This window comes from Xenorhabdus cabanillasii (genome assembly GCF_003386665.1).
GTDB lineage: Bacteria > Pseudomonadota > Gammaproteobacteria > Enterobacterales > Enterobacteriaceae > Xenorhabdus > Xenorhabdus cabanillasii.
Window position 1 is genome coordinate 691313 of the sequence record NZ_QTUB01000001.1, and the last position, 57671, is coordinate 748983.

49 protein-coding genes and 2 pseudogenes (2 of these 51 running past the window's edge) are annotated in these 57671 nt (G+C 42.6%); 27 read left to right on the forward strand and 24 right to left on the reverse strand.

Annotation, left to right across the window (positions count from 1 at the left end):
• From BDD26_RS03545 to BDD26_RS03605, 13 genes are all read left to right on the forward strand, one after another.
• Positions 1–874, forward strand: partial view of a patatin-like phospholipase family protein gene (locus tag BDD26_RS03545; protein ID WP_038264535.1) — the 3' portion only. 242 nt of this gene lie to the left of the window's left edge; 874 of the gene's 1116 nt are visible here — the last part of the coding sequence; its start codon lies off the left edge, out of view; the stop codon is at positions 872–874.
• Positions 875–1645, forward strand: coding sequence for a TatD family hydrolase (locus tag BDD26_RS03550; RefSeq protein ID WP_115825564.1), 771 nt, complete (start codon positions 875–877; stop codon positions 1643–1645).
• Positions 1646–1984: 339 nt separating this feature from the next.
• Complete coding sequence (locus BDD26_RS03555) at positions 1985–3250, forward strand: NupC/NupG family nucleoside CNT transporter (protein WP_176551328.1); 1266 nt, start codon at positions 1985–1987, stop codon at positions 3248–3250.
• Positions 3251–3693: 443 nt separating this feature from the next.
• Positions 3694–4473, forward strand: a complete 780-nt coding sequence (gene deoC / locus BDD26_RS03560) for a deoxyribose-phosphate aldolase (RefSeq protein ID WP_115825565.1) — start codon at positions 3694–3696, stop codon at positions 4471–4473.
• A 132-nt stretch (positions 4474–4605) separates the two neighbouring features.
• Positions 4606–6003 carry a thymidine phosphorylase gene (gene deoA, locus BDD26_RS03565; protein ID WP_115825566.1) on the forward strand — a complete coding sequence of 466 codons (1398 nt, stop codon included), beginning with the start codon at positions 4606–4608 and terminating at the stop codon, positions 6001–6003.
• A gap of 84 nt (positions 6004–6087) precedes the next feature.
• The gene (deoB, locus tag BDD26_RS03570; protein ID WP_115825567.1) at positions 6088–7311 is read left to right on the forward strand and encodes a phosphopentomutase; all 1224 of its coding nucleotides are present in this window, start codon (positions 6088–6090) and stop codon (positions 7309–7311) included.
• 75 nt (positions 7312–7386) lie between these two features.
• A complete protein-coding gene (deoD, locus tag BDD26_RS03575; protein WP_115825568.1) occupies positions 7387–8103 on the forward strand; it encodes a purine-nucleoside phosphorylase in 717 nt (238 codons plus the stop codon).
• A gap of 734 nt (positions 8104–8837) precedes the next feature.
• Positions 8838–9374, forward strand: a complete 537-nt coding sequence (locus tag BDD26_RS03580; RefSeq protein ID WP_038264554.1) for a fimbrial protein — start codon at positions 8838–8840, stop codon at positions 9372–9374.
• Positions 9375–9919: 545 nt separating this feature from the next.
• Positions 9920–12631, forward strand: a complete 2712-nt coding sequence (locus BDD26_RS03585; protein ID WP_115825569.1) for an outer membrane usher protein — start codon at positions 9920–9922, stop codon at positions 12629–12631.
• 132 nt (positions 12632–12763) lie between these two features.
• A complete protein-coding gene (locus BDD26_RS03590) occupies positions 12764–13522 on the forward strand; it encodes a fimbria/pilus periplasmic chaperone (protein WP_115825570.1) in 759 nt (252 codons plus the stop codon).
• A 93-nt stretch (positions 13523–13615) separates the two neighbouring features.
• Entirely contained in the window at positions 13616–14194 is a 579-nt protein-coding gene (locus BDD26_RS03595) for a fimbrial protein (protein WP_115825571.1), read from the forward strand.
• A gap of 76 nt (positions 14195–14270) precedes the next feature.
• Positions 14271–15107, forward strand: a complete 837-nt coding sequence (locus BDD26_RS03600) for an MrpH family fimbial adhesin (protein WP_038264568.1) — start codon at positions 14271–14273, stop codon at positions 15105–15107.
• Between the two features lie 30 nt (positions 15108–15137).
• A complete protein-coding gene (locus tag BDD26_RS03605) occupies positions 15138–15404 on the forward strand; it encodes a helix-turn-helix domain-containing protein (RefSeq protein ID WP_269667620.1) in 267 nt (88 codons plus the stop codon).
• A gap of 263 nt (positions 15405–15667) precedes the next feature.
• Here the strand turns inward: BDD26_RS03605 and carB are convergent, their stop codons facing one another.
• Together carB and carA are read right to left on the reverse strand one after the other, a co-directional pair.
• Positions 15668–18892 carry a carbamoyl-phosphate synthase large subunit gene (gene carB / locus BDD26_RS03610; RefSeq protein WP_038264574.1) on the reverse strand — a complete coding sequence of 1075 codons (3225 nt, stop codon included), beginning with the start codon at positions 18890–18892 and terminating at the stop codon, positions 15668–15670.
• 17 nt (positions 18893–18909) lie between these two features.
• Positions 18910–20085 carry a glutamine-hydrolyzing carbamoyl-phosphate synthase small subunit gene (gene carA / locus BDD26_RS03615; protein ID WP_038264577.1) on the reverse strand — a complete coding sequence of 392 codons (1176 nt, stop codon included), beginning with the start codon at positions 20083–20085 and terminating at the stop codon, positions 18910–18912.
• Between the two features lie 446 nt (positions 20086–20531).
• Here carA and BDD26_RS03620 point away from each other — a divergent pair, with 446 nt between their 5' ends.
• Together BDD26_RS03620 and BDD26_RS03625 are read left to right on the forward strand one after the other, a co-directional pair.
• Entirely contained in the window at positions 20532–21005 is a 474-nt protein-coding gene (locus BDD26_RS03620; protein WP_051502334.1) for a helix-turn-helix domain-containing protein, read from the forward strand.
• Entirely contained in the window at positions 20999–21535 is a 537-nt protein-coding gene (locus BDD26_RS03625) for an IS630 family transposase (RefSeq protein ID WP_084766466.1), read from the forward strand. The genes BDD26_RS03620 and BDD26_RS03625 overlap by 7 nt, the downstream gene beginning before the upstream one ends.
• Positions 21536–21605: 70 nt before the next feature.
• On the opposite strand, the gene dapB is transcribed toward BDD26_RS03625, so the two are convergent.
• Positions 21606–22427 (reverse strand): 4-hydroxy-tetrahydrodipicolinate reductase, encoded by an 822-nt coding sequence (gene dapB, locus BDD26_RS03630; protein WP_038264581.1) that lies wholly within the window; start codon positions 22425–22427, stop codon positions 21606–21608.
• Positions 22428–23042: 615 nt separating this feature from the next.
• Here dapB and BDD26_RS03635 point away from each other — a divergent pair.
• From BDD26_RS03635 to BDD26_RS03650, 4 genes are all read left to right on the forward strand, one after another.
• A complete protein-coding gene (locus tag BDD26_RS03635) occupies positions 23043–23885 on the forward strand; it encodes an AraC family transcriptional regulator (protein ID WP_038264583.1) in 843 nt (280 codons plus the stop codon).
• Positions 23886–24040: 155 nt separating this feature from the next.
• On the forward strand, positions 24041–24751 hold the full coding sequence (locus tag BDD26_RS03640) for an AzlC family ABC transporter permease (RefSeq protein WP_198023779.1): 711 nt from the start codon (positions 24041–24043) through the stop codon (positions 24749–24751).
• Positions 24748–25059 (forward strand): AzlD domain-containing protein, encoded by a 312-nt coding sequence (locus BDD26_RS03645; RefSeq protein ID WP_038264588.1) that lies wholly within the window; start codon positions 24748–24750, stop codon positions 25057–25059. The genes BDD26_RS03640 and BDD26_RS03645 overlap by 4 nt, the downstream gene beginning before the upstream one ends.
• Before the next feature lie 177 nt (positions 25060–25236).
• Positions 25237–26082, forward strand: coding sequence for a fatty acid desaturase (locus tag BDD26_RS03650; protein WP_211305448.1), 846 nt, complete (start codon positions 25237–25239; stop codon positions 26080–26082).
• 494 nt (positions 26083–26576) lie between these two features.
• Here BDD26_RS03650 and BDD26_RS03655 read toward each other — a convergent pair whose 3' ends face one another.
• On the reverse strand, positions 26577–27563 hold the full coding sequence (locus BDD26_RS03655; RefSeq protein ID WP_115825572.1) for a LysR family transcriptional regulator: 987 nt from the start codon (positions 27561–27563) through the stop codon (positions 26577–26579).
• Positions 27564–27655: 92 nt separating this feature from the next.
• Between BDD26_RS03655 and BDD26_RS03660 the strand changes: the two genes are divergently transcribed.
• From BDD26_RS03660 to BDD26_RS03680, 3 genes are all read left to right on the forward strand, one after another.
• On the forward strand, positions 27656–28312 hold the full coding sequence (locus BDD26_RS03660; protein ID WP_115825573.1) for an alanyl-tRNA editing protein: 657 nt from the start codon (positions 27656–27658) through the stop codon (positions 28310–28312).
• 66 nt (positions 28313–28378) lie between these two features.
• Positions 28379–29017: a LysE family translocator gene (locus BDD26_RS03665; protein WP_115825574.1), complete on the forward strand. Its 639-nt coding sequence runs from the start codon at positions 28379–28381 to the stop codon at positions 29015–29017.
• A gap of 991 nt (positions 29018–30008) precedes the next feature.
• Positions 30009–30677: an N-acetyltransferase gene (locus tag BDD26_RS03680; protein WP_115825577.1), complete on the forward strand. Its 669-nt coding sequence runs from the start codon at positions 30009–30011 to the stop codon at positions 30675–30677.
• Between the two features lie 133 nt (positions 30678–30810).
• Here BDD26_RS03680 and ispH read toward each other — a convergent pair whose 3' ends face one another.
• The 5 genes from ispH to ribF form a co-directional block, all read right to left on the reverse strand.
• A complete protein-coding gene (gene ispH / locus BDD26_RS03685; protein WP_038269722.1) occupies positions 30811–31764 on the reverse strand; it encodes a 4-hydroxy-3-methylbut-2-enyl diphosphate reductase in 954 nt (317 codons plus the stop codon).
• Positions 31745–32215, reverse strand: a complete 471-nt coding sequence (gene fkpB / locus BDD26_RS03690; RefSeq protein WP_038269720.1) for an FKBP-type peptidyl-prolyl cis-trans isomerase — start codon at positions 32213–32215, stop codon at positions 31745–31747. The genes ispH and fkpB overlap by 20 nt, the downstream gene beginning before the upstream one ends.
• 111 nt (positions 32216–32326) lie before the next feature.
• Complete coding sequence (gene lspA, locus BDD26_RS03695) at positions 32327–32866, reverse strand: signal peptidase II (protein WP_038269718.1); 540 nt, start codon at positions 32864–32866, stop codon at positions 32327–32329.
• Positions 32866–35688 carry an isoleucine--tRNA ligase gene (gene ileS / locus BDD26_RS03700; RefSeq protein ID WP_115825578.1) on the reverse strand — a complete coding sequence of 941 codons (2823 nt, stop codon included), beginning with the start codon at positions 35686–35688 and terminating at the stop codon, positions 32866–32868. Before ileS ends, lspA begins: the two co-directional genes overlap by 1 nt.
• A 46-nt stretch (positions 35689–35734) precedes the next feature.
• Positions 35735–36679, reverse strand: a complete 945-nt coding sequence (gene ribF / locus BDD26_RS03705) for a bifunctional riboflavin kinase/FAD synthetase (RefSeq protein ID WP_038269714.1) — start codon at positions 36677–36679, stop codon at positions 35735–35737.
• A 348-nt stretch (positions 36680–37027) separates the two neighbouring features.
• Here ribF and rpsT point away from each other — a divergent pair, with 348 nt between their 5' ends.
• Positions 37028–37288, forward strand: a complete 261-nt coding sequence (gene rpsT / locus BDD26_RS03710; RefSeq protein WP_038269713.1) for a 30S ribosomal protein S20 — start codon at positions 37028–37030, stop codon at positions 37286–37288.
• A gap of 116 nt (positions 37289–37404) precedes the next feature.
• Here rpsT and nhaR read toward each other — a convergent pair whose 3' ends face one another.
• The 7 genes from nhaR to dnaK form a co-directional block, all read right to left on the reverse strand.
• A complete protein-coding gene (gene nhaR, locus BDD26_RS03715) occupies positions 37405–38325 on the reverse strand; it encodes a transcriptional activator NhaR (RefSeq protein ID WP_038269711.1) in 921 nt (306 codons plus the stop codon).
• A 200-nt stretch (positions 38326–38525) separates the two neighbouring features.
• Positions 38526–39719, reverse strand: a complete 1194-nt coding sequence (nhaA, locus tag BDD26_RS03720; RefSeq protein WP_115825579.1) for a Na+/H+ antiporter NhaA — start codon at positions 39717–39719, stop codon at positions 38526–38528.
• 390 nt (positions 39720–40109) lie between these two features.
• Positions 40110–40751: a LysE family translocator gene (locus BDD26_RS03730; RefSeq protein WP_038269705.1), complete on the reverse strand. Its 642-nt coding sequence runs from the start codon at positions 40749–40751 to the stop codon at positions 40110–40112.
• 76 nt (positions 40752–40827) lie between these two features.
• Positions 40828–41445 (reverse strand): hypothetical protein, encoded by a 618-nt coding sequence (locus BDD26_RS03735; protein WP_211305449.1) that lies wholly within the window; start codon positions 41443–41445, stop codon positions 40828–40830.
• Between the two features lie 275 nt (positions 41446–41720).
• Positions 41721–42095, reverse strand: a complete 375-nt coding sequence (locus BDD26_RS03740; protein WP_115825581.1) for a hypothetical protein — start codon at positions 42093–42095, stop codon at positions 41721–41723.
• A 111-nt stretch (positions 42096–42206) separates the two neighbouring features.
• The gene (gene dnaJ, locus BDD26_RS03745; protein ID WP_115825582.1) at positions 42207–43343 is read right to left on the reverse strand and encodes a molecular chaperone DnaJ; all 1137 of its coding nucleotides are present in this window, start codon (positions 43341–43343) and stop codon (positions 42207–42209) included.
• A 104-nt stretch (positions 43344–43447) separates the two neighbouring features.
• Positions 43448–45358, reverse strand: a complete 1911-nt coding sequence (gene dnaK / locus BDD26_RS03750; protein WP_115825583.1) for a molecular chaperone DnaK — start codon at positions 45356–45358, stop codon at positions 43448–43450.
• Positions 45359–45705: 347 nt separating this feature from the next.
• Here dnaK and satP point away from each other — a divergent pair, with 347 nt between their 5' ends.
• Positions 45706–46278: an acetate uptake transporter gene (gene satP, locus BDD26_RS03755; protein ID WP_115825584.1), complete on the forward strand. Its 573-nt coding sequence runs from the start codon at positions 45706–45708 to the stop codon at positions 46276–46278.
• Between the two features lie 103 nt (positions 46279–46381).
• Here satP and BDD26_RS03760 read toward each other — a convergent pair whose 3' ends face one another.
• From BDD26_RS03760 to BDD26_RS03770, 3 genes and pseudogenes are all read right to left on the reverse strand, one after another.
• On the reverse strand, positions 46382–47659 hold the full coding sequence (locus tag BDD26_RS03760; protein WP_115825585.1) for an MFS transporter: 1278 nt from the start codon (positions 47657–47659) through the stop codon (positions 46382–46384).
• A gap of 244 nt (positions 47660–47903) precedes the next feature.
• The gene (locus BDD26_RS19925; RefSeq protein WP_244922829.1) at positions 47904–48050 is read right to left on the reverse strand and encodes a hypothetical protein; all 147 of its coding nucleotides are present in this window, start codon (positions 48048–48050) and stop codon (positions 47904–47906) included.
• Positions 48051–48288: 238 nt separating this feature from the next.
• Positions 48289–48849: pseudogene (locus BDD26_RS03770) on the reverse strand (IS1 family transposase).
• 353 nt (positions 48850–49202) lie between these two features.
• Between BDD26_RS03770 and BDD26_RS03775 the strand changes: the two are divergent.
• Together BDD26_RS03775 and BDD26_RS03780 are read left to right on the forward strand one after the other, a co-directional pair.
• Positions 49203–50576: pseudogene (locus tag BDD26_RS03775) on the forward strand (PTS transporter subunit EIIC); the annotation flags it as partial.
• Between the two features lie 79 nt (positions 50577–50655).
• The gene (locus tag BDD26_RS03780; protein ID WP_115827485.1) at positions 50656–52056 is read left to right on the forward strand and encodes a glycoside hydrolase family 1 protein; all 1401 of its coding nucleotides are present in this window, start codon (positions 50656–50658) and stop codon (positions 52054–52056) included.
• 116 nt (positions 52057–52172) lie between these two features.
• Here BDD26_RS03780 and mog read toward each other — a convergent pair whose 3' ends face one another.
• Both mog and tal read right to left on the reverse strand, forming a co-directional pair.
• Positions 52173–52748 carry a molybdopterin adenylyltransferase gene (gene mog, locus BDD26_RS03785; protein WP_115825587.1) on the reverse strand — a complete coding sequence of 192 codons (576 nt, stop codon included), beginning with the start codon at positions 52746–52748 and terminating at the stop codon, positions 52173–52175.
• A 105-nt stretch (positions 52749–52853) separates the two neighbouring features.
• Entirely contained in the window at positions 52854–53807 is a 954-nt protein-coding gene (tal, locus tag BDD26_RS03790) for a transaldolase (protein ID WP_115825588.1), read from the reverse strand.
• Between the two features lie 197 nt (positions 53808–54004).
• On the opposite strand from tal, the gene yaaA reads away from it, so the two are divergent.
• Positions 54005–54781 (forward strand): peroxide stress protein YaaA, encoded by a 777-nt coding sequence (gene yaaA, locus BDD26_RS03795; RefSeq protein ID WP_115825589.1) that lies wholly within the window; start codon positions 54005–54007, stop codon positions 54779–54781.
• 41 nt (positions 54782–54822) lie between these two features.
• On the opposite strand, the gene thrC is transcribed toward yaaA, so the two are convergent.
• The 3 genes in view from thrC to thrA are tightly spaced (at most 2 nt apart) and all read right to left on the reverse strand, a layout consistent with a single transcriptional unit that may run on beyond the window.
• Positions 54823–56115: a threonine synthase gene (gene thrC, locus BDD26_RS03800; RefSeq protein WP_115825590.1), complete on the reverse strand. Its 1293-nt coding sequence runs from the start codon at positions 56113–56115 to the stop codon at positions 54823–54825.
• A 2-nt stretch (positions 56116–56117) separates the two neighbouring features.
• On the reverse strand, positions 56118–57047 hold the full coding sequence (gene thrB, locus BDD26_RS03805; protein ID WP_438364133.1) for a homoserine kinase: 930 nt from the start codon (positions 57045–57047) through the stop codon (positions 56118–56120).
• A 2-nt stretch (positions 57048–57049) separates the two neighbouring features.
• On the reverse strand, positions 57050–57671 hold the final stretch of the coding sequence (gene thrA / locus BDD26_RS03810) for a bifunctional aspartate kinase/homoserine dehydrogenase I (protein ID WP_115825591.1). Its footprint extends 1838 nt past the window's final position; only the last 622 of its 2460 coding nucleotides appear in the window; its start codon lies beyond the right edge, outside the window — the gene reads right to left on this strand; its stop codon occupies positions 57050–57052.

The window sequence follows — 57671 nt, forward strand, 5'->3', positions numbered from 1 at the left end:
GGTAATTAGAAATTACACAACTAATACTACCTTTTTTAATCCGTTGCGTTTTGTCCGGGGTGGGCATTTAATCGATCTGGATTGGTATATTGATATCGTTTCTGAAAAATCACCCTTGAATATCCCTATTGCGATGCGACATTTTGATGCAGGTCGTGAATTCTATATGTGTGCCTGTCGGGCGGATGATTTTGAAGCCAATTATTTTCATCCTGAGGAAAATAATTGGATGGAGATTATAAAGGCTTCCAGCGCTATTCCTGGCTTTTATCGCAATGGCGTGACGCTTGATGGCATTGTTTATCAGGATGGTGGCATTTGTGATGCGATCCCAGTAGAAGAGGCTTATCGCCGTGGTGCAGATACCATTGTGGTGGTCAGAACAGTACCATCACAGCTCTATTACACGCAACAGTGGATTAAACGAATAGAGCGTTGGCTGGAAAGCAGTAGCTCACAAAAGATGATTCAGATGTTGAAGCTGCATGCCAAAAGTTACTACCGGACACAGCAATTTATTGAAAATCCGCCGGATGATGTGCAGGTATTCGAAATTTATCCACCCGCACCATTGGCTGCAATGGCACTGGGAAGCAGGATCAGTGCATTGGATAAGGATTATCACCTGGGGCGGCGCTGTGGGCGGTATTTTCTGGCAACCATCGGACATACTTTTGTCGGAGGTAAATTCGGGTTGGCAGAACGTAAAAGTTATGGTGTTTGTCGCAACGGTTTAAATCATGATGAAATAAACCGTAATGGCTTCCGGCACAATGGTTTTTTGGACAATATGAATAACCCGGAGATTGAAGGAACAGAGGTGAATGATATTACCCCGGCTCCACTGACGGGTACTACCATGATGGATAAGTAGATGTTTATCGATACACATTGCCATTTTGATTTCCCCCCTTTTGTTGACGATGAAACAGCAAGTTTAGAACGCGCCAGACAAACAGGGGTAGAAAAAATCATTGTCCCGACAGTCAGTCAGGTGAATTTTCAGCGTGTCGCTGATCTGGCCGCTACCCATGACTCAATTCATGCAGCGTTTGGGTTACATCCCTTGTATATCAATGAACATCATGACGCGCATCTGGATGAACTGGAGCAGAAACTCAAGGAAAAACAGTCTAACTGTGTAGCGGTAGGTGAAACCGGGCTTGATCTGTATATGCCAGAACCTCAGTTTGAAAAGCAAAAAAGCTTCTTGGCAGCGCAACTCGTGCTGGCCAAAAAATATGAATTGCCTGTGATACTTCACTCCCGCAAAAGCCACGATCAATTGGCAGCAATGTTACGGAAACACAGCGTGCCACGTACCGGGGTGATCCATGGTTTTGCCGGAAGCTTGTCTCAGGCACAAGCTTTTATTCGTTTGGGTTTTTACATTGGTGTTGGTGGAACTATTACTTATGAGAGGGCAAAAAAGACGCGTGATACGATTGCACGATTACCACTGTCATCTCTTGTGTTAGAAACAGATGCACCTGATATGCCATTATCAGGGTTTCAGGGGCAACCAAACCGACCAGAAAGAGTTGCTCAGGTTTTTTCTGCATTGTGTGAATTGCGTCCTGAATCTGTAGATAAAATTTCCCGCCAAATTTATCAAAATAGCATGACATTGTTTGCATTAAGCTAGTTTCCGTTGAATAAAAATCAGGCCATTTTTTGTCAGGTAAAGGATGGTCTTCCGTCTTAAATAAACATTAATAATATTAAACTGGCATTATCTTCTTATTTCTCCCTTTTTTTCCGCAAGATTATCTAACCCCTGATAAATAACATGGTTATATGTGATGTAAGTCTCATTTTTTGTTTTTATATTACTTTTTGCTGTATTAATTTGTGATGTTAGTAGCTTGTTCTTTTTTACTACTAGGTATAATCGCCTCCACACACAGTGTCAGTAGGAACTCGCAAAATAACTGACATATTTTAATTCATTTAGTGAACAGGGATTCTTCCAATGCAACTCATTATGAGCCTGATAGGGATGGTAGTGCTGATTTTTATCGCAGTACTTTTCTCCAGTAATTACCGAGCTATTAAAATCCGCACTGTCCTCGGCGCCTTTCTTATTCAGGTAGCTATTGGGGCATTTGTACTTTATGTGCCAGCAGGTAAAGACATTCTGGGTGGAATGTCAAAAGGTGTTTCCAATGTAATCGGATATGGTCAGAAGGGAACTGATTTCATCTTTGGTGGGTTGGTTTCTGACAAAATGTTTGAATTGTTCGGCGGCGGCGGCTTTATCTTTGCTCTGCGTGTCCTGCCGGTCATTGTTTTCTTCTCTTCTCTGATTGCAGTTCTGTATTACATCGGTGTTATGCAGGTTATCATCAAAGTTCTTGGTGGTGGCTTGCAAAAAATGTTGGGAACATCACGTACAGAGTCTCTGTCCGCAACAGCGAATATTTTCGTAGGTCAGACTGAAGCTCCTCTGGTTGTTCGTCCTTATATCGCGACCATGACTCAATCTGAGCTATTTGCTGTTATGTGTGGTGGCCTGGCTTCTGTAGCAGGCTCTGTATTGGCAGGTTACGCATCCATGGGTGTTCCATTGGAATACCTGATAGCGGCTTCATTCATGGCAGCACCGGGTGGCCTCTTGTTTGCAAAACTGATGGTGCCAGAAACTGAAAAAACCCACGATACTGTTGATGCAATGTCTCTGGTTACTGCTGGAGAGCGTCCGGCTAATATTATCGATGCGGCGGCATCTGGTGCGGCATCTGGTATGCAGCTGGCTCTGAATGTGGGTGCAATGTTGTTGGCATTTACTGCATTGATTGCTTTGTTGAATGGTATGCTAGGCGGCATTGGTGGTTGGTTCAGTTATCCTCAATTGTCGATGGAACTGATTCTGGGCTGGGTGTTTGCGCCAATTGCTTATCTGATTGGTATACCGTGGCATGAAGCAACAGTTGCGGGTTCTTTCATTGGACAGAAACTGGTTGTTAATGAATTCGTCGCATTTATGAGCTTTGGTGAATATCTGAAACCAGATGACGTAGTTAAGGCAGCGGGTTTGCAGGTACTTTCTGATCACACCAAAGCGGTTATTTCTTTCGCATTGTGTGGCTTTGCTAATCTGTCTTCTGTTGCCGTTCTGCTCGGTGGTCTGGGTGGTATGGCGCCAAACCGCCGTGGTGACATTGCGCGTTTTGGTCTGAAAGCCGTATTGGCTGGTTCACTCTCTAACCTGATGAGTGCCACAATTGCCGGATTTTTCTTCTTTCTGTAATAATTAGGCAAGTCTAATTAGGAAACGTACACTAAATTAGATGCAGGTGAGTTAACCTCACCTGCATTTTATTTTTCTTAAGGCTAATGGTTGTGATTAAAATCACATTAAAATGATTATAATTGCAATTCTCATTTAATTAATGTGAGTTTAAACACGCATTATTGTGCGTTTACATGTTCAAATAATGATGTTCTAAGATTTCATAGAGTAAACTAATGCCTGCCGGGGCAGTATAAGCTAAAGAAAATCAAACTAAAGAAATAGGTGAGGAGAAAAGGAACTCTGTTGTTGCTGGGAAATATAATCATCGCAACATCTTCAAGGAACCAAGTCCGCTCGCCAACATAAGAATTTACTAATCATTCAGGACAATTATTCAACATAAGCGTTTAAAGAATGTGTGAACTGATTGAATCACAATAATACCGTTGGAGAGTTTTATGACCGATTTAACCGCAGCTGCTCAGCGTGCGCTGAGTTTGATGGATTTAACAACACTCAATGATGACGATACTGATGAAAAAGTGACGGCACTTTGTCATCAGGCAAAGAGCCCGGCAGGGCATACCGCAGCTATCTGTATCTACCCACGTTTTATTCCGGTTGCACGTAAAGTATTAAGTGAACAAGGAACACCTGACATTCGTATTGCTACTGTTACTAACTTTCCGCATGGTAATGACGATATTAATATCGCACTGGCGGAAACTCGTGCAGCCATTGCTTATGGTGCTGATGAAGTGGACGTTGTTTTCCCTTATCGTGCACTGATGGCGGGTAACGAACAAATTGGTTTTGACTTGGTTAAAGCCTGCAAGGCTGCCTGCGTTGAAGCAGGTGTCTGGCTAAAAGTTATTATTGAAACCGGCGAATTGAAGAAAGTTGATCTGATCCGCAAATCATCTGAAATATCAATTAAAGCAGGAGCAGATTTTATTAAAACTTCAACCGGAAAAGTACCAGTGAATGCGACACTGGAAAGTGCAGAGATCATGCTCAGTGTCATTCGTGATATGGGGGTCGGTGATACTGTTGGATTTAAACCTGCCGGTGGTGTGCGTACCGCAGAAGAAGCAACACAGTATCTGGCTCTGGCAGATCGGATCATGGGTGATAAATGGGCAGACTCCCGCCATTTCCGTTTTGGTGCTTCCAGTTTATTGGGGAGCTTGTTGACAGCGTTAGGGCACCAGGGACAAAAGCAAAGTAGTCGTTATTGATAACCAATATTTAGAACCATCATTGATTGAAAACAATCGTTATTGAGATCAGTAACGACATATGAAGGTTCGCTAAGATAAGGTGCATTACTGCCATTCTTTTCAGATAATAATGATGATTGGGAGGTAGCTTTGTTTTTGGCACAGGAAATTATCCGTAAAAAACGAGACGGTTATCCACTGAGCGAAGAAGAAATCCGTTTCTTTATTAACGGGGTGTGTGATAACACGGTATCCGAAGGGCAAATCGCCGCATTAGCAATGACCATCTATTTCCGGGATATGACGATGGAAGAACGTATTGCTTTAACATTGGCAGTACGTGATTCCGGTACAGTTCTGGATTGGGATAAAATGAATTTGCATGGCCCGGTTGTCGATAAACATTCGACGGGCGGGGTTGGTGATGTAACATCCCTGATATTAGGTCCGATGGTGGCAGCATGTGGAGGTTATGTCCCGATGATCTCAGGGCGTGGATTGGGGCATACCGGAGGAACATTGGATAAATTAGAATCCATTCCCGGTTTTGACATCTTCCCTGATGAACATCGTTTCCGTGACATTATCCGGGATGTTGGCATTGCAATTATCGGTCAGACCCATTCATTGGCCCCTGCGGATAAGCGTTTTTATGCGACACGTGATATTACTGCTACTGTTGACTCAATTCCGCTGATTACCGCCTCTATTCTGGGCAAAAAATTGGCTGAGGGATTGGATGCTTTGGTCATGGATGTGAAGGTAGGTTCCGGGGCATTTATGCCAACTTATGAACAATCAGAACAACTGGCGGAATCCATCGTCGCGGTAGCTAATGGCGCGGGTTGCAAAACAACCGCGTTGTTAACCGATATGAATCAGGTGCTGGCATCCTGTGCGGGTAATGCACTGGAAGTACGTGAAGCGGTTCAGTTTCTGACGGGAGAATACCGTAATCCCCGGCTATTTGAAGTCACTATGGCATTGGCTGCTGAAATGCTGGTATCAGGTAAATTGGCCGAAGACCGTGATGCTGCATATTGTAAGTTACAGGCAGTTCTCGACAGTGGTAAAGCAGCAGAAGTTTTTGGACGTATGGTTGCTGCACAAAAAGGACCTGTCGATTTTGTTGAAAACTATGCTCATTATTTGCCGACGGCCTCTTTCAGCAGACCTGTATTTGCTGAAAAACGATTTACCGAAAAGCATAGCTTCGTGACAGAGATGGATACCCGGGCATTGGGAATGGCCGTGGTGGCGTTAGGAGGTGGCCGTCGCAAGGCCACGGATACGATTAATTACAGTGTGGGGCTGAGTGATATCATTGCACTTGGTTCAGAAGTTAACACAGATACTCCTCTGATGACGATCTATGCCAATAGTGAAGATGAGTGGCATGCAGCGGCGGAGGCTGTGCGTAAGTCGTTTGTTCTGCAACAGAAAGCTTTACAACAGGCGGATGCTTCACAAAAGACAAATGTTTTGGCAGCAGGATCAAATGCAGGAACGAAAGTCGCCACACAGATGGTTTATCGTCATATTAGTTGATAAACCGACATACAGGCACTGAAAATAGATTTTAATAACTGGCAGTTTCCGCATTGATAGCGTGAATTGACGCAGGAGAAAATTATGAAACGTACATTCATCATGGTATTGGATTCTTTTGGCATTGGTGCGAGTGCAGATGCAGACAGATTTGGTGACAAAGGATCTGACACTTTAGGACATATTGCGGAGCAATGTGCCCGTGGTGAAGCTGATATCGGCCGTCAGGGATTATTGAAGTTGCCGAACCTGAGCCGCTTGGGGCTAGGTAAAGCGGCAGAAGAATCCAGCGGAACTTTCCCGATTGGTTTAGACAAAGATGCCGACATTATTGGTGCCTATGGCTATGCAAGTGAACTCTCTTCTGGTAAAGACACGCCATCAGGTCATTGGGAAATTGCCGGTGTTCCGGTTTTGTTTGATTGGGGCTATTTTCAGGATTTAGAAAACAGTTTTCCGCAGGAATTACTGGATAAACTGGTTGAGCGCGCTAATATCCCAGGGTATTTGGGCAATTGCCACTCTTCCGGCACAGTTATTCTGGACAAACTGGGAGAAGAGCACATGGAAACCGGCAAGCCGATTTTCTATACCTCTGCGGATTCCGTTTTCCAGATTGCCTGCCATGAAGAAACATTCGGTTTGGATAAGCTGTATGAATTATGTGAGATCGCCCGCGAAGAACTGAATCTTGGCGGTTATAACATCGGTCGTGTTATTGCCCGTCCGTTTGTGGGTGATAAAGCGGGTGACTTCCAGCGTACCGGTAATCGCCATGATTTGGCGGTTGAGCCTCCTGCCCCAACCATTCTGAAGAAACTGGTTGATGAAAAACAGGGCGAAGTGGTTTCCATCGGCAAGATAGCAGATATTTACGCTAATGTTGGTATCACCAAAAAAGTCAAGGCAACAGGGATTGATGCTCTGTTTGATGCTTCATTGATTGAAATGGAACAGGCCGGGGATAACACAATTGTGTTTACCAATTTTGTTGATTTCGACTCATCTTATGGTCATCGCCGTGATGTGGCAGGTTATGCGGCAGCGCTTGAACTATTCGACCGCCGCTTGCCGGAAATGCTGAAACTGGTTAAGGGAGATGACATTCTGATCCTGACGGCTGACCACGGTTGTGACCCGACCTGGCCAGGTACAGATCATACCCGTGAGCATATTCCAGTGCTGGTTTATGGGCCAAAAGTGAAACCTGGCTCATTGGGGCATCGTGAAACATTTGCTGACATTGGTCAGACAGTGGCGAAATATTTCGACCTGACGCCAATGGATTATGGTAAAGCGATGTTCTGATTTTTCTGGGGCAGTTATTGGCTGCCCCGATATTTACCTATTTTTAACGACTTAATAAAAACAAGGAATAGATTTATGGCTACCCCACATATTAATGCTGAAATGGGCGATTTTGCTGATGTTGTTCTGATGCCGGGTGATCCACTACGTGCAAAATATATTGCGGAAACCTTTTTGGAAGATTCCCGTCAGGTTAACGATGTTCGTGGTATGCTAGGTTTCACTGGTACTTACAAAGGCCGTCGCATTTCAGTGATGGGACATGGTATGGGCATTCCATCCTGTTCCATTTATGTGAAAGAATTGATTACCGAATTTGGTGTTAAAAAGATTATCCGCATTGGCTCCTGTGGTGCAGTGAGTGAAGACATTAAAATTCGTGATGTTGTGATTGGTATGGGGGCTTGCACTGACTCCAAAGTTAACCGTGTGCGTTTTAAAGATCATGACTTCGCGGCAATCGCCGATTTTGATTTGGTACGTAATGCGGTTGATGCAGCTAAAGCGAAAAATATCAACGCACGTGTTGGCAATATCTTCTCTATAGATCTGTTCTATACCCCTGACCTGCAAGTGTTTGATGTAATGGAAAAATACGGCATTCTGGGTGTTGAAATGGAAGCAGCAGGTATTTACGGTGTTGCAGCCGAATTTGGTGCAAAAGCACTGGCGATCTGTACTGTTTCTGACCATATTCGCACAGGTGAGAAAACTACCGCTGAAGAGCGTCAGACAACATTTAATGACATGATTGAAATTGCACTTGAGTCTATTTTGTTGGGTGATAATTAAAAAAGCCTAAGTAATTTTATCCTCTGATTAAAAAATAAAAGCTCTTCTCAATAATGGGAAGAGCGTTTTTGTTGCTCAAATTAATGAATTATTTACACAGATTGGTTAAAAATAACTCTCATCTATTTATTCAGTTGCCATTTTATTCCACATTAATTCATCTGTAAAAAGAATGGAAAAATTAATTTAACAAAAAATAAATCTTTTAAATAAAAAATAATGATTTAATTATATTATAATTAGCTTGTTAATTGTATTAATTGGATAAATAGTTTGTTTTTATTTTGATATAAACCATAAAGACAATAGTAAAAACTACATTTAATAATTATCTTGATATAATTATATGACTATTTTTTTTGGAAAGATAAAGTTGCTCAATAAAAACACACAAACTAAGATCCTGAACTATTCATCTTTGTTCGATATAATTTAGGAAAATAACCCAAATTCACAAAATTGACAGTAAAATATACTACTGCTTATGGGAGCTTTTTGATAAAAACTCATATTTCATACGCAGTTAAGGAGCATTGTTAGTTTTATCGGCTGAAATTTGACTTAAGGATTTTTGTGTAGAATGATACCGCCGGTTTGGTTTATTTGAATCAGTCAAGCTATCGGTCAAAAAACTAAATAGTAATTATCCTGAGTATCAGAAATTAATTTCTGTACTTCGGTTTATCTTTGCATATAAGTCTGTCATTTTTTAATTAAAAGGTATAAATTCGATTATGAAAATGAATAAATTGGCAATGATTTTAGGTTTTAGTGTGGCTTTAACTACAGGTGCTGCAAATGCGGCTAACCAAGGTAATGGTACGGTTACATTTACTGGTTCTATCATTGATGCACCTTGTTCAATTAAAAATACCAATGTTGAAGTTGATATGGGGGCTGTTTCCAGCCACATCTTGAAAAAACAAGGGCGTTCAGAATCTAAGTTTTTCAAAATTGAATTAGAAAACTGTACTACACAGACTCTGAAAGGTGTAGAAACTACTTTCACTGGCTCTATTGCTAGTGGTGAGTCTGGTTATTTAGGTATTGAAGGAACAGCAAAAGGCGCGGCAATTGCTATTACTGATGCTGGTAATAACAGACTGCCCCTGGGAACAGCAAGTAAACTATTCTCTCTGCACGAAGGTAACAATGATCTGCAATTCGCAGCGTACCTGCAAGGTACTAGCTTAAGTGATGAGAAAGGTGAGAGCTTAGTTGTCCCTGGTAACTTCACTGCTATTGCTAACTTTACATTAAACTATCAGTAATATTTTTACTGACTGATAATTTTGGTAATTGAACATCAGGAAATTCATTGCTATTGATTTACTGGGTTTCTTGATAGTGTATTTAGGGTATTTCTGGGAACTAATATGCTAGCAGGGCAAGATTAGAATATTCTGTAATGTGCTTTGTCTTATTGATATAAATCAATATTATTGTCAATTGAGTCAGCAGAGTATGGCATTAATAGAATTATTCCCATAGAAGTAGTTTGAAATACCCTTTTTTATTGATTTAATCTATGGTGTTCTCTATTGGTGGTATTCGGAAAATAAAGATATTTTGCCATTTTAAGTAATTTTTAATGGCTACCGATGGTGACATGTTTCTTCTACTTCCCGTTGTACGGTAATTCAGTGAATCACAAACAGAGAACGTAATATATTACGGATAAGCAGTGCATGTGGTTATCTCTGCAATCCCCGGTATCTGTAGGATCCTCAAGTGAGAGCGATGAACTTTAATGATGCGATCTATTAGGCGATAGTCCTATACGCATACAGACTTGGCAGTATCAGGCAACAGCTAAATTCAAATTCGGTTATTAACGATTCATTGCTCAGAGGATGTTATGGCTTTGTTTTCAGATTTTATGAATCATTATTTTTCTTCTATTAATAAAAAAAAGAACAGTAATAGGAAAAACACCTTTAATAAAAAATACGTGATTAATAAAAAGAAGATAACGAATAAAATACAAATAGAATACTTAATATCCGGCATTAAACCTCTTTCTGCTTTAATACTGTTTGCAATATCCGGTATTCAGATCGCCTATTCTAAACCAATTGAATTCAACATTGATGCGCTGGATATCAGTGAACGCGGCAACATTAATTTAGAACAGTTCTCTCGGGCAGGTTATATCATGCCGGGGAATTACATGATGGCTGTTCGGATGAATAAGGAGGAATTCCCGGATACCTATTCTATCGATTTTATTGCTTCGGCTGATGATTCGAAAGGTAGTGAAGCCTGTATATCCCCAGAATTAGTCAAACAAATCGCTCTTAAACCAAAATGGACAGAAAAATTAGGTTGGCAGAATGAAGGAAAATGTCTTGATCTCAATACACTGCCGGGCATGTCAGCAAGGGGGGATCTGGCCACTTATACGTTGTATCTGATTGTTCCTAAAAGCTATCTGGAATATGACTTGCCGGATTGGGATCCTCCTTCCCGTTGGGATGAGGGGATAACCGGATTATTGTTTGACTATAACGTTAATGCGCAGACATCGAAACCGGCTCATGATCGAAATAACCAACAAATAAGTGCTAACGGAACGGCGGGCATGAATTTTGGTGCATGGCGTTTCCGGGCTGACTGGCAGGCCAGATATCATCGTTTCAAGACCAAACATGATAAAGCAGATAACTCTCATCGATCAGATGGCAAAGAACGCCGCTACTGGGATTGGAGTCGTTACTACCTGTATCGAGCACTTCCTCGTTTAGAAGCAAAGTTGACGTTGGGAGAGGATTACCTCAATTCTAATCTCTTTGATAGCTTCCGTTATACCGGTATCAGTCTGGTGACTGATGAGAATATGTTGCCACCAAACTTACGTGGCTATGCCCCTGAGGTCACTGGTGTCGCGAGAACCAATGCCAGGGTGACGGTCAGTCAGATGGGGAGAGTATTGTATGAAACTCAGGTTGCGTCAGGGCCATTCCGAATTCAGGATCTCAGTGACGCAGTATCAGGCGCTTTGGATGTCAGAGTTGAAGAGCAGGATGGAGGTATACAACAGTTTCAGGTTAACACCGCAACGATCCCTTACCTGACACGTCCCGGACGTGTGCAATACAAATTGGTTGGTGGACTATCTACCAATGATAAGCATCGACGTGAAGGTCCGGCCTTTGGTCTCGGAGAATTCTCCTGGGGGATCAATAACGGCTGGTCATTGTATGGTGGCTTTTTGGGAGCAGGTGACTACAACGCCTTATCACTGGGGGTTGGTCGTGACTTGATGGTGTTGGGTGCGTTGTCGTTTGACGTGACGGAGTCAAGGGCAAAATTGCCGGGAGAGAACAAAACCCTTACGGGGGGCTCTTATCGTTTCAGTTATTCGAAACGTTTTGATCAATACAACAGTCAGGTGACTTTTGCTGGATATCGTTTTTCTGAACGTAACTTTATGAATATGGGACAATATATCGATCGCCGCTATCGCAACGTTTCTTCCGATAGTGGAAAAGAGATGTATACCGTGATGTTTAATAAACAGTTTACAGATATTGGTCTCAGTGCTTACCTCAGCTATAGCCATCAGACCTACTGGAATCGGTCAGCAAACGATCACTATAACGTATCTCTGTCTAAGTATATTGATATTGGGCGTTATAAAAATATCAATGTGAACCTGTCAGCCTACCGTAACAATTTTGACAATAAAAGAGATGACGGTATTTACCTGAATCTTTCTATTCCGTGGGGAGAAAGTGGCACCCTTAGCTATAACGGAATGGCTAATCGTCAGGGAAATTCCCATTCGGTAGGTTATTTTGAGCGTATTGATGATCGCAATAACTATCGCATATCAGCAGGTACGAATATTCATGGTAAAGCATCAGCAAATGGTTATTACACCTACTATGGTGATCGGGCATTACTGACTGCCAGCGCCAGTTATCAGGATGGTGGCAATACTACCGCAGCACTCGGTTTGCAGGGGGGAGTTACTGTCACTGCCAATGGTGCAGCTTTGCATCGCACGAATATGCCTGGCGCAACCCGCCTGATGGTGGATACAGAAGGTGTCGGCAATGTTCCTGTCCGGGCATTCGGTTCGGCAGTACATACCAACCATTTTGGTAAAGCTGTGCTGGTAGATGTAAACAATTACTACCGTAACACCGCAAATATTGACTTAGACAAATTGCCGGACGATGTAGAGGCGTTGCGCTCTGTTCAATTGGCAACATTGACAGAAGGCGCGATTGGCTATCGTAAATTCCAGGTCATATCAGGACTCAAGGCTATGACAACTGTTCGTTTGCCTGATGGTTCATTCCCACCTTTCGGGGCATCTATCGTTAATGTAAGTCAACGGGAAATCGGGATTGTAAATGATGACGGGTATGCCTATCTGACCGGAATGAACAAAGGTGAAAAACTGAAGGTGTATTGGGATGGACGCGCTCAGTGTGAGATTACCGTACCAGATGAAATTTCGGCAGATTATTTAACTGCATTTTTGTTACCTTGTCAGTTTTTAAAAGATGAAGATAATTAAAATGTAATAAAAAAATCCATTTAATTGATCTTTAATAGAGTATTGCATTGCTTTATTTGGCATAGGTATACCGATATTAGTCGGTACCAGCAATATAAATATGATCTTTTTTGAGCATAAGCAGATGACACTATGAAACTGAAAAAAATTCTAATGATAACGGCCATAACGGTAACAAGTTTAATGTCAGTGCATCAGGTAATGGCGGCGATAGCATTGGATCGTACCCGCGTTATTTTTAATGGGAATGAAAAATCTGTCAGCCTGAATATTGAAAATCAACATCTTGATTTGCCGCATTTAGCACAGGCATGGTTTGAAGATGATAAGGGAAATAAGATCAACAGCCCACTCGTCGTTATTCCCCCTGTACAGCGTGTTGAAGCTGGAATGAAGAGCCAAATCAAGATCCAGACACTGCCAGCAGTGGCCCAGTTGCCACAAGATAGAGAAAGTTTGTTTTATTTCAACGTTCGTGAAATACCGCCGCGCAGTGAGAAACCAAATGTTCTGCAAATAGCTTTACAAACGAAAATCAAATTGTTCTACCGCCCGGAGGCAGTTATCGCACGTCGTATTGATCATGATAACCCGTGGCAGGAAAAACTGACCTTAAGCCGTCAGGGAAACCAATATATGGTGAACAATCCAACACCTTATTACATCACGATTTCAGAAGCTTCGAATAAGGCCAACGGTAAAAGTGTAGACGGTTTTAAACCTTTAATGCTGGCGCCCAAAAGCAGTGACAAACTGGGAGGAACGGTTAGTTCATTCGGTAAGCAACCGGTACTGACTTATGTTAATGATTATGGTGGACGCCCGCAGTTAATATTCAACTGTAGTAATAATACTTGCGTAGTGACAAAGGTTGTAGATGAAGGGAACTGATTGGCTCCTGACAGTCATATCCCGTCATAAACAGCTTGATAGGATCATAAAGCCGACTTCACCAGATCGTAACGGATTTTGGGATAAATGATAATGAATTTGTTAAGTATGAAGCTCTTTAACTATGCACTGAAAACATTGGTGCCACCGGTATTATTTCTGTTGGGGATTGGCAGTCAGCAAAGTGCTTATGCAAAAGATAACTTACGCCAAAATGTCAGAATCACGATGACCGTACTCGCTCCCCCTTGTGTTATTAAACCGCAAGATAAAACCATGGAAGTCAATTTTGGCAACATTATCAACCGGGATCTTTATCTGTATCACCGTACGCCAAGCCAGCAGTTCCGGCTGCATCTGGAGGAATGTGATCCCAGAATGGCCCAGAAAGTGAAAATCAGGTTTGTCGGGCAGGAAAGCAGAGAGCAGCCCGGATTATTAGCATTCAGTCATGGCAGCAGTGCTTCAGGTGCAGCCATTGGCATGGAAAAACTGGATGGTACACCACTCCCTTTTAATAAAACGGCTCAATTTAGACTCTTTGATACAAGCAGTAATAATGTAATCCCGTTTCAGGCATATGTAAAAGCTGATCCCAGTGCGCTTCTGCAAAATAAGATTGGTGTAGGAGAGTTCAATGCAATGGCAACTTTTGAACTCAGTTATGAATAGCGATTTCGGCTTCTTTTTTACCCCATGATATTCAAACTGAATTTGATGTTATTTAGGGAAATAAGGGAAATAAATTATGCACCATATTAAAAAATCGTTGATGAAGTTTGCAGCATTGTTGCTTTTCTTTAGTGCTTCATATGCCTATGGGGGAGCTTATGTTATGCCAGTAAATACTATTATATCGGATCAACGAATTGTCACTACCATGGAGATTATTGAATGGACAGAAGAAGAGGGGTTCGGCAATCCTTGTTATGGTAATGATCCATGTTATGTTGGCCCTGATGTTCAATATAATAACAACCAGCCGGGCATGTATGGTTCCTGTATTGATGCAAAGGCATGCCTGAATGACGCACAAAAGTACCGGACAACCGCGGAAGTAATGCGAGCCTATAAAAGACAGCTCGGAATTCCTATACGGGTAACGTTTCCTATTATTACCGCAGATGCCAAGTGTATAGGTTTATTTTACACCAAGCGGATATCATCGGGTTATGGTATCGCAACGAAATTTCCTAACTCCACTTGCAACAAATTACCACCGGTAAATCAAAGTTGTGAAATCAACATACCTTCTGAAATTGCCTACGGGGAATTAAAAGCTTCAGAAGTCAATAACGCCACTCGCTCAATTAATGGGCAATTCAAATGTGCACTTCGTAGCAACAAAATAATGTTACAAGTCAAATCCATTAATAGTGAGCCAAAAATTTATCTCGATACTAATAAGCAAATTTACTCGACATTGCAGATTGATGGAAGGGATGCGGCAGATGGCGTGCATGTTATCGCCCAGGGAAAAAATATTCCCTCGAATTTTACCCTGACGTCAATATTGCACACATTAACACAACCAAAAGCCGGTAAGTATGAAGGTACAGCAGTTGTTTTATTAACCTATTTATAAATTGAGAGTAAAGAGATTATGCGAGTCAGTATGCTGGTAGGTAAAAGGATCCAAATGAAGCGAAAAGAGCTTGGGATAACAGCAGCAGAGCTGGCGGACAGAATTGGCGTCAGCCATCAGCAGTTATCACGTTATGAACGGGGAACTAACAGAATCAGTCTGGAACATTTGGTCGTCGTCTCTATTACCTTAAAAACACCGGCAAGTTGGTTTCTGGAAGATTGCTTCACTAGCCCAAAGCCCCATATAAACAACCAATATACCTGTGTAGCTGAAACAATATTAGACTTATACTGATATTGTTCAGCAAGGCAGTTATCAATGTTGCATGAAGGCCATCTCAGAATAGGGATGGCTTTTTCTTTTTTTTCAAAACCTTTAGTTTAAAAATAAAACGCTCATTGGACTCAACATTCTCACCGGATAAAATACCAGCTAAAAAATAGCTCCCTTATTTGTTGGATAACCAACTCATTAGGGGAGCTGTATTTTATTCGCTTATACTCTTCGTCTTTCAAGTTACTTCTTTGTTGGCTGCATCTTGAAATCGATAGAGCATATTATCCGGTGATTTTTGCGTGCATTTCCTGTACAGAAATTACCTGTTCAGTCGTATCAGCACTGAGAGCCATAGTGGTTGCAAAACCGCCATTCAGGGTGGTGTCATAGTGCACTTTATATTGTAGTGCGCTGCGACGAAGCAGTTTTGAGTCTTCAATTGCCTGGCGACCAGCGGTGGTATTGACGATATAGTCATACTCACCGTTTTTGATTTTGTCCTGAATATGTGGACGACCTTCATGAACTTTGTTCACCAGACGTGGGTTGATCCCGGCTTCACCCAATACAACGGCTGTACCGTGAGTCGCGTCCAGTTCAAAGCCATGCTTGAGCAGTTTGGCTGCTAAATCAACAATACGCTCTTTATCCTCTTCACGTACTGACAGTAATGCCCGGCCTTTTTTACGCATAGTGGAGTTACTGCCCAGCATCGCTTTGGCGAAAGCTTCCGCAAAAGTACGACCAACACCCATCACTTCACCTGTAGAGCGCATTTCTGGCCCCAGAATCGGGTCAACTCCCGGGAATTTGTTGAATGGCAGTACCACTTCTTTCACTGAGTAGTAAGGAGGAATGATTTCTTTAGTCACCCCCTGTGACTGCAAGGATTGCCCGGCCATCACACGTGCTGCAACTTTCGCCAGTGGCAGGCCTGTCGCTTTGGAAACAAATGGAACAGTGCGTGCCGCACGTGGGTTCACTTCAATCAGGTACACTTCGTTATTTTTCACAGCGAACTGGACATTCATCAAACCACGGACACGCAATTCAAAAGCCAGTTTTTCAACTTGTTGACGCATAACATCCTGAATCTCCTTGCTTAATGTATATGCAGGCAAGGAGCAGGCTGAGTCACCAGAGTGAACACCCGCCTGTTCGATATGTTCCATAATGCCACCAATCAGGACACGTTCCCCGTCACAGATAGCATCAACATCAACTTCAACAGCATCGTCAAGGAATCGGTCCAACAGAACCGGAGCATCGTTGGAAACACTCACAGCGGTTTGGAAATAACGGCGCAAGTCTGACTCGTCGTACACGATTTCCATTGCACGACCACCTAATACATAGGAAGGACGAACCACCAGCGGGTAGCCAATGTTATTCCCTTTCTCTACCGCCTGTTCAATAGTGGTGACAGTGGCATTGGCTGGTTGTTTCAAACCAAGGCGATTTACAGCCTGCTGGAAACGCTTACGGTCTTCTGCACGATCAATCGCATCCGGGCTGGTGCCGATAATTGGTACACCTGCCGCTTCCAGTTCGCGGGCCAGTTTCAGTGGAGTCTGACCACCATACTGGACGATCACACCTTTTGGTTGCTCAACGCGTACGATTTCCAGTACATCTTCCAGTGTTACCGACTCAAAGTAAAGGCGGTCGGAAGTGTCGTAATCGGTTGAAACCGTTTCTGGGTTACAGTTAACCATGATGGTTTCATAACCATCTTCACGCAGCGCCAGTGCGGCATGTACACAGCAATAATCGAATTCAATACCCTGGCCGATACGGTTTGGGCCACCACCCAGTACCATGATTTTCGGCTTGTCGCTATTCGGATTAGCTTCGCATTCTTCTTCATAAGTGGAGTACATATATGCAGTGTCAGTTGCAAACTCTGCGGCACAGGTATCAACACGCTTGTAAACCGGATACAGGTTGTAATCATGGCGCAGTTTACGGATCTCTTTACCGGATACGCCGACCAGTTTTGCCAGACGTTCATCCGCAAAGCCTTTACGCTTGAGCTGACGCAGGAAGTCGAAAGTCAGGCCGTTGATGCCTTGCTCTGCGACTTGTTCTTCCAGACGTACCAGTTCTTCGATCTGTATCAGGAACCAGCGGTCAATGTTGGTCAGGTTAAAGATGCCATCAACGGACATACCGGCACGGAAAGCATCTGCGACATACCAGATACGCTCGGCGCCCGCATCTTTCAGTTCGCTGCGGATTTTGGTCAGTGATTGTGGGTCATCCAGATTGACTTTCGGATCGAAGCCAGTTGCTCCGACTTCCAGACCACGCAACGCTTTTTGCAGGGATTCCTGGAAAGTACGGCCAATAGCCATTACTTCACCGACAGATTTCATCTGAGTTGTCAGGCGATCATTGCTGCCGGCAAACTTTTCGAAATTAAAGCGAGGGATCTTAGTGACTACATAGTCAATTGATGGTTCGAAAGAGGCCGGAGTACGCCCACCCGTGATATCGTTCACCAGTTCATCAAGGGTATAACCAACTGCCAGTTTTGCTGCAATTTTTGCAATAGGGAAGCCTGTCGCTTTGGAGGCTAGAGCAGATGAACGGGATACACGTGGGTTCATCTCGATGACAATCAGACGGCCATTTTTAGGGTTAACAGCAAACTGTACGTTTGAACCACCGGTCTCTACACCAATTTCACGCAGTACGGCCATCGAGGCATTACGCATGATTTGATATTCTCTGTCAGTCAATGTCTGGGCGGGAGCCACAGTAATGGAGTCACCAGTATGGATCCCCATTGGATCGAAGTTTTCAATGGAGCAGACGATGATGCAGTTGTCGTTCTTGTCACGTACTACTTCCATTTCATACTCTTTCCAACCAATCAGAGATTCATCGATCAGCAATTCATTGGTCGGGGAGAGATCTAAACCACGTTCACAGATCTCTTCAAATTCTTCGCGGTTATAAGCGATACCACCACCTGTTCCGCCCATAGTGAAAGAAGGACGGATGATACAAGGGAAGCCAACTTCTTCGGCTACAGCCAGCGCTTCTTCCATCGAGTGGGCAATACCAGAACGTGCAGTATCCAAGCCGATTTTTTTCATCGCCTTGTCAAAACGCTGACGATCTTCTGCTTTATCAATTGCATCTGCGGTGGCACCAATCATAGTGACACCGAATTCTTGCAGTACCCCCTGACGTTCCAGCTCCAGTGCACAGTTCAGTGCTGTTTGCCCACCCATGGTTGGCAAAATTGCGTCCGGGCGCTCTTTTTCAATAATTTTGCGTACGACTTCCCAATGAATTGGTTCAATGTAAGTCGCATCTGCCATTCCTGGGTCGGTCATGATAGTGGCTGGGTTGGAGTTCACCAGTATGACCCGATAGCCTTCTTCCCTAAGAGCTTTACAGGCTTGTGCTCCTGAGTAGTCAAATTCACATGCCTGACCAATAACAATCGGACCTGCACCCAAGATCAGGATACTTTTAATATCAGTACGTTTTGCCATTTTTCCTTTTCTCCTGATTATTTGCCGTTCTGGACGTTTTTCTGGCTATCGTTTTGCTGACGATACTGTTCAATCAATTCAATAAAGTGGTCGAACAGAGAAGCGGCTTCATGTGGACCTGGGCTGGCTTCAGGGTGCCCCTGAAAACTGAATGCAGGTTTGTCAGTACGGTGGATACCTTGCAGAGTACCATCAAAGAGTGATTTATGAGTCACACGCAGATTTGCAGGTAATGAGTTTTCATCAACGGCGAATCCGTGGTTTTGTGCGGTGATCATGACGATATTACGATCCAAATCCTTAACAGGGTGGTTGCCGCCGTGGTGACCAAACTTCATTTTTACGGTTTTTGCACCACTCGCCAAAGCCAGTAACTGATGGCCCAGACAGATACCAAATACAGGGATCTCGGTGTTCAGGAAAGTTTTGATTGCTTCAATAGCATAATCACAGGGCTCTGGATCGCCGGGTCCGTTGGACAGGAAAATACCATCCGGTGCCATTTTCAGTACTTCGTCTGCGGAGGTTTTTGCCGGCACGACAGTAACGCGGCAGCCGCGATCCACCAGCATACGCAGAATGTTACGCTTAACTCCAAAATCATAAGCAACAATATGGTATGGCAGTTCTTGCTCTTTACGAGCTTCTGGTAATCCATCTGCCAGTGTCCAGCTTCCCTGTAACCACTGATAAGATTGTGTGGTAGTCACTTCTTGCGCCAAATCCATACCTTTCAAGCCAGGAAATGCTTTCGCTTTTTCAAGGGCAACTTGAGCATTTACTTCATCACCTGCAATGATACAACCGTTCTGTGCGCCTTTTTCCCGTAACAAACGAGTCAGCTTACGAGTATCAATATCAGCAATGGCAACAATGTTATGACGCTTTAAGTAATTAGACAGATTATCTTCACTGCGGTAATTGCTGGTTATCAGAGGTAAATCACGGATTACTAAGCCCTGGGCTTGAATAGTGGGAGATTCTTCATCAGTGGCATTGATGCCGACATTACCAATATGAGGATAGGTGAGAGTAACAATTTGGCGGGAATAGGAAGGGTCGGTAAGTATTTCTTGATATCCGGTCATTGAGGTATTGAAGACCACTTCTCCAACAGCCACACCCTCAGCACCTATGGCGCGACCGTGAAATTGGGTTCCATCTTCCAGAACCAATATAGCTGACTTAATCAAAACGCCCTCCAGAATGAATAAAAAATCGCATTCAATGCATATTAATTCAGAATTAATCCTTTAAATCAATGCCAATTATGATGTTTGTCAAAATTTTGGCAAATTCCGCGCATTCTAATGATGAGAGGGGAGCTTGTCTACAAAAAATGCCCTTTTTATTGTTTTTTTTTGCGACACTCACTGCTGTATCATTGAAATTTACCTGAAAAACATAAGAAAAGTGCGAGCATATTCACGATTAATGTGAAATTAAATTTTAAAGCAGAAAAAACAGTGTGATTTTTCGTATCTATGGGATAAAAGGGAATAAAAAAGTGATATTAAATTAGAAAACAGGTATAAATGATGTAATATGTATATTTTTTATTTAATTAAGTTAATCAGATAAATTATCTGCATTACTGTTACAATCGATAACACGATAACCTGATTCTCTGCCTGTTCTTATGAAATCGAAGATAATACTTTCTGAGCCTGAACGAATCACATTGCAACAACTTGCTTTGAATCATCCACATCGGGACATTCGTACGCGAGGAACGGGTTTGCTCATGCTTGCCAGAGGGATCAAGCCGTCCCAGATCACCGCTGAAATCGGATGCAGTCTCCGGGTTATCTATAATTGGGTTCACATGTGGCACAATTCAGGGATAGCGGGATTATTAGGTGGTCATGCCGGAGGCCGGTATCTCGCCATGACGCCTGACATGATTGCCACTGCGGTCGAAGCGGCCAGCGCAGAGTCCCTGACACTCGCCCGGATAGCTCAGTGCGTTGAGGCAAAGCATGGTGCCCTGCCTTGTACGCTTGAAACGCTGGCAAATACCCTGAAAAAGCAGGGGCTCACCTATAAACGAACCCGACTGTCGCTTAAAAAAAGCGTAACGAAACGGAGTTTGCTAAAAAATCCGCCTTGCTGAATAAAATTAAGGCTGGAGCACAGTTAGGCCATTACCGTCTGCTCTATTTCGATGAGGCGGGTTTTGCCGCGTCTCCTCCGGTGCAATATGGATGGAGTCCACGGGGTAAGCCCCATAAAACTGAGCCTCGAGAGCATGACAGACGGTCAGTTCTGGGGGCGTTAAATTACACGGATAACACGCTGTTTTACCAGACAACGTCAGGCAGTATCACGCGCGATGACGTGATTGATTTTTTAGAGCAGGTCGCCAAACAAGGGGACAACCGCCTGACATTTTTAGTGTTGGATAATGCGCGTATCCATCACGGGATCGAAGAACAAATCAGAAATGGCTGGTTACGAGAACACAACATGTTTTTATTCTATCTTCCCGCTTACAGCCCAGAGCTGAATTTGATTGAGATCGTCTGGAAACAGGCCAAATACCATTGGCGACGTTTTATCACTTGGACTCAGAATACAATGGAGCATGAATTAAATACTTTATTGAAAGGTTATGGCGACCAATTTGCAATTAACTTTTCTTGAGTACTTAATCAGAATTACGCAATTAATGAAAAATAATTGCGTAATTACAATTTGTTATATAATTAAAAAATTATAATTTATCCAGATCCAAGACATCCTTCATGTCATAAAGGCCATTATTTTTATCGGTTATCCAGACAGATGCCTTAACAGCGCCATTTGCAAAAGTCATACGGCTTGAAGCCTTATGACTGATCTCTACTCGTTCGCCAATATCGGCAAAAATAGCGGTATGCTCTCCAACAATATCGCCAGCTCTGACCGTAGCAAAACCGATACTTTTGGGGTTCCGCTCACCTGTGTGACCTTCCCGGGCATAGACAGCACAAGTTTTCAGGTCTCGACCTAGCGTATGCGCAATAGCTTCTCCCATTGCCAGTGCTGTTCCTGATGGCGCATCCACTTTATGGCGATGGTGAGCTTCAATGATTTCAATATCCGTATACTCTCCCATCACTGTTGCTGCTTTCTCCAGCAGCTTAAGGACAAGGTTGACACCGACACTGAAATTTGCTGCAAAAACAATAGGAATTTCATTAGCAGCATCTTTGATTGCTTGCTTACCTGCATCATCAAACCCAGTTGTACCAATCACCATGGCTTTACGGTATTGGCGGCAAATTGGCAGATATGTCAGCGTTCCTTCTGGTCGGGTGAAATCGATCAGGACATCAAAATCTTCAATGACAGCCTGGAGATCATCACGGATCGTAATACCGTTATGACCAATACCGGCCAATTCACCGGCATCTGCTCCCACCAATGAAGAGTCTGGGTGTTCTAATGCTGCACCAAGTGTAACGCCATCTAACTGCTGAATGGCCTGAATAAGATTGCGTCCCATGCGGCCACTGGCCCCTACGATAGCAATGCGAATATCTGTATCAGCCATAAGGCCCTCACTATAGTTGATATTGGTTTTAATTGAGGTGATAAAGCAAATTGCCTACAGCTTAACTGTCAATGGCTGGTTGCACCAGACTCAAAGGGAGATCATTAGGAAAACAGTGATCAGGAGGGCAGTTATAACAAAATCTAAACCGTAGATATAACATGATAGGGTATGTGAAAATAACATATAGAAAGTAAATTAATGCAATATTTATTATAACAATTCTTAAATATATACATAAAAATTATTTTTGATAAAAAAATAAATATTCTGGTTATTTTAGTAACACTGCTATAGCAATTTTATACAAAAAAGAAAAAGGCTCGCTAAATCCCATCTGGTTTGTTTTTTACAAAAAAAATTTATTGGCATAAGAACAATGAGTAGTTAGTGATACTTGAAAATGCCCGCATTCTTTATACCCTGTAGATGAGATCTTAATTTTCTTCAGATTGGAAACAGAGCATAGCTAGTTAAACAAGCGAATAGAAAAATGAGTGATATGCCCGTTGCCTTTCAAGTTACAGTCTGAAATCCACCGGATATAGAACTTAAGACAAAAGAATTCAATACCATAAAAAAATTAATTTTCACCAGAAATTTGGGTAATTATTTATGTGGCAACAAGAAAATGTAAAAGAGAAAATTCAGTTCTTTCATCTGAAAGAATTTGATGGTTTGGAGATGCTCAAAGCCAGTTACCATAAGCAAATATTTTCTCGTCATGTGCACGAGACCTTTTGTATAGGAGTAATAGAAGAGGGGGCTCAGCGCTTCTATCGTACCGGTGCGGAACATATTGCTCTTAAGGGGGATATTATTTTAGTCAATTCAGATGAAATTCATACCGGATCTGCTGCTGTTGCAACAGGCTGGTCATATCAGGCTATTTACCCTTCACCTGAATTATTACGCTCACTTTCACGCGACTTAAAATATGCAGATGGCAGTATACCGTGGTTCCCTTCTGCTGTGGTTCATGATCCTGGGTTATCTGAACAATTACGCTTGATGTTTAATTTATTGTCACAAAAAGATAATACTTTATTCAAAGAAACTCTGCTGCTTTCTTCACTTTCCTGGTTGATGATGAAACATGGCAAAACACGTATTACAGCACAGAAACTTCCTTCTGCTGAAAAGCAGATCTTACTGGCTAAAGAATATATTGATGCTCATGCAGAAACTGATGTTTCTCTCAATCAGTTAGCAGGAATGGTACAACTGAGTCCATGGCATTTTTTGCGGCAATTTAAGGAAATTATCGGAGTAACTCCCCATGTTTATTTAGTTTTTGCCCGCTTACGTATGGCCCGAAAATTGTTATTGGATGGACATTCTATACTAAATGTGGCTATTCGCTGTGGTTTTGCCGATCAAAGCCATTTTAACCGCCATTTTAAAAATGCACTAGGGATCACTCCCGGCATGTTTGTTCGTTCTCTGCAAACAGCTTAAAAATGTGCTATTACCTTATTGGAAAGATTTCCAATCAGATTAGCAAGAAATTATTTCATCACAATTTTATTCAATACTCCTGTATTACCCGCACGTAAGCTATCTGTCAATGGTTCTTTTGTTTTGTTGGCGTAGATCTGTTTATGGAAAAAACAATGACTGAATTGCAACCAAAAACATCCTCCTGGCAAGGGTTTTGGTCTGGAATATATAATATGTTACCGCTCTGCCTTTCGGTTATCCCCTGGGGAATACTTGCTGGCTCTGTCGCCGTTCAATCAGGGTTAACTCTGGGGCAAAGTATAGGGATGTCTGCAATCTTATTCGCTGGTGCGGCACAATTAGTGACACTTGGTTTATTAGCATCGGGTGCCAGTATCTTTACTATTATTATTTCAGTGTTTTTTATCACAGCTCAGCATTTTCTCTATGGCTTAACCTTACGCGAATATGTTTCTTTATTAAAAGTTCGTTATCGATTACCAATCGGTTTCTTACTAACAGATGAGTTGTTTGCTTTAAGTTGTGCTCAGAGAGATAAACAGATTTTAACTCCGGGCTATTTGATTGGTGCTGGATTATGTTTTTATGTATGCTGGAATCTTTTCAGTCTTCTGGGAATATTAATGGCTTCTTCTATTCCAGATTTAGATAAATATCATCTGGATTTCTCAATTGTCGCTACTTTCATTACTATTGTTGTACCGATGATTAAAAAACTCAGTGTGTTTTTGGGCGTGATTTTTTCATTGTTTTTATCAATGATATTATCTTACCTTCACGTTGAAGGTGCCATTATCATTGCTGGTGTCAGTGGTATGTTCTTTTCTGTCTTTATAGCCAGGTTAAATAAGGAGTCAGTATGAGTTGGGCCTTACTTTTTATTTTAGCTGGTATTGTATTATTTAATAGATATGTTTTTCTGGAACCTAAAGTTCCGGTAAAGCTTCCTAAAATAATCAATGAATCATTAAAATATTCTGCACCTTGTTTATTGATTGCAATATGTGGCCCCATTATTTTAATGGAGCATGGGGAGTTAAGAGAAGTTTCTAATAATCCTTATTTATGGGGGGCATTATTAACTACCGTTTTTGCTTTTTTTATCAGAAATATCGTAGTGTGTGTTGTTATCAGTCTGGCTGCTTTTTATGTGTTGTCTGCTATTTTATAGATACAAAGCGGGATTCTTTTTATATAATATTAACTAATAAACAGATATAGATAACTTTGCACATTTACTGCGAATTTATTTATAGATTGTAATAGTTACAATTTATGTTTTGATATTTCACTCTTTGTAATAAAAATAACTATATTAAAATTACTTTGTTCATCAATAGGAGGAATTATGAAAACAGGAATTGATCTTTATAAGGAATCTACCGCTATTCGAAATACATATAAGATATTACCTTTTCAAGGTGTGTGGAGTTGGCTAACAGGAAAGGATATTCCCGGCAGGAAAGCATTATGGAAATCCAGCTCAATTGAAATGATATGTTGGTCGATTAGTTGGATTGTAGTTGGTACGTTACTTATTTACTTGTCACTAAATAGTAATATGTCATCAATTGTCAAGTTTATTATCTATTTAGTCGGTGTACTATTTTCCACTTCCGGAGCCAGGTATATTGTTGCTACTATTATTCATCAAGGGGTGCATGGAAATTTACTTTCAACAAAATCACGCAATAGAGTTATATGTGAAATTTTATCCACAATATTCATTACTCAACCTTACGATTCATACCGTCAGTTTCATATCTATGAGCATCATGGAAAGGATTTTTCAACAACAGAAGATAAAGATTTAGCGGCAGTATACAAATTAGGGTTTGCCCCCGGAAAAACAAAGAAACAGCTCTATATTAACCTGTTTTTGACCCTATTTAGTCCTTATTTTCATCTTTCATTTTTCTATGGTCGCGTTAAATCAAATTTAATAGGTGTTCCTGTTTATCGATTTATCATGACCATTATTTATTTTCTATTCTTGGGCTACCTTGCTTGGTGGATGGGAATGATGAATTTTGTATTATTTATTATTATCCCTCATATAATTGTGTACCAGATAGCATCGTTATTACAGTTAATGACTGAGCATGTGTGGTTATTACGTCGTGAAAATGAGACTATTCTTCATAGCCATATCAAAAAACTCTTTAGGGCGCTTTTGTGGTTCACCTTGTCCTGAAAGTTTTTCTCTGAAATATTCTCTACAATGGATTATATGGGCTTTTAAACACTTATTCTACCACTTACCTGTTCGAATGTTGGTAGTGCAAGGATCACTGATTTGTCACGATTGGCATCATCGGGTAAGTAATATTAAAGAGTGGTATGACTATACAAGATTGAGAGAAATTAATGCAGAAAAATTAGCTAAAGAGGGTAAATATGATTATACCGAGTTTTGGGGATTTTATAATTGCCTGGATTATGTACTAACTATGCTCAGTAATTCCGAATCTATTGATGTTAATAATCTAAAATATAGACTTAATTAAAAATATTACTGAAAATAATATGACACGATATTTTTATAGGGAATTATAACTCATAGTTTAACATGGAATTATTGATTTGTTATCGATGGCAATTAACTTATTCATTATTATAAACTCCTTGAATATTACAGGAAAGAGGTGAATTAAAATAACTCATTCACCTCTTTTACATTAACACAAATTATTCTCCTATCTCAGGCAATTCGTAATGAGTGGTATCATGAATCTTATCTGCTCTTTCATTATCTGAAATGTTTTCCTGACGGAGGCGTTCGGCCAGAAACTCTATAAATACACTAAGTTTTGCAGGTAAATGCCGTGTTGGTGGATAAAGTATCCATAATTCGCCAGTATAGTTGGCCTTAAAGTTCCAATCAGGCAGAACCTGAACCAGTCGCCCCTGTTGTAAAGCATGTTTAGCGGTAAAATAAGGTAAGCTGCCAATTCCGATATGCCTCAACACTGCATCAAGCCGAACTCCTGTATGATTGGCTGCGTAACGACCATAAACATTGACGGTAATAATTTTACTTCCCTGATTGAATTTCCAACGCGAATCTCTTGGTTCTTCCCCAAGATAGATGCAACTGTGATTTTTCAGATCGTGCGGATGTTGTGGTGTGCCATGTTCTGCAAGGTATTCGGGTGTTGCACATAACATATGCCAAATATTCAATAACCGTCTTCCCATCAGGCCCGGAGGAGGCTGATCTGTGATCCGTATCGCAAGATCAACTTCTTCATCTATCAAATCTACATAACGATCATCAAGTCGCAAATTCACATCAACTTTAGGATAGAGGGCAAGAAAAGCAGGTATATGGGGATGAACAACAAAACGGCCGACCGCTTTAGGGACACTGACCCGGACTATTCCCTGCGGTTCGCGGTTAAAGTTTCCCGATACAGACATGATTGCCTGAGCAGAATTCATCATGTCCAGACAATGTTCATAAACGGTTTGTCCGCTTTCACTTAAACGAAGCTTGCGTGTTGTTCTTTGCAGCAGGCGGGTTCCGAGCGCTTTTTCCAGTCTGGCTACAGAGCGACTGATAGCAGAAGGTGTTGCGGCAAGCTGACGTGCAGTTTCAGAGAAACTACCGGTTTCAACCACTTTGGCGAAAATAGCCATTTCCCGCATTAAATTTATCGTGCTATTTATGCTCATAGGTCAAAAGTTATTTGAGTTGAGGATGGATTATCGCAATGGAATTTATTTAATACAATCAGGGAAATTTGTTTATATGAAAAATATTGAGTATGACTGAACGTCTTTATTTATCCAGTTCTATCCTGAGCGGGGAAGTTGAAGTTTTAGATTGCTCTTTCTGTGGTGGCTCTTTCTGTAATGATGAACGCTATGCAATCCGATTAAACGTAACACTATTTCATCCTCAGGGAGGAGGACAACCTAGTGATGTTGGCTGGCTGAATGATGTGGAAGTTGTTCACGTCGCATTTGAAAACGATGACATCATTCATTACACAAAACATCCTATCAATACAGGAATAGCTTTTGCGCGTGTTGATGAAAATCATCGCCAATTACATTCACAGCTACATTCGGCAGGTCATCTTATTGGTCATATTGTTGAGGGTTTGGGTTGGTATCCTGTCAGTGCACACCATTGGCCCGGAGAAAGTCGGGTTATCTTTAAACCCGGAATGCATGCTCAAGCTGTTTTTGTTGAAGCACTCCAAGAAAGTTGTGATCAATTTATCGCTGAAAATTTGTCTTGCCAGATTACTCTGCGTGATGATGGATTTCGGCAAGTCAGTTTTGGTGAACTTCCCCCTTACCCTTGTGGCGGAACACATGTGACATCATTAAAGCATATTCACAAAATTCAGATACAAGCCATTAAGGAAAAGAAAGGCAAGTTATCAGTGCAATATGACATAGTCATGCCAACGTAATGCATGGCGTCATAATAGATTCAACCAGTGATATCACTATAAATATAAATGTTTTTCGGAGTAAATATGCTTTCTGACTACTTGCATGAGTTTTGGGGACTTGCACTTATTCATTTTCTGGCTGTTGTCGCACCGGGGCCAGATTTTGCAGTAACACTACGACAGAGCATACTCTTTGGTCGTTGGATGGGAATTTGTACCGCTGTTGGTATTGGTGCGGGAATATCAGTCCATGTTATTTATACGTTGATTGGTATCGGAGCTTTAATACATTCAACACCTTGGCTGATGACAATAGCAAAAATGATTGGTGGTATATATATTTGTTATCTGGGGGTTCAATTTATTAGGAGTAAGCCGGAAAAAACGGATTTTATCCTGCCGAATGAGGCATCACCGCAACAACGAAACCTGCGACGGGCTTTTTTTACTGGTTTTATGACAAATGCTACCAATCCCAAAGCAACTTTATTTTTTCTGGCTGTCTTCACAACGGTTGTGAGTGCAACTACGCCGTTATCTGTCCAGATTTTTTATGGTGTGTGGATGTGTATAGTAAATGCAGCGTGGTTTATTCTGGTTAGCTGCCTTTTTTCCAGCTCTGTGGTTCGCTTACAGTTTATCCGATTAGGGTATTGGTTCGAACGTGCAGTAGGCGTGGTTTTGATTGGTTTTGCTGTTCGTCTTTTATTTATTTCTATGTAACAGAAATTGACTCAGTACAGTAACGGTGTATTATGACTTAATTCAAAGGTATTTTTATTTTTTATGTAGAGGAATTTTTATATCAACCAGTATGGAAAATATAAAATTATTTAATTATCCCAACCTCCTTAAATAAACCAGTTTATTGATAATATTAATTATGGAAAAAAGAAAGATTTTTAACTAGTCATGATAGTAATATAATAATAAGAAATGTTTATATCATAAGGAGGAAAATATGATATCCAGATCAAAATCTTTTTCAGAAATATGGCCAGGATCAATTGATATCAGATGTTCTATAGTTATCAAGGAGGCTGGTCTGTCAGAAGTATTTAACGCAACGCAAAAAATGAAAGACACTATGAATAATCAGTGGTTGTGCTCTAATTATTCTGGTCAGCTTGATGAGGAGCAAATAACATGGAATTCGAGATATAACCAGGCATTGAAAATATTTAAATTTTTTTATACTAATATTGGTATTCGCCTTAAACTCGAAGAAACTGATAAAAGAGTGTTGTTTTTTTGTTGCTTATTTCAGAGGCATTCCTATCGGAGTTTTACAATTATTAATTACGGATGGGTTACCTAAAGTCGTTTTTTTGGCAACTCATTGTGGCATTCGAGGTTGTGGTGTTTTATTAATTGAATCTGCTGTGAATAAATCACAACAATTAGGAATGGAGGGAAAGTTACAACTTTCTCCATATGAGAGAGCGATATCGGCATATATGGCGATGGGATTTACCAGGGCTGGGGAACACCTGGAATTATACCCTGCTGACAGAAGTGATAAATGGAAATGGAATGAGGCAACAGGTCGTTATAGATTCTGCTGAATATCAGGCGGGACACCTAATACACTATATTCTATGGATATCAAGATGCAACTTGGAAAGAGGGGTATATGATATATTTGGATTTTTGTTAGAGAAAAGTCGGGTGAATTATTTACATCTTCCAAAATATAAAGAGGGGAATTAATGTAATGTTCAGATCAAAATCTTTTAATATTAACAACCGTTCTGTAGGATTTGGCTCTTTAACCCGGACTAAATCCTGTTCGGATATGTACACAACATTGGTTAATATGAAAACATTTATCACAATCAAGGAAGTTAGCCCAGAAGAAGCATTATACGCAACGGAAAAGATGCTAACAGAAACTATGGCTGATGACTGGTTCTATTTTGATTTTCTTAAGCTTGATGAGGAACAAGAAAGGTGGAAAATGAGGTATAATCAGGCATACAATATACTTAATTGTATCTCGACTAATGCAAAGCTTCAATCTATGAGAGACAAAACTGGCGGATCAAAAAAGTTTTTTTTTGTTGCTTATTTCAGAAGTATTCCTGTCGGTGCTTTACAATTATTAGTGAAAGATAATCATGAAAATGAGTTACCTGAAGTTTCTTTTTTGGCAACGCATTGCGGCATTCGAGGTTGTGGCATTTTATTAATTGAATCTGCGGTGAATAAATCACAACAATCAGGAATGGAGGGAAAGTTACAACTTTCTCCATATGAGAGAGCGAGATCGGCATATATGGCGATGGGATTTACCAGGGTTGGGGGACACCTGGAATTATACCCTGCTGACAGAAGTGATAAATGGAAATGGAATGAGATAATAAACCGTTATGAATGTTATTAAATTTCTTGGGCTATACATTCATATTCGGCTTTTTGTTAGAAAGATGCCGAATAAATTATTTACATCTTTCAACAGAAAAGCCGAATTTAAGTTGAAGCAATCCTGGAATAGCTACTCTTAAGTCAATCCGAAGTTAATGAACTTCTTTCACTTCAACTCGTAGCTCTTTCGGTACTTCGAACACAATGTTTTCTTCGCGGCCATGTAGTTCATTAACCGTTTCTGCGCCAAGCGTTTTCAAACGTTCAATAACTTGTTGCACTAAAATATCCGGTGCGGATGCACCTGCTGTCAAGCCAATAGAGCTCACACCATCAACCCATTCCTCTTTGATATCATCCGCAGAATCAATCAAATAAGCAGATTTTCCCATACGTTGTGCCAGCTCAGCCAGACGATTTGAGTTTGATGAATTTTTAGAACCAACGACCAAGACAATATCGGCATCTGTTGCTAAATCACGAACCGCTTCCTGACGATTGGTGGTGGCATAACAGATATCATCTTTACGTGGGCCGATAATATTCGGGAACCGGGCATTAAGTGCATCAATCACTTCTGAGGTATCATCCACAGAAAGTGTGGTTTGTGTCATAAAGCAAAGGTTATTTTCGTCTTTAACCTGCAATTTCCACACATCTTCCGGTGATTCTACCAGATACATACCGCCTTCAGGGTTATTGTACTGCCCCATCGTGCCTTCAACTTCCGGATGACCGGCATGTCCGATTAAAATAGCTTCTTTACCTTTACGGCTTGCACGGGCGACTTCCATATGGACTTTTGTTACCAGTGGGCAGGTAGCGTCAAACAGCATGGTTAAATTGCGGGAACGCGCTTCGTTACGGATGGTCTGAGAAACGCCATGTGCGGAGAAAATCAGAATTGCACCATCAGGAACTTCTGAAATTTCTTCAATGAATATAGCACCCCGATTCCTGAGATCATCAACTACATAACGATTGTGTACTACTTCATGGCGAACATAAATCGGTGCACCATATAGTTCTAATGCGCGTTCTACAATGCTGATGGCGCGATCAACACCAGCACAAAAACCACGAGGGTTAGCCAGCAATATTTGCATGGTTTTCCTCCAACTGAGGGTCTATTTCCAACACTTCAATCTCAAAAGTGACGTTTTGGTCAGCCAGTGGATGGTTAAAATCAACAGTGATGGAACCTTCTGCTACTTCTTTGATAAAACCCGGCATTTCGCTGCCATTCATAGCAGTAAATAGCATGATAGTTCCGGCTTCAGGAATATTTGAATCGGCAAAATCGCGTGGTGTGAAGTATTGCACCAGATCAGGATTATATTTGCCGAAAACAGTTTCTCCTGCCAGCATGAATTTATGTTTATCGCCAGCTTTCAAACCAATCAGTTGCTGTTCCAGTGGCTCGGAGAGGCTGCCATCACCTAAGCGGAATAATGCGGGTTTACCCTGACTATAAGTCGAGTCGGCTGTTGAACCATCATCCAGTTTTAATGTGAAGTGTAACAAAACTGCACTGTGCGTTTGCACCTGCATTGACATGTTGCTCAAACCTTTTAGTAAAAAACGATTTAGTAAAAAAACGATTTAATAATAAACAATTGCAAGTGGGTGAAGCTATCAGCCCCGGTTAATATAACCGGGACTGGTTTCTTATTGTTTTTTCGATGATTGTTGTTTAGATTCTGCTTGTTTTGGTGCAGTTTTCTTATCATCCGAACTGATAAAGCTTTCGATGATAATGAGTGCTGCCCCGATGCAAATGGCAGTGTCTGCAATATTAAAGGTAGGCCAATGCCATTCTCCGACATAAAAATCGATGAAATCGACAACAAAACCATGTACCAGCCGATCAAACAGATTTCCCAGTGCTCCACCAATCACTAAAGCATAAGCAATGTTACTCAGTTTCTGCTTGGCACTGGAGCGATACATCATTACCAGCAGCGTGACAGAGATGACAATTGCAATCAAGGCAAAAAACCAACGCTGCCAGCCACCTTTGTCAGCCAGAAAACTAAATGCAGCCCCAAGATTCTGGGCATAAGTCAGATTGAAGTACGGTATTAATGGTATGGATTCGTACAGTCTGAAGTTTTGCAATACTAACTGTTTACTGCCCAGATCCAATATCAATACCACAGCAACTAACCAAAGCCAGCGAAGGCCAGTGGAACAAACGGGTTTCTTCATCAGGCAAATTTACGCTCTTCACCGTTACCGGCAACGTTAGTTACACAGCGGCCACAGAGTTCTGCATGTTCCGCTACCAATCCCAGGTTTTTAGCATAGTGCCAGCAACGTGGGCATTTTTCACCGTCTGCTTTACGGAAGGCAATTTTCAGCCCTTTAAGTTCGCTCTGTTGTGCATCACCACCCGCAGATGAATAAGCAGCAACTTCGGTTTGTGAAGTCAGTAATACAAAACGCAACTCATCAGACAGTTTGTTAAGTTTTTCTGCCAGTACTTCATCAGCATAAAGTGTGACAGCCGCTTCCAGTGAACTACGGATATGTTTATCGGCACGAGCCTGTTCCAGTACTTTGTTCACTTCACTGCGAACTTGCAGCAATTCAGCCCAGAAAGTATCGTTCATATTTTCACTATCTGCCAGCCCGAACAAGCCATCGTACCACTCTTCGGTCAAGACAAACTGTGCACGCTTGCCAGGCAATTCATTCCACACTTCATCAGCAGTGAAGGAAAGGATTGGTGCCATCCAGCGAACCAGTGCTTCCGCAATATGGAATAAGGCACTCTGGCAGCTACGGCGGGCAATACTGTCGCGTTTCGCGGTGTACTGACGATCTTTGATGATGTCCAGATAGAATGAACCCATCTCTACGGAGCAGAACTGCATCAAGCGCTGAACAACGGAGTGGAAATCGTATTCATCGTAGTGCTTGAGGATATCAGCCTGTGCTGCCTGTGCACGACCTACCGCCCAGCGATCCAACGTTACCATGTCTTCCGCTTTCACCATGTGCTGTTCAGGATCGAAACCGTTCAGGTTTGCCAGCAGGAAACGAGCAGTATTACGGATGCGGCGGTAAGCATCAGCTGAGCGTTTCAGGATTTCATCAGAAACTGCAATTTCGCCGGAGTAATCTGTTGATGCCACCCACAGACGCAGGATATCTGCCCCCAGTTTGTTCATCACATCTTGCGGGCTAATGGTGTTACCGATAGATTTGGACATTTTACGTCCTTGTTCATCAACGGTGAAACCGTGAGTCAGAACCTGACGGTAAGGTGCTTTACCTTTGATCGCGGTTGACAGCATCAGTGAGGACATAAACCAGCCACGGTGCTGGTCAGAGCCTTCCAGATAAATGTTTGCGGAATGACCATTGAATTCTGGTCGGACATCGACAACAGAGGCGTGGGTGCTTCCTGAGTCAAACCAAACGTCCAGTGTATCCTGTGTTTTGATATAATCTGTTGCGTCATCACCCAACAATTCTGATGCGTCAAGATCCCACCATGCCTGAATGCCATCTATTTCAACACGCTTGGCGACTTCTTCAATGAGTTCTGGTGTGCGAGGGTGCAGTTCTTGTGTTTCTTTGTGCAGGAACAGAGACATTGGTACACCCCATGTGCGCTGACGGGAGATACACCAGTCCGGGCGGTTTTCTACCATGGATTCAATGCGCGCTTGTCCCCAACCTGGGATCCACTCAACCCCTTTGATCTCTTTCAATGATTGTTCACGCAAGCCGTTCTGATCCATGCTGATAAACCATTGTGGAGTTGCTCGGAAGATGATTGGCTTTTTGTGACGCCAGCAGCAAGGATAGCTATGCTGAATTTTTGACAGACTCAGTAACGCACCTTTTTCTTTCAGTAACTCAACGATGACATCGTTTGCTTTGAAAACAAACAGGCCATCCAGAGAAGGATAAGTGCCGGAGATGTAGCAGCCATTCGGCCCAACCGGGTTCGCGATTTCAAGACCATATTTCAGGCTGATAGAGTAGTCGTCCGGGCCATGACCGCCCGCAGTATGTACTGCACCAGTACCCGCATCAAGAGTAACGTGATCGCCCAGAATGGCAGGAGTGTCAAAGCCCATGAATGGATGGTTGAAACGCATCAGTTCCAGATCTGCGCCTTGGCAGTCACCGATAACTTCCCATGCAGTAATTCCTGCACGCTGCATAACAGATTCAACTAATTCCGCAGCCAGAATCAGGCATTCATTGTTAACTTTGACCAATTGGTAAGTGATTTCTGAGCCCAATGAGATCGCCCGGTTTGCTGGTAATGTCCATGGTGTGGTTGTCCAGATCACCAGAGAAACCGGTAGCTCCTGTGGCTCCATACCAGATTTGGCAAATTTGGCATACACTGCATCTGCATCAACGGCTGTGAAGCAGACGTCAATGGAAGGGGAGGTTCTGTCGTAATACTCAACTTCCGCTTCGGCAAGAGAAGAGCCACAATCAGTACACCAGTGAACAGGTTTAACACCTTTCAACAAATGACCATTACCGATGATACGACCCAGTGCGCGAATGATGTCTGCTTCTGTTTTGAAGTCCATTGTCAGGTAAGGCTTATCCCAGTCACCCAGAACACCCAAACGTTTGAAACCCGCTTTTTGTGTTTCGACCTGGCTCATTGCATATTTGCGGCACTCAGCACGGAACTCAGCGGCGGAAAATTTTTCACCCGGCTTACCGATAATCTGCTCAACCTTGAGCTCAATTGGCAAACCGTGGCAGTCCCAACCTGGAATATAAGGCGAATCGTAGCCTGATAACCCTTTGGATTTAACAACAATGTCTTTGAGAATTTTATTGACTGAGTGACCAATGTGAATATCGCCGTTTGCATACGGAGGGCCATCATGCAAAATGAAGGTCTTTTTACCTGATTTTGCTTTTCTGATAGCTTGATACAAACCTTCTTTATACCAACGTTTCAACATATCTGGTTCGCGCTTGGCTAAATCCCCGCGCATAGGGAACCCTGTTTCCGGTAAATTCAGGGTGTCTTTGTAGTCACTCATTCTCGATTCTCAGTTCCAATTTTCCGCTATACCCTTTATGTGGGTATCAGATATATGACTCGGATCGCTGCAAAAAGTATTCCCTCGCAGCAACCACATCATTTGCGATTTGCTGTTTAAGCGCATCAAGCGAAGCAAACCGCTGCTCATCACGCAATTTTTTGCGTAATACCACATTGATATGACGCCCATACAGATCCATTTGGGTATCAATCAAATGCACTTCAAGTTGCTGGCCCTGACCAGCAACGGTAGGGCGATTTCCGATGTTGGCAACACCCGGTAAAGGGGTATCGCCTAATCCATAAACTTCAACAGCATATACGCCTTTTACAGGAGCAACCAGACGTTTTAAAGGTAAGTTTGCTGTAGGGAAGCCAATCGTTCGCCCCAGGCGGTTACCATGCACAACTCTGCCACTGATGCTGTAAGGATGCCCTAATAATGTTTCGGCCAATATTAGATCATCATCTTGCAACGATTGACGAATAACGGTACTGCTGATCCGCAATCCACTGGCACAAAAGCTGTCTGTACTGGCAACACCAAAACCGTATTGTTTGCCTGCTTGTTGTAAATAGTGAAAATCACCGAAGCGGTTTTTACCGAAACGGAAATCATCACCTACAGTCAGAAACTTAACACCCAGTTTTTCAACGAGCAACCGAGAAACAAAGGCTTCTGGTGAGTTGGCTGCAAAGTGTCTGTCAAATTTCACACATAACAAATAATCAACGCCATACTGAGATAAATATTTTATTTTATCTCGTAGCCGTGTCAGGCGGGCTGGCGCTTTATCTGCGACAAATACTTCCAGTGGTTGTGGTTCGAAAATCATAACCATTGTCGGTAGTCCGAGCCGCAGCCCTTCTTGTTTCAAATGTTTCAATAAAGCCTGATGCCCACGATGGACACCATCAAAATTACCAATCGTCAGCACGCAACCATGGTGACGCGCCCGGATATTGTGTATACCGCGAATTAGCTCCATAGCTGGCTCAATACCGTGAAAATTGCCGGATTATACCTTGTACAACGCACAAGGTTAACCCACGATCACAAAGGGTTTTAATTAATAACCTGATTCATACAATAAAAACAGGTTGGATGCCCGAAAAATATTTAATTTATCGCATTTATCGGTGATTCATTGAGTTTTTTATTGTGAAAGACTGTATTCCCTTTCAGTAAGCTGATAAAATCCTGCCCCATCACAACGTAACCAGCGTCGCCGTACAACGACGCTTATTTGCACAAATCCATTGACAAAAGAAGGTTGAACAGGCATATTCCTCGGCCTTTGAATTGTCCTCGATAGAATATATTTGGGAGTTGGACCTTGGCTAATATCAAATCAGCTAAGAAACGCGCCGTACAGTCTGAGAAACGCCGTCAGCACAACGCAAGCCGTCGTTCTATGGTGCGTACTTTTATCAAGAAAGTATACGCGGCTATCGCTACTGGCGATAAAGAAGCTGCACAGAAAGCATTCAATGACATGCAACCAATTGTTGATCGCCACGCCTGCAAAGGTCTGATCCACAAAAACAAAGCAGCACGTCATAAATCTGCTCTGGCAGCGCAAATTAAAGCAATGTAACTCTTTGCTTTAATTATGCTGAAAAAACCGGCTTTTGCCGGTTTTTTTGTATACCCATCGTCTTTAAAGTTGCATCTTGAAATCCATAAGGTATATCGTGCTGACGCAGATTCGCGTTATTTTTCCGGTCTGTTTTTTAACGGAACGTTGAATAAACCTGAAAAGTCTTTATTACACACGCGTTGAACTGCTGGATGCTGGATCATCCTTTCAGCAAAAATGACGTAATACTCTTCCTGCACTGAATCCAGTCTGCCTATCTCAGTAATATCACTGTCAGCAAAAGTATCATTAGCATAGAACGAAGGCGCAATAAAGATAGCATTATGATACATACCAAATGCTTTCATCAGTGCTGCATCGTCGAACTCGCCTAATACTTCAACTTGCAGATTTTTATTACGTATCCATGTCAGTAGCTTCCTGCCCAGCATTGAACGGCGGCCGGGGATCAACAAACGGCGTTCTTCCAGGCATTCAGGGAATGGTTTTTCCGGAATTGGCGTACGGCAGTAAAAACTAATGCTGCATTCTCCCAACTTGACGGAAAACAAACCTTCCTGCTGGGTGGAGTCGACCGGACAATCTGACAGGATCATATCCAGTTTATGCTGGCTGAGTTGCTCAAGCAGCATTTCATGGGTTGATTCAAAACAACGCAGGTGGATTTTTTCCTGTTCCACAACTGCGGTTTCCAATACTTTGCTGACTAAACGTTTAGACAAGGCATCTGCAACACCCACATCAAACAACAGGTTTGACTCTCTGCTGTAGGTGACAATATCCAGCATTTCCTGACTAAGCATGAACATTTTATCAGCATAGCGAAAAATAAGTTGCCCCAGTTCCGATGGAACTAATCCTCTTCCCTGACGCTTAAACAGCTTTCCACCAAGGCGCTCTTCCAGGGCCTTAATCTGGCCGGTAATAGTCTGTGGTGTCAGGTATAACGCTTCAGCAGCCCCAACAACAGAACCTTCTTTACACACGTGCCAAAAATAATAAAGGTGGTTAAAGTTTAAATGTGAAACCCGCATATATTTATCCTTTGTGTATCACCTCACATCTGCATAACAGCCATGACCTTATATTTCAGGCCGCCAGATTATGGTGCTCTCCTGTCTTTCTCTAATATGAATATTCACGGCACAGCAGATGATATGTTATGCCGTGAATATTAAAAGGATGAATTAATTTGGAATTGTTTATGATTGTGCGCCTAAATTAGTCCATTCGACTACATTTGGCTATGTTTTTTTCTTTGACCAATTTTCTTTGGTAAAAGCGCATTCAGTAACCCATAACCAATGATAGCTGCCGTAGTTGAGCCAATTAATATCCCCAGACGCGAGTAGGTACTGAATGTATCACTCAGACCTTCAAATGCCAGACCGGAAATAAAGATAGACATAGTAAAACCAATTCCACAAAGTACAGATACGGCAAAGATTTGCGGCAAACCAATTCCTGTCGGTAATTTGGCAATCCCCAGTTTTACTGAGAGCCAGCTAAATAAGAAAATACCCAGAGGCTTGCCAATAAACAGGCCAAGTGCCACCCCCATAGGTAACAGCCCTGTCAAACCGCTCAGCGTAACTCCCTGCAATGAAACTCCGGCATTGGCAAAAGCAAAGAGTGGCAGAATTAAATAAGATACCCACGGATGTAAGCCATGCTCAAGAGCTTCGGAAGGTGAATGACCTTTTTTACAACGCAGAGGGATCAAGAACCCGACAATAACTCCTGCCAATGTGGCATGAACGCCGGATTTGAGGATACATATCCACAAAATTACGCCGACAACCAGATAAGCCGGTGTTTTAGCGATTCCCCGCCAGTTCATCCAGGCCAGAAGCCCTGTCATGGCTGCGGCTAATCCCAGTGCAACCATAGAAACACTTTTAGTATAGAATAAGGCAATAATGATGATAACACCCAAGTCATCAATAATCGCCAAAGCGAGCAAAAACACTTTTAATGCTGTAGGAATACGTTTTCCTAGCAGAGCCATAACTCCAAGCGCAAATGCAATATCGGTGGCAGCAGGAATAGCCCAGCCCTGACGAGTGATTTCATCATCGCCATTAAAGAGTAAATAAACTAAAGCAGGGGCGAGCATACCACCAGCGGCGGCAATGACAGGGAAAATGGCCTTATCACGGCTGGCTAAAGAGCCTTCCATCAATTCCCGCTTAACTTCTAGGCCAACAATCAGGAAAAAGATGGCCATTAATCCATCATTTATCCATAGCAGGAATGGCTTATTGATTTCCAGAGCAGCAAACTGAACTGCAACCGGCAGGTTAAGAAATTGATGATAAATACCCTGAAATGGCGTATTCGCCATTACCAGCGCAATAATGGCAGAAATAATGAGAAGGATCCCTCCGGCTGCCTCTAATTTCAAAAATTGGCGAATAATTGCAGTCATAGATTAGTAACCTATAAGATGAATTAGGTTGTAGATACTATATGTTTGTAAACATGATGTTTATAAAAGCTACAGTAGTAAATGTTGTTATTATAAATAATATGGTTGTAAATAATGCAGTCATGCATAAATGCAGTTGTGAATACTATGCTAATCATGACTTCGGAAAAAATCGATTATTTGTGATATTTTTATCGGAATATGCGAATAATTTTAATATGAAAGTAATTTTTTTAAGATGAATGGAGTGAAATCAGTGTTGATTGACTTGAAGAGTTTATGGAAGTGCCTTTAATGGTTTCATTTCGGCAGACTGCATCAAAAGATCGAAACGGAGAGTAATTATATTGATTTTTGCACAATCTTTTAGTCTGCCCAGATACAAGTCTATTAACGTAAAGCTTCTACAGCTAATATAATAGCCATTAAGATTATTATCCCACCTCCTGTAAGATTAACCAGCTTCATTCTTTTTTCAGTAAAAGACGGACGGGAACTCATGGCATGTGCCGCCGCAACCCAAGCTGTATCGATTATTAAACCTAAAACAATCGGTATCAGTGAAAAACTGAGCAGGGATGAAATAGGGCTGTCTGTGCCTGTTGTTAAGAAACTCGGAACTATCGTACCGAACATAATCAATGCTTTTGGATTTGTTGCTCCTACAATGATCCCAAGTATCAGTGTTTGCCTATGTTTATTGGCACTAACATTTTCCGCGGTTTGTAACGGCCTGGAAAAAAACAGGTATTGAAAACCGATAGCGAGTAGGGCGGCGGAGCCCAGTAACCGAATAACCATCAAAGCCATACTGGATTGAATAAGTAAAGAGCCAATCCCGAAAGCAACAATCACAGCAACAAAATAGGTTCCGATTGCATTACCGATCACACCTCGTAATGCATTAGTTCGACCGACAGACACAGCCTGCCCGACAATAAACATAATACTTGGGCCAGGAACAGCTATCAGCACTGCACAGGTTAGCAAGAGCCCTAACAGACCATTAAGTGCAGAAAAATTTGTGAGCATAATACGGTAACCCTCGCGTTTTGGTGCAGTGACATGAATGTTGTTATTCCTGTTAAACATGTCCGGTATAATGCAATCATGACCTCTTGGCAAGCAATGCCAGAGTTGGTTGCATACGGAATGCTTCGGCAACCTCCTCTTCACTCATCAGCGGATAACATTTCTCTACAAATTCATCAAGTACCGGTAATATGTTTCTTCGTTCTTCAAGGCCCAGAACGCTGGCACAGGCGTTAAAAGCCACATTTTTATATTGGTCAACGTTAGTTTCTTCATCCACATAGTCATCAATATCCCAACGGCTAATCAAACTTTCCTGCATATGGAAAGAATCCACTTCTACCCCTTCGCGGAAAACATGAAATACGGGATGAATATAGGCACTTTGTGAAGGATCGAAATGATTGGCTGGTAACGTAAAATAATGTGTCGGAAGATCGCCATTGCCATACCGATGGAACCCATACTCAAATACCACTTCAATACGATTTTCTTTATCTTGCCAACGTTCGTAGTTATATTCTCGTGGAAATGGTGGCCATACGCGTGCATATACGCTGTCTTTATCATCATTTGTTTCAAAAGTAATGGTACTGCCTAAGTAGTTGAAAAGCTCAAATAGGGACATCGTCGTACTGACAAATTCGACCAGAAATTCAGAGAGCGCGGTTAATCCATCTGAGGGATTAGTCATTGATATTTTGCATTCAAATATTGTTGTTCAATTTCAGTTACATTAAATCGAAGATATCTGAGACCTGGGCACGTACATCATGTACGTTGTGTGTCTGCCGGACAAACTGTGGCAATGATCTGGTGACAACACGGGTTTCGGCTGTGATATCGATAAGATGATGTGCAGTTATTTTTTCGCTGCTCTCTATTGTAAAATATGTATCCTTATATAAAGGAGAAAATCTATTTTCACATAGTTTTCCTGATATTCGATTAGCTGGTCATTGATGTGACTCACCTAAATTTAAATAAAATGGGCTTAGGTTTCATTGAATTAACTTTAAATGCTTGAATCAATTCTTCAGCTTTATTATTTGCCAAATACATAAATGCAACAAGAGATAATTCAAAGCAATTACCAACTAGAGAGTTACCCTTTTCATTTTCACTTACTATATGTTTATATTGGTTTTCAGGAGAGTATAAAGTGTGGAGTACATTTTGAAGGTTATACAGTCTATTATTTCTATCTTTAATCTTTTCCTGTGAATATCTTGTTTTCCGGGATTGGGAACGAAATTCTAAATCACGATAGAATATATTTGCGGTTTTATGTTTAAACATACTGTGAGCATGTTTAATTGCCTCTTGTAAAATGACATTAATCATTATTAATCACCTAAAAAATTGAATCCCCCCTCTTTATATCTTACTGCATTTGACACCGCTTTATAAGATAAATGGGGGGATCATTACCAGAAGGCTTATAGAGAGAGCAATTTACTTAGTTAGGTCATCAAAGAATTTTTTTACACCATCAAGGAAGCTTTTGGAACGTGGGCTGTTGGTTTCCCCACCTTTTCCACCAAAAGATTCGCCCAGTTTACGCATCAGCTCTTTCTGTTCTTCGTTCAGCTTAACCGGTGTTTCTACGACAACACGACACAACAAATCACCCTGAACTCCGCCACGAACGGATTTAACACCTTTGCCTTTCATGCGGAACAATTTGCCAGTCTGAGTCTCCGCAGGGATTTTCAGGCTGACGCGGCCATCAAGGGTTGGAACTTCAATTTCGCCACCCAATGCCGCAGTTGCGAAATTGATTGGAACTTCACAATAGAGGTTGCTGCCATCACGCTCGAAGATATGGTGCGTTTTGACCTGAACCTGAACGTACAAATCTCCTGCTGGTGCGCCGTGTTCACCTGCTTCACCTTCACCACTCAGACGAACGCGGTCACCGGTATCAACACCTGCCGGGATTTTAACGGACAGCGTTTTGTATTTCTCAACACGACCGTGACCATGACATTTGTTGCAAGGCTCTTTGATGACTTTTCCGCGCCCATGACACTGAGGACAAGGTTGCTGAACAGTAAAGAATCCCTGGCGCATATGTACCTGACCAGCACCATGACAGGTAGAACAGGTTTCTGGGCTGGTGCCTGCTTTTGCACCACTGCCATGACAGCTTTCACAGGATTCCAGCGTTGGGATGCGAATTTCTTTGGTCACACCACGGACAGCTTCTTCCAGCGTTAGTTCCATGTTGTAACGCAGGTCTGAGCCACGACTTGGGCGCTGCTGACGGCGGCCGCCACCGAAAATATCTCCGAAAACGTCACCAAAGATATCGCTAAAGTCAGCTCCGCCACTGAAACCACCTGCACCACCACCCATACCGCCGTGTTCAAAGGCAGCATGACCATACTGGTCATAAGCGGCGCGTTTTTGTGAGTCGGTCAGGATCTCATACGCTTCTTTAATTTCTTTAAACTTACCCTCAGCATCTTTATCCCCCTGATTGCGGTCAGGATGATATTTCATTGCCAGCCGTTTATAGGCTTTTTTGATCTCTTTTTCGTCTGCGGTTTTGGAGATTCCCAAAACTTCGTAATAGTCTTTTTTTGCCATTATGTTGTTTACCCTTAACATGCACACACGGGCGTGGAGTTACCTCAACGCCCGTGCCAGTTAACAAGTAACAGGCGCCCTGTTACTTTGCCCGCTAAGGGCTATTATTTTTTGTCTTTAACTTCTTCGAATTCAGCGTCTACAACGTCGTCGTCTTTCTTCGCGTTGCCTGTACCGGCGTCAGCAGCGCCCGCCTGAGCTTGTTGCTGTGCGATTTCCAGAAGTTTCTGGGATGCTTCAACCAGAGCCTGAATCTTCGCTTCGATTTCAGCTTTATCTTCGCCTTTCGCCGCTGTTTCCAGTTCAGAAGCCGCTTTTTCGATTGCAGTCTTGTCATCTGCTGGCAGTTTGTCGCCAGCTTCTTCAACTTGCTTGCGAGTACCGTGGATCAGCTGATCAGCCTGGTTACGGATCTGAACCAGTTCTTCGAACTTACGGTCAGCTTCTGCGTTTGCTTCTGCATCGCGTACCATCTGCTGAATTTCTTCCTCGTTCAGACCGGAAGATGCCTTGATGGTGATGTTCTGCTCACGACCAGAGTTTTTGTCTTTCGCAGAAACGTGCAGAATGCCGTCAGCATCAATGTCGAAAGTAACTTCGATCTGCGGAGTTCCGCGCATTGCTGGCTGAATACCATCAAGGTTGAACTGACCCAGAGATTTGTTATCGCTGGCACGCTTACGTTCACCTTGCAGTACGTGGATAGTTACCGCAGACTGGTTGTCTTCTGCTGTAGAGAACACTTGGCTATGCTTGGTTGGAATAGTGGTGTTCTTATTAATCAGCGCAGTCATCACGCCGCCCATGGTTTCGATACCCAGAGACAGTGGAGTTACGTCCAGCAGCAGAACGTCTTTCACGTCCCCTGCCAATACCCCGCCCTGAACCGCTGCACCCATGGCAACAGCTTCATCTGGGTTGACATCTTTACGTGGTTCTTTACCAAAGAAGTCTGCAACGGCTTTCTGTACCATTGGCATACGAGTCTGACCACCAACCAGAATAACATCTTGAACGTCAGATACAGACAGGCCAGCGTCATTCAGTGCGACTTTCAGTGGCTCAATAGAACGTTTAACCAGATCTTCAACCAGAGATTCCAGTTTCGCACGGGTTACTTTAACATTCATGTGCTTAGGACCAGTCGCGTCTGCGGTAATGTATGGCAGGTTCACGTCAGTCTGCTGAGCGGAAGACAGTTCGATTTTTGCTTTTTCTGCGGCTTCTTTCAGACGCTGCATAGCCAGCGGATCATTACGCAGATCGATGCCTTGTTCTTTCTTGAATTCATCAACCAGATAGTTGATCAAGCGGCTGTCGAAGTCTTCACCCCCCAGATGGGTATCACCGTTGGTTGCCAGAACTTCATAAGTTTTTTCGCCATCAACTTCGTCGATTTCGATGATAGAGATATCGAAAGTACCGCCACCTAAATCGTAAACTGCGATAGTGCGGTTACCCACTTCTTTGTCCAGACCGTAAGCCAGCGCAGCAGCAGTTGGTTCGTTGATGATACGCTTAACTTCCAGACCTGCGATACGGCCAGCATCTTTAGTTGCCTGACGTTGTGCATCATTGAAGTAAGCAGGAACAGTGATAACTGCTTCTGTTACTGGTTCACCCAGATAATCTTCTGCGGTTTTCTTCATTTTCTTCAGAACTTCAGCAGAAACCTGAGGAGGTGCCATTTTCTGGCCTTTTACTTCCAGCCATGCATCACCGTTGTCTGCGTTGGTGATTTTGTATGGCATGATAGCAACGTCACGCTGAACTTCCTCGTCCTGAAAACGGCGGCCAATCAGGCGCTTGATAGCAAACAGAGTATTTTGCGGGTTAGTAACAGCCTGACGTTTAGCTGGTTGACCAACCAGAGTTTCACCATCCTGAGTATATGCGATGATTGAAGGAGTGGTTCGATCACCTTCGCTGTTTTCAAGCACACGAGTTGTTGCGCCGTCCATAATTGCCACACAAGAGTTGGTAGTTCCCAAGTCGATACCAATGATTTTACCCATCTAAACGCCTCCACAAAGAATTCATATATTCGGTCAAGTTACTAAGCTATATGAGGACGAATGTTTTCTTTTCAATGGCACGATCAGCCAGAAATTCCTCATATTATGTTTTCAGTTGTTGCTGAAACGTCAGTAGTAACTGTAGTTGAGACTTAAATGGGGTCATTCATCTCATCATCAAGGGGCTGATTGAAAAAAAATTGAGATTTAATAAAAAAATTTTTTTGGGGTCATTGTGTAGTTGATGCCATCACATTATGATCCGCCGCCTTTTATGATTTTCTGGCATAGAAATATGTCATGAGAAATTTTTTAGTATTTTTTTTATCAGTTTTTTTAGGGGAATTATGAATTCTAATCAGTTGGCTAATCCAGGCCCATTGGGTTTGATGGGTTTTGGCATGACAACAATGTTGTTGAATTTACATAACGCAGGTTTTTTCCCATTGGCATCTGCCATTTTAAGTATGGGAATTTTTTATGGTGGTTTGGCTCAGGTATTGGCTGGCATCATTGAGTACAAAAAAGGGAATACGTTTGGTGCAACTGCGTTTACCTCTTATGGTATGTTCTGGCTTAGTCTGATTGGCCTGTTGTTCCTGCCAACAATGGGGCTGGCGGAAGCAACCAGCCATGAGTTCCTTGGCGTTTATCTCGCTTTGTGGGGTATTTTCACCCTGTTCATGTTCTTTGGAACATTCAAAGCTAACCGCACTTTGCAGTTTATCTTCGGTAGCCTGACACTGCTGTTTGCATTGCTGGCGATTGGCAACATTACCGGTAATGCCAGTATTCTGACTTTTGCAGGTTTCGAAGGTGTCATTTGTGGTGCCAGTGCTTTCTATCTGGCTATGGCCGAAGTTCTGAACGAACAGTATGGGCGTACTATTTTACCAATTGGTGAAAGAAAACATGCTTAATCTCAGCATCATTGGCTGATTAATAAAAAACAGGATGAGTTACCGCACTCATCCTGTTTTTTTATCTTATATTTTTTGTCTTAATGATTGTATTAGTGTCTTGCTAATCTAATGTGGTTCTTTTATCCAAATAAAGAGCCAAGAATATCCCCACGACAGACAATGTCAGCATATAGTACGCTGGGGCTAATGAGGTATATTTCATTAACAGAGTAATCACAATCGGAGTTAATCCGCCAAAAATGGCGTAGGCCAGATTATATGAAAATGAAATGCCACTGAACCGGATTTCAGGTGGATAACTTTGAACCATAACGAAAGGCACTGCTCCTGCAACACCAACAGAGAAACCTGCGATAGCATATGCACTGAAGAGTCTGATGGGTTCATCACTGATATTGTGATAGAAAAACCATGTTGCGGCAGCCAACAGCAGGCTACCAGCCAGTAATACCTTGCTTGCACCCCATTTATCGCATAAATGCCCGGTTAATATACAGCCAATAAAAAGGAAAATAATTGCCAAACTATTGGCTTTCAGCGTCATTGATGGTTCCAGATGGAAAACGGTCTGCATATAGCTTGGTGTCATTAAAATAACAACCACAATACCCGCCGAAAGAAGCCATGTCAGCAACATGGAAACAGTGATTGCACGTTTATGATTCAGGATCACAGACTTTAGGGGCAGTTCTTCCGCTAATGCTTTACGTGCCTGCATATCCTTAAATATCGGAGTCTCATGTAACCAACGGCGCAGATACATAGCAAACAAGCCAAAAATGCCACCAAGGAAGAAAGGGACGCGCCATGCCCAGTTCAAAACTTCTTGTCTGGTATAAGCCGAAGTAATTGCTGTTGCTATCAAAGAACCAAGCAAAATGCCGAGAGTCAGTCCTGCGGTGAGCGTTCCACAGGCAAGGCCGATATATTTATGGGGAACATGTTCCGCTACAAATACCCATGCTCCGGGGACTTCACCCCCAATTGCGGCTCCCTGCATAATCCGCATCAGTAATAATAGTAATGGGGCAGTAATGCCGATTGTGTCGTAAGTTGGCAGCAATCCGATACTTAGCGTCGGTAAAGCCATCAGCAAGATGCTGAGGGAGAACATTTTTTTGCGTCCAATCAGGTCACCGAAATGTGCCATGATGATTCCACCTAAGGGACGGGCCAGATATCCGGCAGCAAAAATGCCAAAGGTTTGCAATTGCCGGAGCCATTCAGGGATATCAGCTGGGAAAAAAAGCTCACCAAGCACGATGGCAAAAAAGACGAAGATAATGAAATCGTAAAACTCTAAAGCTCCACCTAAAGAAGCTAAAAATAGAGTCTTATAATCCTGTTTGTTTAGTGAACGATTTTGATGTTCTGACATAATGTACCGATTTATAGTTATAAAATGGGATTTTCATAAATCATAAAGTAAGAATTATGACTCTATCAGACCTTAATAAATGAAAAAGCAAAATTTATTCAATATTAAAAGACATTTATTCTGTAATTTTTGTAATGGAATTTTTTTGTTAATCAATAGATTTTGGTGATAAAAAGTTTCTGATAATCGATAGATTTGATTTAAGCGTTCTTTATTTATTGTGATGATTTATCTCCTTTATTTTTCAAGTTGCCAGTATTCGATTGGCAACTTGACCCACCATACGTTGCAATGAGGTGTCAAAATTCTCGTGCCAGGCGGGATCAATCACGAAATAACCATCTTCTTGTAATTGGGCAATATTGCGTCGGGTAGTTTTTTTTTCTCCCACATTGCGTTTCCCATAACAGGGAAAAACAGTACCGGAAACGTGGAGGACAAAATCACTGTGGTTAACCGGTTAGGTGCAGTACCATGCGCGACGGCTGCCATAGTATTTCAGCCCTTATTTGTCAGAATAGTCAGCGATACTCGTTAGTGTGTTTCAGCAACTCGTCTAGTTGTACCAAGTAAGAATCTCTTCCATTCCTCCGCCATTCCCGTGGATACCCCAAAGAGACGGTCATGTATTAAATAGTTAGATTGGGCGTTAAAAAATAATGCTCACGTTCAATAAAAGTTCCTATCACCTTATCGTGCATTTCCTCAGATTTTGAATAACCCATGGCTTTTCTATTCAGCCTTTTGATTCGGGTACGATGCGTTAAATTCGTTCTCTCTATACGTTGGGTAAACGTCTTTCCAGTCAGGCGCTTTTCCTCGGGAAGACTGTCATAAACAGCATAGTTATCCGTGCAGTAAAACCGAATATTAAAACGTGAGCTGAATGTTATTTCCATCAAGGGGAAGTGTCGTTACGTTTCGGGACGTGAGTTTTTTAACGTTTTCATGACGGTGGCTGTTGCGACTTTCAGGACTCGAGCGGTGTCACGAATTCCCCCGTTATTCATCGCCATGTCGACAATCTGCTCTTTAACACCGGGTTTGCAGGCTTGATAGGTGTATTCCAGCTAAAAGACCTTACAGCAGGTATAGCAGCGATAACGAGGATGTCCGCCATTTCCTTTTCCATGTCCTTTGACATATTCTGGTTTGTGACAATAACAGTAATAGACATCAACTTTGGCCATGCTTCATCCTTAAAAAGCCGGAAGCATATCACAGCAACTAACTATTTATACGTGACTTATAATAGAGCTTCGCGATCACAGTCACACTTCTATTATTCGAAATTTGAGTGGTAACTAAAAGTAACTAATATCGAAAAGTGAATTATTACTGCTTTTAATGGTAACAGGATGTATACCTGTTGTCGTTCAAGTTGCAGTTTTTGTCAGCTGCGTCACTTGAAAATCTTTAGGATATGACACCTGACAATAATTCCCCGCATGGTATGCAAGGGAGGATTGTCAGTTTTTTTGCCTGAATAAAATTCACCGTCTTGCACTTCCCGGTCTGTCTATGGAAAAAATGGGGAAATAGCATGAAGTACCAACTACTGGCCCAGGAAATTATTGCGGCTGTCGGTGGGCAAGAGAATATTGTCAGTCTTGTCCACTGTGCGACCCGGCTGCGATTTAAACTGCGGGATAGTGCACTTTCTGATATCGGTAGGCTAAAAGCTCAGTCAGATGTTATGACAGTTATTGAAAGTGGGGGGCAGTTTCAGGTAGTCATTGGTAATGAAGTAAGTGATGTTTATCAGGCAATTCAACAAGCACTAACTCCTCCTGATGAGGTAGAAGTCACATCAGACTCAGCTAGTAAGAAAGACAGCCTTTTTAACCACTTCATTGATATAGTTTCCAGTATCTTCAGCCCATTTTTGGGGGTTATGGCGGTGGCTGGTATCTTAAAAGGATTGCTTGCGGTTACTGTTACTCTGAAATGGATGTCTTTCGACAGTGGGACTTATCATGTTTGGTATGCTGCCAGCGATTCTCTGTTTTACTTTTTCCCACTGGTGCTCGGTTATACAGCAGGTAAAAAATTTGGTGGTAATCCCTTTATTTCGATGGGTATTGGTGGTGCATTAGTTCATCCCATGATCATCTCTGCCTTTAAAGCATCGACAGTGGCTGGTGGTTCAACTGAGTATTTCATGGGTATTCCACTCTCCTTCCTGAACTACAGTTCTTCAGTGATCCCGATTATTCTGGCCTCTTGGGCAAACTGCAAGGTTGAAAAGGCATTAAATGCTCATCTTCCTGCTGCAATCAAGAACTTCATTACCCCCCTTGTTTGCCTTATGTTGATTGTCCCTCTTACATTTCTTGTCATTGGACCAACGGCGACTTGGTTAAGCCAGTTGCTGGCTCAAGGTTACCAAATTGCTTATGGATTCGCTCCGGTACTGGCAGGGATAATTACGGGAGGAGTATGGCAAATTTGTGTCATTTTTGGTCTGCATTGGGGGTTTATTCCTATTACTATCAATAATCTAACTATTGTTGGTCACGATACGTTGATGCCTTTGATACTTCCCGCCGTGATAGGACAAACAGGAGCGGCCTTTGGTGTGTTCCTGCGTACCCGCGATGCTAAATTGAAAATGTTATCTGGCTCGGCCGTAACCACCGGGATATTTGGTATTACTGAGCCTGCGGTTTATGGTGTGACTTTACCTTATCGACGCCCGTTTATTTTTGGCTGTGTTGCTGGAGCAATTGGCGGTTCAGTGGTTGGTTATTCCCAAAGCGCAGCCTATTCATTGGGGCTGGTTAATATTCTTACTTTTACTCAGCTTATTCCACCAACGGGTATCAATAATACGGTATGGGGCGCGCTTATTGGTACTGCGCTGGCTTTTGTCATTGCAACTTTATTGACATGGTTGTTCGGGCTTCCTGCCTCAACCAAACTCTCCACAAAAGAAAATAAGGATGAAAGATGCCACTGACATCATTATTCATCATGTGCCCAAAGAGGAGATCCGTATGAAACAGTTCCCAACACATTTTCTATGGGGTGGTGCAGTTGCTGCCAATCAGGTTGAAGGGGCTTACTTAACCGATGGAAAAGGGCTTTCAACATCCGATGTTCAACCACAGGGTATTATGGGACCTGTCACTGAGCGAGAGGGTGATAACACACAGTATCTTAAAGATATTGCTATCGATTTTTATCATCGTTATCCCGAAGATATCGCATTGTTTGCTGAAATGGGGTTTACCTGTTTGCGTACGTCCATTGCATGGAGCCGGATTTTTCCTCAAGGCGACGAAACGCAGCCTAACGAAGCAGGGCTGGCATTCTATGACAAGTTATTCGATGAAATGGCGAAACATGGGATTAAGCCATTGATCACGTTGTCCCACTATGAAATGCCGTGGGCATTGGTCAGAAAATACGGTGGATGGGGTAATCGCAAGCTGATCGATTTTTTTGAGTACTACGCCCGCACGGTTTTCACTCGTTATCAGAAAAAAGTAAAATTGTGGCTGACATTCAATGAAATCAATATGTCACTGCATGTACCGCTAACAGGAGTCGGATTACCTAGAAACAGCACACAATCAGAGATCTATCAGGCCATCCACCACCAATTAGTAGCCAGTGCCCGTGCGGTGAAACTGTGCCATCAGATTATCCCTGATGCCAAAATTGGCAATATGTTATTGGGTGATCTGATGTATCCATTGACGTGTAAACCGGATGATGTACTGGCAACTCTCCAGCAAAATCAGAAGTGGCTGTTTTTCGGTGACTTACAGTGTCGTGGTGCTTATCCCGGCTATATGCTGCGCTATTTCCGCGAAAATGGCATTGAGGTAACGATAACTGAACAAGATAAGCAGGAAATGCACAATACGGTTGATTTCATCTCATTCAGTTATTACATGAGTGGCTGTGCGTCAGGGGATGAATCTGAATATCAGAAAAAACAGGGTAATATCCTGAATATGATCCCGAACCCACATCTGCCCAGTTCAGAGTGGGGTTGGCAGATAGATCCGGTCGGTTTGCGTATTTTACTCAATTTATTGTGGGATCGTTATCAGAAGCCACTGTTTATTGTTGAGAATGGCTTGGGAGCCAAAGATACCGTGGAAGCTGATGGCAGTATTCAGGATGATTATCGCATTCGTTATCTTAATGACCACCTTGTGCAGGTCAGGGAGGCAATTGAAGATGGGGTGGAGGTTATGGGATACACCAGCTGGGGGCCGATTGATCTGGTCAGTGCTTCAAAAGGCGAGATTTCCAAGCGGTACGGGTACATCTATGTTGACCAGAATGAACAGGGAACAGGAACACTGGAACGACGCCGTAAGAAAAGCTTCTATTGGTACAAGCAGGTGATTGAAACTCATGGTGACAGTCTGAATTTGAGTTAGTGCGTGAGGCCGGTTTCTTTTCTCAAGGGTTCTGATTTTATTCAGAACCCTTTTAATATGTGTTTTCTGGCTAACTGATAGCCGAAAATCAGCCACTGAACACAGGAGAGCAGGGATTAACGGCGGGCACTTTTGGGTCTGAAAGCGGCCACAATGGTTTCATCAGTTTCGATATAAGGGCCATCCAACAGTTGAATACAATAGGGCACACTAGCAAAAATCCCCGGTACTAAAACCTTGCCGCTGTCATCTTTCAACCCCTCCAGCGTTTCTGCAATGGCTTTTGGTTGTCCGGGCAGGTTAAGGATCAACGCCTGGTTGCGGATCACACCGACCTGACGAGACAAAATCGCTGTTGGCACAAATTGCAGACTGATTTGACGCATCTGCTCGCCAAATCCGGGCATTTCACGATCAGCAATTGCTAATGTTGCATCTGGTGTCACATCACGGCGGGCAGGGCCTGTTCCTCCGGTAGTCAGTACCAGATGGCAGCCCAATTCATCGACTAATTCACACAGAGTCTGCTCAATCAGGATTTGCTCATCGCGGATCAGTCGGGTTTCGATACTGAAAGGAGTGGTTACCGCTTTCCCTAGCCATTCTTCCAGTGCAGGCAGGCCCTTGTCCTGATAAATACCGCTTGAAGCACGATCAGAAACAGATACGAGGCCAATGCGTAATACATCCATACGAACCTCAATTAACAGTCAAAAAATAAAAACAGCAAAAAACAGTGAAAAAGGCGACACTATTATGTCGCCTTTATAGAAGAAAAAATAGCGTACTGTCCAGGATTACAGCAGGTCAGCGATCATGCTCTCAAGTTTAGCCTGATCAATAGCGAACTTACGGATACCTTCCGCCAGTTTTTCGGTTGCCATCGCATCCTGATGGTGTTCCCAGTAGAACTCAGCTTCAGTCATTGGAGCTGGACGAGGTTTAACTTCGCCCTCATAGCCCAGTTTACGTTCAACTTCGCCTTTTGTTTCAGATAGTTCTTTCAGTAATGCAGGAGAGATAGTCAGTCGGTCACAGCCAGCCAGTTCCAGAATTTCACCGGAATTACGGAAGCTTGCTCCCATAACAACCGTGCTGTAACCATGTTCTTTGTAATACTGGTAAATTTCAGAAACAGAAATGACACCCGGATCTTCGTGTGGTGCGAACTCTTTTTTATCGCCATTCGTTTTGTACCAATCAAGGATACGGCCAACAAATGGGGAGATCAGGTAAACGCCCGCTTCTGCACAGGCACGCGCTTGTGCAAAAGAGAACAGCAGAGTCAGGTTACAGTTGATACCTTCTTTTTCCAGTTGCTCCGCAGCGCGGATACCTTGCCAGGTGGAAGCCAGTTTGATCAGGATGCGGTCATTGCCGATACCCGCTTCGTTGTACAGTTTGATCAGACGTTTTGCTTTCGCGACACTGGCTTCGGTGTCATAAGAGAGACGGGCATCAACTTCAGTGGAAATGCGGCCAGGGATCAGTTTCAGAATTTCCAGACCGATGTTAATTGCCAATTTATCGCCGGCATCAATAATTTGTTGCTCACGGGAATCGCTTTGACGACGTGCCCATTCAATGGCTTCATCAATCAGTTGGCGGTATTCAGGGATCTGTGCAGCATTCAAAATCAGGGAGGGGTTAGTTGTTGCATCTTGCGGCTGATACAATTTCATTGCCGCGATATCCCCGGTATCTGCTACTACTGTTGTCAGTTTACGCAGGGAAGTCAGTTTATCGGTCATGGTTAATATCTCATCGTTATACGTAAAATCTTTGGCACAGTTGCCTCGCCATCTTGTGATAATAGCATGGTCAAGCTCAGCTCGTCAGGTCGGAAAATTCTATCGCTGTTATTCCCCTTTATCAGGTTAATTTTGCTAAATTGAAGTGGAAAAACCTCGATTATTGAGAAAACCATTCAGAAACTTGGAACAGAATCATGCTTATTACTATTTCACCAGCCAAAACGCTCGATTATGAAAGCCCGCTTGCAACAGAAAAGTATAGTCAACCAGCTTTGCTGGAGGAGTCAAAACAGTTAATCAACGTCTGCCGCACATTAACAACAGCACAAATCGGTAGCCTGATGGGTATCAGTGATAAACTCGCGGGATTGAACGCAGCCCGTTTTGGTGAATGGAAACCCGGTTTCACACCGGAAAATGCTCGTCAGGCGATCCTTGCTTTCAAAGGGGATGTCTATACTGGTATGCAGGCAGAAACATTCTCAGATGCCGATTTTGATTTTGCCCAAACTCATTTGAGAATTTTATCTGGATTGTATGGGGTCTTGCGTCCTCTTGATCTGATGCAGCCTTATCGTTTGGAAATGGGTATCAAACTGGAAAACCCCCGTGGTAAAGATTTATATAAATTCTGGGGGGATCGTATTACGGAAAATCTGAATGCTGCACTGGAGCAACAAGGTGATGATGTTCTGATTAATTTGGCTTCTGATGAATATTTCAAATCGGTAAATACCAAAAAGCTGTCAGCCAACATGATCAAGCCGGTTTTTCTGGATGAAAAAAATGGTAAATATAAAGTTATTAGTTTCTATGCCAAGAAAGCTCGTGGATTAATGAGTCGCTTTATTATTCAGAACCAACTGACCGATCCAGCACGGTTGGTGGAGTTTAATCTGGAAGGATATGCTTTTGATGAATCTCTTTCCAGACGCAATGAATTGGTGTTTAAACGCTCTGAACAGCCTTGATAAAGGTCACTCCACAGTCATTGTGGAGTGACAAATGCTACTTATTTCGGTGCTCTTTCCATCAGAAATTCGCGTAAGGCGGCAAAATCAGCGGGCAGGACGTAGGATAACAATGCCATATCTGCGCGTTCTGCCAGTTCTTGTGGTAACGGCAATGGCTGGCCGAGGATAGCTTCCACACTTTCTTTGAATTTGGCTGGATGAGCCGTTCCCAAAAACAGTCCGTACTCGCCTTTCTGCAATTGATCCCGTAATACCCGGTAAGCAACGGCAGCATGAGGTTCAGAAATATAGCCTTTGGCGGCTAATTCCTGAATTGTGCTTTGGGTGATATTGTCATCTACAACGCCATTGCCCAGTTTACTGAATGACCAGCCTTTGCGACAGAAAAGTTCTTCAATACGCGGCCAGTTATTTGGCTGACTGACATCCATCGCATTGGAGAGAGTGGCAACGGTCTGGTTTGGTTGCCATGTGCCTTCTGCCAGATAACGGGGAACGGTGTCGTTAACATTGGTTGCTGCGATAAAACGTTTTACCGGCAATCCCATTGATTTTGCCAGTAAGCCCGCGGTCAGATTGCCGAAGTTGCCGCTAGGCACGGAAATTACCAACTGTTCGCGTTTTTCTGCCGGGATTTGTGCAACGGCTTCAAAGTAATAGCAAATTTGTGCCAGTAGGCGGCTGATATTAATTGAGTTTGCAGAGTTGAGGTGTAAAGCTTTTTTCAGTTCTTCATCATCAAAAGATTGTTTAACCAGCGCCTGACAAGCATCAAAATCGCCTTGAACAGCGACAGTGTGAATATTGCCACCCAATGTGCAGAACAGTTTTTCCTGTAATGGGCTGATTTTTCCTTCTGGATAGAGGATAACTACCTGTACGTTGTCTAAACCATAAAAGGCATGAGCGACAGCCGCTCCGGTATCACCGGAAGTCGCAGTCAAAATAGTGACCGGTTGTTCTCCTGCAATTTGTGCAAGGATCTGAGCCATAAAACGGCCGCCAAAGTCTTTGAAAGCCAGTGTCGGGCCGTGATAAAGCTCCAGTGAAGCGATGTCATCTTCGACAGTTGATACGGGAGCAGGAAAAGCAAAAGCATTTTTAACGCGTTCAGCCAGTTGTTCAGTGGGAATTTCATCGCCAATAAACGCAGAAAGAATACGCAGACTGCGGCTGACAAAATCCAGTTTTAATAATTCATCAATTTCGGTACGACTGAATTCAGGTAAATCCTGCGGGAAGAACAATCCTTGTTGTTTCCCCAATCCTTGTTTAACTGCCTGTGAAAAACTGACCTGTTCGTGATTGTCTTTTAAGTTATATAATTTCATTGTTACCCTACCTGTCGTGCGCCTGCGAGATCCAGACGGCAAATATGAACAAAACCTTCGTCATTCTGTACGTAATGTTGTTGCAGCCACTGGGCCACTTGTTTCGCTATCGCCATCTCATTGCAAATCGCAAATAATGTCGGGCCGGAGCCAGAGATGCTACATGCCAGAGCACCCAGTTTTTTTACTCCGTCACGTGCGCTGGCAAAACCGGGTAAAAGCTGTGTGCGATAAGGTTCGGCAATAACATCATTCATCAATCTGGCCGCTAAATCAGATTGTTGGGTGTAGCAGGCGTGAATAAATCCTGCAAAATAACGGCCATGGTTAATGATATCGCTGCGGGAATAGTGAGCAGGCAAAATTGCGCGTGCTTCTGATGTCGAAACCTTGATGCCGGGGTATGCCATCACCCACAACCAATCATCAAAAGCGGGGATTGACTGACAAACGCTATCTTCCTGAGCCAGGATTAATTGCAGCCCACCTAAATAGCACGGTGCAACATTGTCATAATGCACACTACCGGAAATTCGTCCTTCTAATTCTCCCATCATGTTCAATAATTGGCTGCGCTCAAAAGGACGACCTGCATACTCATTTAATGCCACTAATGCGGCAACTACTGAGCAGGCACTGGAACCTAATCCAGAGCCAATCGGCATGTTTTTTTCCAGTGTCATGGTAACAGGAAGTTTTTTACCCAGTCGCTGGCAAAAGAGCTGCCAACATTGGTAGACAATATTGTGTTTGGGATTTTCAGGTAGTTTGCCGATAAATTTCCCTTCGTTATTTAAAGTAAAACTTTCTGCTGCACTTACAGAGACACAATCCCCAAGCAGTGAACCATCAGCAGGAGAAACTGCCGCGCCAAGCACATCAAACCCAACCCCAACGTTACCGATAGAGGCAGGCGCATAAACCTTGACCACCATTAAACCCCCAGTTTCCATGACAGAGTGCGTAATATATCAGCAAAAACTCCTGCTGCCGTCACATCGTTCCCTGCCCCGTAGCCACGCAGCACCAGTGGGATTGGTTGATAATAACGGGTATAGAAAGCCAGTGCGTTTTCGCCATTTTTGACTTTATAAAGCGGATCATTGCTATCGACTGCGGCAATTTTCACCATACAACGGCCTTGTTCAATGATACCGACATAGCGCAACACTTTTTCTTGCGCTGCGGCATCTGCAACCCGGCGATTAAATTCCAGATCCAGCTGTGGTAAACGTTGCAGAAAATCGTTGACATCACCACTGGCATTAAATGATGGTGGTAAAACGGGCTCGACGTGAATGTCTTCCAACTCCAGTTCATAGCCGGATTCACGGGCCAGAATTAATAGCTTACGTGCAACATCCATGCCTGATAGATCATCTCGTGGATCGGGTTCCGTAAAGCCTTTTTCTTTTGCCAGCGACGTTGCTTGTGAAAGTGTCATTCCTTCATCCAGCATACCGAAAATATAAGACAGAGAGCCTGACAGGATACCGTTGAACTGAACTAACTCATCCCCGGCATTCAGCAAATTCTGCAAGTTTTCGATGACAGGC

Coding starts and splice junctions, on each gene's coding strand:
- deoB (WP_115825567.1), top strand. CDS start 6,088: ATGAAACGTACATTCATCATGGTATTGGATTCTTTTGGCATTGGTGCG.
- yaaA (WP_115825589.1), top strand. CDS start 54,005: ATGCTTATTACTATTTCACCAGCCAAAACGCTCGATTATGAAAGCCCG.
- BDD26_RS03740 (WP_115825581.1), bottom strand. CDS start 42,095: ATGATTAATGTCATTTTACAAGAGGCAATTAAACATGCTCACAGTATG.
- BDD26_RS03590 (WP_115825570.1), top strand. CDS start 12,764: ATGAAACTGAAAAAAATTCTAATGATAACGGCCATAACGGTAACAAGT.
- thrC (WP_115825590.1), bottom strand. CDS start 56,115: ATGAAATTATATAACTTAAAAGACAATCACGAACAGGTCAGTTTTTCA.
- BDD26_RS03555 (WP_176551328.1), top strand. CDS start 1,985: ATGAGCCTGATAGGGATGGTAGTGCTGATTTTTATCGCAGTACTTTTC.
- lspA (WP_038269718.1), bottom strand. CDS start 32,866: ATGAAGAAACCCGTTTGTTCCACTGGCCTTCGCTGGCTTTGGTTAGTT.
- BDD26_RS03645 (WP_038264588.1), top strand. CDS start 24,748: ATGAGTTGGGCCTTACTTTTTATTTTAGCTGGTATTGTATTATTTAAT.
- carB (WP_038264574.1), bottom strand. CDS start 18,892: ATGGCAAAACGTACTGATATTAAAAGTATCCTGATCTTGGGTGCAGGT.
- deoD (WP_115825568.1), top strand. CDS start 7,387: ATGGCTACCCCACATATTAATGCTGAAATGGGCGATTTTGCTGATGTT.
- BDD26_RS03660 (WP_115825573.1), top strand. CDS start 27,656: ATGACTGAACGTCTTTATTTATCCAGTTCTATCCTGAGCGGGGAAGTT.
- dapB (WP_038264581.1), bottom strand. CDS start 22,427: ATGGCTGATACAGATATTCGCATTGCTATCGTAGGGGCCAGTGGCCGC.
- mog (WP_115825587.1), bottom strand. CDS start 52,748: ATGGATGTATTACGCATTGGCCTCGTATCTGTTTCTGATCGTGCTTCA.
- BDD26_RS03605 (WP_269667620.1), top strand. CDS start 15,138: ATGCTGGTAGGTAAAAGGATCCAAATGAAGCGAAAAGAGCTTGGGATA.
- BDD26_RS03550 (WP_115825564.1), top strand. CDS start 875: ATGTTTATCGATACACATTGCCATTTTGATTTCCCCCCTTTTGTTGAC.
- BDD26_RS03580 (WP_038264554.1), top strand. CDS start 8,838: ATGAAAATGAATAAATTGGCAATGATTTTAGGTTTTAGTGTGGCTTTA.
- nhaR (WP_038269711.1), bottom strand. CDS start 38,325: ATGCGGGTTTCACATTTAAACTTTAACCACCTTTATTATTTTTGGCAC.
- BDD26_RS03760 (WP_115825585.1), bottom strand. CDS start 47,659: ATGTCAGAACATCAAAATCGTTCACTAAACAAACAGGATTATAAGACT.
- nhaA (WP_115825579.1), bottom strand. CDS start 39,719: ATGACTGCAATTATTCGCCAATTTTTGAAATTAGAGGCAGCCGGAGGG.
- dnaK (WP_115825583.1), bottom strand. CDS start 45,358: ATGGGTAAAATCATTGGTATCGACTTGGGAACTACCAACTCTTGTGTG.
- BDD26_RS03650 (WP_211305448.1), top strand. CDS start 25,237: ATGAAAACAGGAATTGATCTTTATAAGGAATCTACCGCTATTCGAAAT.
- ribF (WP_038269714.1), bottom strand. CDS start 36,679: ATGGAGCTAATTCGCGGTATACACAATATCCGGGCGCGTCACCATGGT.
- BDD26_RS03780 (WP_115827485.1), top strand. CDS start 50,656: ATGAAACAGTTCCCAACACATTTTCTATGGGGTGGTGCAGTTGCTGCC.
- dnaJ (WP_115825582.1), bottom strand. CDS start 43,343: ATGGCAAAAAAAGACTATTACGAAGTTTTGGGAATCTCCAAAACCGCA.
- BDD26_RS03635 (WP_038264583.1), top strand. CDS start 23,043: ATGTGGCAACAAGAAAATGTAAAAGAGAAAATTCAGTTCTTTCATCTG.
- BDD26_RS03665 (WP_115825574.1), top strand. CDS start 28,379: ATGCTTTCTGACTACTTGCATGAGTTTTGGGGACTTGCACTTATTCAT.
- BDD26_RS03735 (WP_211305449.1), bottom strand. CDS start 41,445: ATGACTAATCCCTCAGATGGATTAACCGCGCTCTCTGAATTTCTGGTC.
- fkpB (WP_038269720.1), bottom strand. CDS start 32,215: ATGTCAATGCAGGTGCAAACGCACAGTGCAGTTTTGTTACACTTCACA.
- satP (WP_115825584.1), top strand. CDS start 45,706: ATGAATTCTAATCAGTTGGCTAATCCAGGCCCATTGGGTTTGATGGGT.
- BDD26_RS03655 (WP_115825572.1), bottom strand. CDS start 27,563: ATGAGCATAAATAGCACGATAAATTTAATGCGGGAAATGGCTATTTTC.
- BDD26_RS03730 (WP_038269705.1), bottom strand. CDS start 40,751: ATGCTCACAAATTTTTCTGCACTTAATGGTCTGTTAGGGCTCTTGCTA.
- BDD26_RS03595 (WP_115825571.1), top strand. CDS start 13,616: ATGAATTTGTTAAGTATGAAGCTCTTTAACTATGCACTGAAAACATTG.
- deoC (WP_115825565.1), top strand. CDS start 3,694: ATGACCGATTTAACCGCAGCTGCTCAGCGTGCGCTGAGTTTGATGGAT.
- BDD26_RS03620 (WP_051502334.1), top strand. CDS start 20,532: ATGAAATCGAAGATAATACTTTCTGAGCCTGAACGAATCACATTGCAA.
- ispH (WP_038269722.1), bottom strand. CDS start 31,764: ATGCAAATATTGCTGGCTAACCCTCGTGGTTTTTGTGCTGGTGTTGAT.
- tal (WP_115825588.1), bottom strand. CDS start 53,807: ATGACCGATAAACTGACTTCCCTGCGTAAACTGACAACAGTAGTAGCA.
- BDD26_RS03680 (WP_115825577.1), top strand. CDS start 30,009: ATGTTCAGATCAAAATCTTTTAATATTAACAACCGTTCTGTAGGATTT.
- BDD26_RS03640 (WP_198023779.1), top strand. CDS start 24,041: ATGACTGAATTGCAACCAAAAACATCCTCCTGGCAAGGGTTTTGGTCT.
- BDD26_RS03600 (WP_038264568.1), top strand. CDS start 14,271: ATGCACCATATTAAAAAATCGTTGATGAAGTTTGCAGCATTGTTGCTT.
- ileS (WP_115825578.1), bottom strand. CDS start 35,688: ATGAGTGACTACAAAGACACCCTGAATTTACCGGAAACAGGGTTCCCT.